This window comes from Klebsiella sp. 141153, assembly GCF_032601995.1.
Classification (GTDB): Bacteria; Pseudomonadota; Gammaproteobacteria; order Enterobacterales; family Enterobacteriaceae; genus Klebsiella; species Klebsiella aerogenes.
On record NZ_JAQIRJ010000015.1, the window covers coordinates 1 to 57,377 of the forward strand.

Here is a 57,377-nt window from a genome sequence, read left to right on the forward strand (position 1 = left end):
AGAAGTGAAACGCCGTAGCGCCGATGGTAGTGTGGGGTCTCCCCATGTGAGAGTAGGGAACTGCCAGGCATCAAATAAAACGAAAGGCTCAGTCGCAAGACTGGGCCTTTTGTTTTTGTGTTTTGCGGCCAGACGCGCCGCCGTCTCCCCCGGTGGCGCTGCGCTTACCGGGGCTACCAACCCGTAGCCCGGAAAAGGTGCGCAGCACCGCCTCCGGGGAAAGCCGCTGCCATATCAACGTAAACAAAGGCTCAGTCGGAAGACCGGGCCTTTTGTTTTGGTGTTTTGCGGTCAGACGCGCCGCCATCTCCCCCGGTGGCGCTGCGCTTACCGCTCCTTCCCCGGGCTACACTGCCTCCGGGAAAACATCCTATCTCTAAACTACGATTGCTTTTCTAACCAACTCGCAATAAACGTCGCGATCTGTGGGATATTATTTAAATCCAACAGCGGAAGTGACGTCGCGATGGGCACATCGCTGGCCACGGCGATCGTATGTTCATCAACCACCAACTCTTCTACACGATGTCCGCTGTTTTGCCGGAAAAGAAGGATCTTCGGCACAGGTTCATGCTTAAAACCCTCCACCAAAACAAAATCCGACTTGTTCGAATCCATTCTACTTACCAGCCATTGAAGGTCTAATTCAGCCTCATCTGGGGTTTCTGTCATCAGCGCCCAGCGCTGCTTACTGGCGACAATGGTTTGTGAAGCGCCAGCTTTACGCAACTCATAACTATCCTTGCCCGGCTTATCGACATCCATATCGTGATGAGTGTGCTTAATCAACCCCGGCCGCAACCCTTTGGCGCAGAGTTCAGGAATAAGACGCTTTAATAATGTTGTTTTCCCGGTACCGCTCCATGCGGCGATCGCTAGTAAGGGGATCATGATGGCTCCTGCATTTGCTGCAACTCATCCAGCGTATTCACATTGATGAATGCTGATTTCACATCGCTGAAATTCACCGGGCGCCCACCTACCTGGCGCATAAAGACCATCACCCGGCGTTCTCCATGAGCAAGATAAGTCTCCAGTTCCGGGATGATTTGACGATGAACTAATGCAACGGCGGGATGATCGCGCTCGCCATCGTGTGCCCAAACCACCGATGACGAGGCTTTCTGTTGTACAAAACGCTCGACCAGAAAAGAGGGGATGAACGGCGTGTCGCAGGGGCAAAAAACAAACCAGGGGCTATCTACCTGCTGCATAACGGCAAGCATTCCGGCCAGTGGACCTGGGTAATCATTCTGCGTATCGCGATATACCGGATATCCGCTGGCATGCCAGCGCTCAAGATGACGGTTAGCGCTAATCACTAACCTTGCTACCTGCGGCTCTAATGTATCCGCAACGTGACGCCAGAGAGGACGACCATTCAGCAGCTGCAATCCCTTATCAACACCGCCCATGCGCGTAGCTCTTCCACCCGCCAGCACGACGCCGGTTATTGCCTCGCTTTGCATATTAATATCGCCTCTTTCATTGTGGGATTGACCCTGTTAACTTGTCCCTATCAAGAGTAAGGAGCATGACTATGAAATGTAAACGCCTGAATGAAGTAATTGAGCTTCTCCAGCCTGCCTGGCAAAAAGAACCTGAACTGAACCTGATGCAATTCTTGCAGAAACTGGCGGCTGAAGCAGGTTACAAAGGTGAACTGGCCGATCTTTCTGATGATATTCTGATTTATCACCTGAAGATGCGTGATTCATCGAAAGAGGCCGTCATCCCGGGTATACAGAAAGATTATGAAGAGGATTTCAAAACCGCACTACTACGCGCGCGCGGTGTTATTAAAGAGTAAAAGGTTGTAAGTGCTGCCGCGAAACCGGCTACGAGATGATATCCTGAAGCATTCGTACGATTATCGGATGTCAGGATGCACGATAAGGCTTTTACTTTTCAGACGCTTCACCCGGATACCATCATTGATGGATTATTCGATCTGGGAATGCGGGTCGACTCCGGTCTGACTCCGCTTAATAGCTATGAGAACCGTGTTTACCAGTTTCAGGACGAAGATCGCCGCCGCTACGTGGTGAAGTTCTATCGTCCTGAACGCTGGTCTGCAGAACAGATCCTCGAAGAACACCAGTTTGCGCTTCAGCTCGTAGAGGATGAAGTGCCCGTTGCCGCGCCGCTCTTATTTAACGACAGCACGCTACATCAACATCAGGGATTCTTCTTTGCCGTCTTCCCAAGCCTCGGCGGCCGCCAGTTCGAAGCAGATAATCTTGACCAAATAGAATGGGTCGGGCGCTATCTTGGCCGCCTGCACCAGACCGGTCGTAAGCAGCGTTTTAATGCGCGTCCGGAAATTGGCGTACAAGAATATCTGTTGGAACCACGCCAGGTATTTGAACAGGCGACGCTTATTCCATCTGGCCTGAAGGCTGATTTCCTGGGTGCGGCTGATAAACTCATCGATGCCGTCAGGTCGCAGTGGCACGGGCGTGCGGATACGCTTCGTCTGCATGGCGACTGCCACGCCGGCAATATCCTGTGGCGCGATGGGCCGCTGTTTGTTGATTTAGATGATGCCCGCACCGGCCCGGCAGTACAGGATCTCTGGATGCTGCTGAATGGCGATAAAGCCGAACAGCGCATGCAGCTGGAGACCATCATTGAGGCCTATGAAGAATTCAGTCCCTTCAACACGGACGAAATCGCTCTCATCGAACCTTTACGCGCCATGCGTTTAGTTTATTATCTGGCGTGGCTGCTCAGGCGTTGGGACGATCCTGCTTTCCCTATAAATTTCCCATGGTTAACCGGGGAAGATTATTGGCGCGGGCAGACTGCAACATTTCTTGAGCAGGTGAAGGTTCTGCAGGAACCCCCTCTTCAGTTAACGCCAATGTATTAATGTGATATATCAGGAGAGAAATAATCATGAAAAAAATTTGGCTGGCGCTGGCTGGTATGATTCTGGCTTTCAGTGCATCCGCTGCCCAGATCACCGACGGCAAGCAGTACACCACCCTTGATAAGCCGGTTGCAGGCGAACCTCAGGTCCTTGAGTTCTTCTCATTCTACTGCCCGCACTGCTATCAGTTTGAAGAAGTGCTGCACGTTTCCGACAACGTACGTCAGAAACTGCCGGAAGGCACCAAAATGACCAAGTATCACGTTGAATTCCTGGGCCCGTTGGGTAAAGACCTGACCCAGGCGTGGGCTGTGGCGATCGCGCTGGGCGTTGAAGATAAAATTACCGCGCCGATGTTTGAAGCGGTACAGAAAACTCAAACCGTTCAGTCCACTGCTGACATCCGTAAAGTCTTCGTTGATGCGGGCGTTAAAGGTGAAGATTACGACGCGGCATGGAACAGCTTTGTGGTGAAGTCTCTGGTCGCACAGCAAGAGAAAGCCGCAGCCGATTTACAGCTGCAGGGCGTTCCGGCGATGTTTGTTAATGGTAAATACCAGCTGAACCCGCAGGGTATGGATACCAGCAACATGGACGCGTTTGTTTCTCAGTACGCAGATACTGTGAAACAACTGGTTGAAAAGAAATAAAAAAAATGCCGGTCACTGACCGGCTTTTTTTATCGACTAAATAGTTACGACTTTTCGTTACCCTGCATAATGTCAGTGAGCTGACGATCTTTTTCTTCCCAAAGCCCATTCAGCCAGCGCTGGAAACCACGCTTAAAGTTTTTATCATTGACGTAATCACCGTGTAATTCCTCGCCAATCGGCACCAGATTAATACGTACCACGATACGCGTCAGGCGACCGCTTAACATATCGTAAAACGGCCTGGTATTATTGTCCGGATAGCACAGCGTAACGTTCAGTAGCTTATCGAACTGTGCGCCGAGGACGTTTAACGCCATTGCTATGCCCGCAGCTTTAGGCGGCAGCAGGTTGTGGTAAGGCGAGCGCGTCTCGCGCTTCTTGTCTGCGGTAAACCTTGAGCCTTCGACAAAATTGACGATGGTAGTCGGATGAGAACGGAATTTTTCACATGAGCGGCGAGTCGTTTCGACGTCTTTACCGCGGCGTTCCGGGTGGCGCAGTAAGTAGCCGCGCGAATAACGGCGCATAAAAGGCATATCAAGCGCCCAGCAGGCCAGGCCGATAAATGGTACCCAGGCCAACTGCTGCTTGAGGAAATACTTGTTCATTGGGATATGTTTGCGAAACAGGACGCAAAGTACCACGATATCCGCCCAGCTGTGATGATTGCTGATAAGCAGATACCAGTTCTTTTTATTCAGCCCTTCCAGCCCCTGAACATCCCATTTCAACCATGGGTTGAGATGCAGCAACAGCGCCAGTCCTTCGCACCAGCAATACATCATGAAATTGCAAAAAACAGAAATAGAACGCCAAACCGCCGGGATAGGTACCAGCAGTTTAATCAGCCCGGCGATGATAATCGGCACGGAACAGATAATGGTGACTAAGATGGTAAGGGCGATACTCAGCGGGAGTGTTATCGCAGCGAGTAATCTCGACATAGTTAGTTTATTCAGAAAGTTAGGCCGGCAAAGAACGTTCTTAAACCGCGCAAGGGGCTGATTTTACCAGAAAACGCGGCAAATAACGGGTCTTACCAGAACAGAAAAAAACGCGAATCTTATATCCACATGGAACATTGAGTCATCATGAAGCATATATAGCCTTGGGTGCATAATTAATGCATTGATATATAATGATTTATAAGATTCTTTGTTACATGGTTTAGGCTTTTTTGGCTGAGGCGATAAAACTATGCACAAAGTTATCCACAGATAATATTGTGCAGCGATTCACCTCTGCGATGAATCTTTTCGGCTAAATGCGGGAAAAATTCAGGATTTCATGCCCGTCTGTGGCATCCTTTACCCATAATCTGATAAACAGGCACGGAAATTATGGTTCAGATCCCAGAAAACCCTCTCATCCTCGTCGACGGCTCCTCTTATCTATACCGGGCTTACCACGCCTTCCCGCCGCTAACCAATAGCGCAGGGGAGCCTACCGGCGCAATGTACGGCGTGCTGAATATGCTGCGTAGCCTGATCCTGCAGTATCAGCCGACGCATGCCGTCGTGGTATTTGATGCCAAAGGGAAAACCTTCCGTGACGAATTGTTTGAGCACTACAAATCACATCGTCCGCCGATGCCGGACGATCTACGCGCGCAGATCGAACCTCTGCACAAGATGGTGAAGGCGATGGGGCTGCCGCTGATGGCGGTGCCTGGCGTTGAAGCGGATGACGTTATCGGCACGCTGGCTCGCGAAGCGGAAAAAGTGGGCCGTCCGGTACTGATCAGCACCGGCGATAAAGATATGGCTCAGCTGGTGACGCCGGGCATTACCTTAATCAACACCATGACCAACACTATTCTCGGCCCGGAAGAGGTCGTGAATAAGTACGGCGTACCGCCGGAACTGATTATTGATTTCCTGGCGCTGATGGGCGACTCCTCAGATAACATACCTGGCGTCCCGGGCGTTGGGGAAAAAACGGCGCAGGCGCTACTGCAGGGATTGGGCGGTCTGGATGCGCTCTATGCGGAACCAGAAAAAATCGCCGGGCTGACCTTCCGCGGCGCGAAAACAATGGCGGCGAAGCTGGAGCAGAACAAAGAGGTGGCCTACCTCTCTTATCAACTCGCCACAATAAAAACCGATGTGGAGCTGGATCTCGGCTGCGAAGAGCTGTTAGTTGCGCAGCCAGCGGCAGATGAGCTGCTGGCGTTGTTTAAGCAATATGAATTCAAACGTTGGATCACCGATGTCGAATCCGGCAAATGGCTACAGGGGAAAGGCGCTAAACCAGCGGCGAAACCAGCTGAAGCTGCGGTGATTGTGGAAGAAGAGGTCGCCGCGACGCTCTCTGCCGAGCACTATGTGACGATCCTGGATGAAGCGACGCTGGTTGAATGGATTGCCAAACTGAAGAAAGCGCCGCTATTCGCTTTTGATACCGAAACGGATAGCCTCGATAACATTTCCGCCAATATGGTTGGTCTGTCATTCGCGATTGAGCCTGGCGTCGCGGCTTATGTGCCGGTGGCCCATGATTATCTCGACGCGCCGGATCAGATCCCACGTGAACGCGTGCTGGAGCTGCTCAAGCCGCTGCTGGAAGATGACAAGGTGCTAAAAGTAGGGCAAAACCTGAAGTACGATCGCGGCATCCTGGCCAACTACGACATTGAACTGCGTGGTATTGCCTTCGACACCATGCTGGAATCCTACACCCTCGACAGCGTCGCGGGTCGACATGATATGGATAGCCTGTCCGATCGCTGGTTGAAACACAAAACCATCACCTTTGAAGAGATTGCCGGTAAGGGAAAAAATCAGCTTACCTTCAATCAGATCGCCCTGGAAGAGGCCGGTCGTTACGCCGCGGAGGATGCTGACGTGACGCTGCAACTGCATCTGAAGATGTGGCCGCAGCTGCAGCAGCATGAAGGCCCGCTGAATATCTTTAAAAATATCGAGATGCCGCTGGTGCCGGTGCTGTCGCGGGTTGAGCGCAACGGCGTGAAGATCGATCCGGCGGTGCTACATGCGCATTCGCAGGAGATCGCGAAGCGTCTGGTTGAGCTGGAACAACGCGCCCATGAGATTGCCGGTGAGGAGTTCAACCTCTCTTCTACCAAACAGTTACAAACCATCCTGTTTGAAAAGCAGGGCATCAAGCCGCTGAAGAAAACGCCAGGCGGCGCGCCGTCGACTTCTGAAGAGGTGCTGGAGGAACTGGCGCTGGATTATCCGCTGCCGAAGGTGATCCTCGAGTATCGCGGGCTGGCGAAGCTGAAATCGACTTATACCGATAAGCTGCCGCTGATGATTAACCCAAAAACCGGCCGTGTTCATACCTCGTATCATCAGGCGGTAACGGCGACCGGGCGGCTCTCTTCGACCGATCCTAACCTGCAGAACATTCCGGTGCGTAATGACGAAGGTCGCCGCATTCGTCAGGCGTTTATTGCGCCTGAGGATTACCTGATTGTGTCTGCCGACTATTCGCAGATTGAGCTGCGCATCATGGCGCACCTGTCGCGCGATGAAGGGCTGCTGAAGGCTTTTGCGGAAGGTAAGGATATTCACCGCGCCACCGCGGCAGAGGTGTTTGGCCTACCGCTGGAAAGCGTCAGTAATGAACAGCGCCGTAGCGCGAAGGCGATTAACTTCGGCCTGATTTACGGCATGAGCGCATTTGGGCTGGCGCGTCAGCTGAATATTCCGCGTAAAGAAGCGCAGAAGTATATGGACCTCTATTTCGAGCGCTATCCGGGCGTACTGGACTATATGGAACGTACCCGCGCGCAGGCGAAAGAGCAGGGCTATGTCGAAACGCTGGAAGGGCGCCGTCTGTACCTGCCGGATATCAAATCCAGCAATGGCGCCCGCCGCGCGGGCGCGGAACGAGCGGCTATCAACGCTCCGATGCAGGGAACGGCGGCGGATATTATTAAGCGGGCGATGATTGCCGTTGATGACTGGCTGCTGAGCGAAAAACCGCGCGTGCGGATGATCATGCAGGTGCACGATGAACTGGTGTTTGAAGTGCACAAAGACGATCTGGACAGCGTATCGAAGAAGGTGCATGAGTTAATGGAAAACAGTACCACCCTGGCCGTGCCGTTATTAGTGGAAGTCGGTAGCGGCGAAAACTGGGATCAAGCGCACTAAGTGGGCAATCTGTAAGGCTCTTTTTTGTAAGTAAGCAACATAACTTATAGATTTTTGTGATGGTCATTTGAATTTGTTATGTAAATAGTGAAAAAAAACTACAAAAAGTGCTTTATCCATAACCGAAAGAAGAGTAAAGTTATTCGCGTAGGGTACAGAGGTAAGATGTTCTATCTTTCAGACCTTTTACTTCACGTAATCGGATTTGGCTGAATATTTTAGCCGCCCCGGTCATTTATGACCGGGGCGTTTTTTATTGCGCGAAAGAAAAGTTTTACGTGCTGACAACAGCGCAAAATGAACGTCCGGATAGGGCGCTGGGCGCCATTATCCGGAAAAAGCGGGGGTTACTCTGCGTCTTCGGCGGCTTCTTGCGGCGGGATTTCGTTAAACCAGCTATCCAGCTTCTGACGCAACTTATCCACGCCAGATTTTTTCAGCGAAGAGAAAGGTTCAACCTGGATATCGCCATTGAAGGCCAGTACCGCTTCACGCACCATATTGACCTGCGCTTTACGCGCGCCGCTGGCGAGCTTATCGGCTTTGGTTAGCAGCACCAGCACCTGAATATCGCTTTCTACCGCCCACTCGATCATCTGCTGATCGAGATCTTTCAGCGGATGACGAATATCCATCAATACCACCAGGCCTTTCAGGCACAGACGTTTTTCAAGATACTCACCCAGCGCTTTCTGCCATTTGATTTTCATCTCTTCCGGCACCTGCGCGTAGCCATAACCCGGCAAGTCGACCAGGCGTTTACCTTCCGCAACCTCAAACAGGTTGATAAGCTGGGTACGACCCGGCGTTTTTGACGTACGCGCCAGGCTTTTCTGGTTAGTCAGCGTATTAAGGGCGCTGGATTTGCCCGCATTTGAGCGGCCAGCGAATGCCACTTCGATTCCGGTATCGGATGGAAGATGGCGGATATCAGGCGCGCTCGTAACAAAATGCGTCTGTTGATAATTCCAGTTGGTCAAGACTGTCGTCTCCGTAAAATCAGGCTATGGCGGGGATTATACCTGAAAGGCAGAAAAAGGCTGTTTTTACCGCACGCCGTTACTGTAAGTAAAAACCATACACTTTGTGAGACATTGCCCATAAGGACTATACGAAATTTGTGAGAAAAACCTGACGTCAAATTCATAGATCACCGTTAAATCATGCTGTTACAGGAAACTCCATATCCTTAAGCTATCTTTTCATCCTACAGGTGGTTGTCGATTTCCGGCAAAACGGTAAAGTAGTGGGCAAAGGCGAGGAAGCCAGAGGATTACGACTCAGGACGAGGGGTCAGGAGCGCCAGGAGGCGAAGACCAGGATTGTCAGGATGACAAACGTCTGGAGACGTTTTAAAAGGGAAAGGGATAGAACAAGGACCGTTGGAAGCTAAGGGAAAGACAGGGTAAGTCGATAGCTGACATGGAAAGTGGAAACCCGTTAAGGGTTGTGAGTGCGGAAAAAGGCGACAGATTAATCTGTCGCCTTTTTTCTTTGCTTGCTTTCTGCTAGATTCCGCCTCAATTCTATACTGAAGAAAACTGTCTGAAGATCACACATCATGAAAAAACCGGCATCCGCATCGCGCGGTAAAGCACGTGGTAAGTCGCGTGAAGAGTTGAACCAGGAAGCACGCGACCGTAAACGTCAGAAAAAACACCGCGGCCATGCCGCAGGCAGCCGCGCCAGCGGCGGCGATGCTGCTTCAGCAAGCAAAGGTCGCAGCCAGCAGCAGGACCCACGTATTGGCAGCAAAAAACCGATCCCGCTGGGCGTGACTGAAAGCACCCCGGCCGTTAAGCAGCACAAACCGAAGAGCGAGAAACCTATGCTTTCACCGCAGGCTGAGCTGGATTTGCTGGAGAATGATGAGCGCCTGGACGCGCTGCTGGAACGTCTGGAAGAGGGCGGTACCCTGAATGCTGAAGAGCAGGCCTGGGTCGATGCCAAACTGGATCGTATTGACGCGCTGATGCAGCAGCTTGGCCTCTCCTATGATGACGACGAGGACGAGGAAGAAGAAGAGCGTCAGGAAGATATGATGCGTCTGCTGAAGGGTGGAAACTAACGTTTGCATCCCATCGGATTCCCGGTCCTGCTTATAACCCTTCTGGTTATATGTTATCTGCTGTGGTTATTCGTTAAACTAAGACGGTTGTCGCGGCGTCAAAAATGGCTGCGCAACCGGCTCATGACCCGAGGTGCGGTTGGGCCGGCACGACGTACCCGTCGGCGGCATCATCGGAAGGAGTGAGCATGTCTGAGCAGTTAATCGACTGGGATCTGGCCCTTATCCAGAAATATAACTATTCCGGGCCGCGATATACCTCGTATCCCACCGCGCTGGAGTTTTCTCCGGCGTTCGGCGCTGCTGATTTTGCCGCCGCCGTCGCCCGCTACCCGCAGCGCCCGCTGTCGCTGTACGTCCATATCCCTTTCTGCCATAAGCTCTGCTATTTCTGCGGCTGTAATAAGATTGTCACCCGTCAGCAGCATAAGGCCGATCAGTATCTTGATGTCCTTGAGCAGGAAATTATTCACCGCGCGCCGCTTTTTGCCGGCCGTCAGGTTAGCCAGCTGCACTGGGGCGGCGGTACGCCAACCTATCTCAACAAAGCGCAAATCAGCCGCTTGATGAATCTGCTGCGCGACCACTTTAACTTCAACGCCGATGCGGAAATCTCAATTGAGGTTGATCCGCGTGAAATCGAACTGGATGTACTGGATCATTTACGATCCGCAGGGTTCAACCGTCTGAGCATGGGGGTGCAGGATTTCAATAAAGAAGTACAGCGCCTGGTGAACCGTGAACAAGATGAAGAATTCATCTTTGCGCTGCTGCGTCATGCGCGTGAGATTGGCTTCACATCGACCAACATCGATTTGATTTACGGTCTGCCGAAGCAAACGCCGGAAAGCTTTGCCTTCACGCTGCAGAAAGTGGCTGAACTCAACCCGGACCGTCTGAGCGTCTTTAACTACGCGCATCTGCCAACGTTATTCGCTGCGCAGCGCAAAATTAAAGACGCGGATTTACCGAGCGCAGAGCAGAAACTGGATATCCTGCAGGAAACCATCGCTTCGCTTACCGACGCTGGCTATCAGTTTATCGGCATGGACCACTTTGCCCGGCCGGACGATGAACTGGCGATTGCCCAGCGCGAAGGCGTGCTGCACCGCAACTTCCAGGGATACACCACCCAGGGCGATACCGATCTGCTCGGAATGGGCGTGTCGGCGATCAGTATGATTGGCGACTGCTACGCGCAGAACCAGAAAGAGCTGAAACAGTATTACCAACAGGTCGATGAAAGCGGTACCGCGCTGTGGCGGGGTATTGCGTTAACCCGCGATGATTGTATCCGCCGGGATGTCATTAAGGCCCTGATTTGCAACTTCCGTCTTGAGTTCGCGGCGGTTGAAGCGCAGTGGGATCTTATCTTCAACGATTACTTTGCCGAAGATATGAAATTGCTGGCGCCGCTGGCGAAAGACGGGCTGGTGGATGTGGATGAAAAAGGAATACAGGTCACGGCAAAAGGCCGTCTGTTGATTCGTAACATCTGTATGTGCTTCGATGCCTATCTGCGGCAGAAAGCGCGCCTGCAGCAGTTCTCTCGCGTTATTTAAGCGAATCCCGGTGAGCCAGCTCACCGGGCGTTCATTTCGCCGCTAAGACCGGTGTTATTCCATTCCCAGCTCTTTTAGCTTCCGTGTTAACGTATTTCGCCCCCAGCCCAGCAGGCGAGCGGCTTCCTGCTTATGCCCTTGCGTATGACGCAGCGCGGTGGTGAGCAGTGCACGCTCCATCTCCGGCTGCGCTTCTGATAGCAGGTTTTGATGACCGGAACGCAGGGCGCGGTCAGCCCATTGCCCCAGCAGCGTCGCCCAGCTATCCGGTTGGATCTGCGTTGGGCTATCGGGAATCGACGTTTCGAACAGCTCAGACGGCAGATCCTGGGTCAATACCTCCTGGCCTGCTGCCATCACCGTTAGCCAGCGACAGGTGTTCTCCAGCTGTCGTACGTTACCGGGCCAGGCCAACCGCGTCAGCGCCGCTTCCGTTTCCGGATGCAGCTGCTTGGCTTCGACGCCCAGTTCGCGGGCGGCAATCTGCAGGAAGTGGCGCGCCAGGCGCGGAATATCTTCCCGGCGTTCGCGCAGCGGCGGCAAATGTACGCGAATCACGTTCAGGCGATGGAACAAATCTTCACGGAATTTTCCTTCCTGCACGCGTAGCTCAAGGTTCTGGTGGGTCGCGGCAATAATCCGCACATCGACTTTCACCGGCGCATAACCGCCAACGCGATAAAATTGACCGTCAGCCAGCACGCGCAGCAGTCGCGTCTGAACATCCAGCGGCATATCGCCAATTTCATCAAGGAACAGCGTACCGCCATCGGCCTGCTCAAAACGCCCCTGACGGACGGTATTGGCGCCGGTAAAAGCTCCTTTTTCATGGCCGAATAGTTCCGATTCAATCAAATCTTTCGGAATGGCCGCCATGTTAAGGGCGATAAACGGCGATTTGGCGCGTGGACTGTGGCGATGCAGCGCGTGGGCGACCAGCTCTTTACCGGTACCTGATTCGCCGTTGATCAGTACGCTGATTGAGGAGCGTGACAGTCGGCCAATGATGCGAAACACATCCTGCATCGCCGGCGCTTCGCCAATAATATCGGCCGTCGGGCTGCTGACCGGCGTATTACGCGGCTGCTGCTGCTCCTGATAATGGCTAATCGCACGGTCAACCAGCGCGACAGCCTCATCAATATCAAAAGGTTTCGGCAGGTAATCAAAGGCCCCCTGCTGATAGGCGCTGACGGCGGCATCGAGATCCGAGTGCGCGGTCATAATGATGACCGGAAGCATCGGATGGCGTTGTTTAATCTGCTTTAACAGCGCCAGGCCGTCCATCCCAGGCATGCGAATGTCGGAAAGTAAAACGTCCGGCGTTTTGGTAGTGAGGGCATCAAGCACCTCATTGCCGCTCTCAAACGTGGTGCAGCTTAAACCCGCTCCGGTGAGTGCGCGTTCAAGCACCCAACGGATGGAGCTATCGTCATCGACTACCCAGGCTATCCCTCGTTGCATAAACACCTCTATTTCCGAATAGGCAGGTATACCGAGAACTCGGTATGGCCTGGCCAACTGGTAAATTCAATTTTGCCGGAGTGCTGATCGATAAGACTGCGGGCGATGGAAAGCCCAAGACCGGTACCGCCTTCGCGGCCGCTAACCATGGGGTAAAACAGCGTATCCTGCAGATGGGGCGGGATACCGGGCCCGTTATCTTCCACGTCGATACGCGCCGCCAGACGGTAACGTACGCCGTGGAGCGTGAGCTGAAAGGCGGTTCGGGTGCGCAGGATGATTTCGCCGCCCTCGGGCCCCAGGGCCTGCAGCGCGTTGCGCACGATATTCAGCAGCACTTGCTCGATTTGTTCCGGGTCGTGGGCAAGCTCAGGCAGGCTCGGGTCGTAATCGCGGATCAATTTGACGTTATCCGGCAGCTCCATGGAGACCAGTGCCACCACGCGCTCCGCGACTTTATGAATGCTTTCCGTGATGTGCATACCGGGATGCTGCGGCCCCAGCAGGCGATCGACCAGGTTACGTAACCTGTCGGCCTGTTCAATAATCACCTGGGTATATTCCATCAGCGCGGGATCCGGTAGCGCTTTACTCAATAGCTGCGCCGCGCCGCGCAGGCCGCCGAGCGGGTTTTTAATCTCATGCGCCAGACCGCGCACTAAATCGCGCGCCGCCACCTGCTGAGCATGCTGCAGCTGTTCCTGGCTCAAACGACGCTGATTATCCATCGGCGACATCTCAAGCAGGATATAGCCTTCAGGCAGGCGCTGAGCGGTGAGGGAGAGAATGTGCGAGCGGCCGTCAATCACCAGCGTCACTTCGTTATCCGTGAAGCCCTGACCCGCCTGCAGGCTCTCCTGCATCAGGCCAATGTTTAACGAAAAGTAGCTCAGCAATTCCGGCAGCGGCGTACCGAATAATTTACGCGAGCTTTGCGCCAGTAACTGCTGGGCTGCCGGGTTGGCATAATGCACCGCGAGGTCGTCATCGACTAATAAGATACTGTGGATCAGCGAGTTGAGGATCTGCCCAGCATCGGGCTGTGTGCCTGTTGCCATCTGACAGTCTCCTGAAATGGTTGCACTATTTTAGTGCAGTATAGCTTTTTATTGGTAAAAAGCGCGAGAGATCAGCGTGTTGCTGGTGAAAAAAGCCCATTCTGAGATGGGCTGAAAGTTTCCACGGCAACAAAACATCCCTGGTATCCCGTGCCACAACACGGGAACACCATGGATTTACAGCAAAATCAGACGCTGTAGTACAGTTCGAACTCAACCGGGTGCGGAGTCATACGTACGCGGTCGTTTTCTTCAATGCGCAGGGCGATGTAAGCATCGATAGCTTCGTCAGTGAAGACGCCGCCTGCGGTCAGGAACTCGCGGTCTGCATCCAGAGCCTGCAGGGCTTCTTCCAGAGAACCGGCAACCTGCGGGATTTCTTTCGCTTCTTCCGGCGGCAGATCGTACAGGTTTTTGTCCATCGCATCGCCAGGATGGATTTTGTTTTTAATACCGTCGAGGCCGGCCATCAGCAGCGCGGCAAAGCACAGGTACGGGTTGGCAGCCGGGTCCGGGAAGCGCACTTCGATACGACGCGCTTTCGGAGAGGCGACCACTGGAATACGGATGGAAGCAGAGCGGTTACGGGCGGAGTAAGCCAGCATGACCGGCGCTTCGTAACCCGGAACCAGACGCTTGTAGGAGTTGGTGGTCGGGTTCGCCAGGGCGTTGATCGCTTTAGCGTGCTTGATAACACCGCCGATGTAGTGCAGCGCTTGCTCAGACAGGCCCGCGTATTTGTCGCCGGAGAACAGGTTTACGCCGTTCTTGGACAGGGACATGTGGCAGTGCATGCCGGAACCGTTATCGCCAAACATTGGTTTTGGCATGAAGGTCGCGGTTTTACCGAAACGGTGAGCGACGTTGTGTACAACGTATTTGTAGATCTGAATTTCGTCCGCTTTTTTGGTCATGGTGTTGAAGCGGGTGGCGATTTCGTTCTGACCTGCAGTTGCCACTTCGTGGTGGTGAGCTTCAACAACCAGGCCCATCTCTTCCATGATCATACACATGGTAGAGCGGATGTCCTGAGAGGAGTCTACCGGCGGAACCGGGAAGTAACCGCCTTTCACGCCCGGACGGTGGCCTTTGTTGCCGCCTTCGTATTTGGTAGAAGAGTTCCATGCGCCTTCGATATCGTCAATGGCCACGTGGGAACCAGAGATGGATGCGCCAAAGCGGATGTCGTCGAACAGGAAGAATTCTGGTTCCGGCCCGAACAGAACGGTGTCGGCGATGCCGGTGGCGCGCAGGTATTCTTCAGCGCGCTTGGCGATAGAGCGCGGGTCGCGGTCGTAGCCCTGCAGGGTGCCTGGTTCCAGGATATCGCAGCGGATGATCAGCGTCGGTTCTTCGTAGAACGGGTCGATCAGCGCCGTGGTGGCATCCGGCATCAGGACCATGTCGGATTCGTTAATACCTTTCCAACCGCCAATCGAGGAGCCATCAAACATTTTGCCTTCTTCAAAGAATTCGGCATTTACCTGATGGGAAGGAATCGTGACGTGCTGTTCTTTACCTTTGGTATCGGTGAAGCGCAGATCGACAAACTTCACTTCGTGCTCGTTCAGCATCGTCAAAACGTGTTCAGCGGACATACTTAAACTCTCCCGGATTGGTCATTGTCGTCGTGGTAACGAACTTCTTACTACTTAAAAGTGGCGTTGTTGCCTTAAAAAATATAAAGCGAAATCTGTGCCAACTTTTAAAATTACGGTAAAACGCTGTATCATGCGCACCATAGTGCAAAAGGACTGCACCATGATGGAGATAATGCACCAAAATAGTGCCTCGATGTGAACATTGAGCACCATTTTGGTGCAATTTTTATTACGGTGCCCTTTTATCGCTCCGTGAAAGCGATCACAAACAAACTCTGCAATACTTGTTTGCGGAGGATCTTTGTGATCCTGTTCAGTCCTTCGCTTAATACGTGTACAATAACGCGCTATTTCTAATGCCTGAGGCAAAGTTGTGATCGAAAATCTGCGTAATATCGCCATCATCGCGCACGTCGACCATGGTAAAACTACCCTGGTTGATAAGCTGCTACAGCAATCCGGTACGTTCGACGCACGTACTGAAGCACAAGAACGTGTGATGGACTCCAACGATTTGGAGAAAGAGCGTGGGATTACCATCCTCGCTAAAAACACTGCAATCAAATGGAATGATTACCGTATCAACATCGTTGATACCCCAGGGCACGCCGACTTCGGAGGTGAAGTTGAGCGTGTTATGTCCATGGTTGACTCTGTGCTGCTGGTGGTTGATGCCTTTGATGGCCCGATGCCGCAGACGCGCTTTGTTACCAAAAAAGCGTTTGCTCACGGTCTGAAGCCGATCGTGGTCATCAACAAAGTTGACCGTCCGGGCGCGCGTCCGGATTGGGTTGTCGACCAGGTATTCGACCTGTTCGTTAACCTCGACGCGACCGACGAACAGCTGGACTTCCCGATCGTTTACGCTTCCGCGCTGAACGGTATCGCGGGTCTGGACCACGAAGACATGGCTGACGACATGACCCCGCTGTACCAGGCGATTGTTGACCGTGTACCGGCGCCGGACGTTGACCTTGACGGTCCGCTGCAGATGCAAATCTCCCAGCTCGACTACAACAACTACGTTGGCGTAATCGGCATTGGTCGCATCAAGCGCGGTAAAGTGAAGCCGAACCAGCAGATCACTATCATCGATAGCGAAGGGAAAACCCGTAACGGTAAAGTCGGTAAAGTACTGACTCACCTGGGTCTCGAGCGTATCGAGAGCGACGTAGCCGAAGCCGGCGACATCATCGCGATCACCGGTCTGGGCGAGCTGAACATCTCCGACACCATCTGCGACCCGCAGAACGTCGAAGCGCTGCCGGCACTGTCTGTTGATGAGCCGACCGTATCAATGTTCTTCAACGTCAACACCTCTCCGTTCTGCGGTAAAGAAGGTAAGTTCGTTACCTCTCGCCAGATCCTGGACCGTCTGAACAAAGAGCTGGTGCACAACGTTGCGCTGCGCGTTGAAGAAACCGAAGACGCCGATGCGTTCCGCGTTTCTGGTCGTGGTGAACTGCACCTGTCCGTTCTGATTGAAAACATGCGTCGTGAAGGTTTCGAGATGGCGGTTTCCCGTCCGAAAGTTATCTTCCGCGAAATCGATGGCCGTAAACAAGAGCCGTTCGAGAACGTGACGCTGGACGTCGAAGAGCAGCACCAGGGTTCTGTCATGCAGGCGCTGGGTGAGCGTAAAGGCGACCTGAAAAACATGAATCCAGACGGCAAAGGCCGCGTACGTCTCGACTACGTGATCCCAAGCCGTGGTCTGATCGGCTTCCGTTCAGAGTTCATGACCATGACTTCCGGTACCGGTCTGCTGTACTCCACCTTCAGCCACTACGACGACGTTCGTCCGGGCGAAGTGGGCCAGCGTAACAACGGCGTACTGATCTCTAACGGTCAGGGTAAAGCGGTTGCGTTCGCACTGTTCGGCCTGCAGGATCGCGGTAAGCTGTTCCTCGGCCACGGCGCTGAAGTTTACGAAGGTCAGATTATCGGTATTCACAGCCGTTCTAATGACCTGACGGTAAACTGCCTGACCGGTAAGAAACTGACTAACATGCGTGCGTCCGGTACTGACGAAGCAACGGTTCTGGTTCCGCCGGTTAAGATGACCCTGGAGCAAGCTCTGGAGTTCATCGATGACGACGAACTGGTAGAAGTTACTCCGACGTCTATCCGTATCCGTAAACGTCACCTGACCGAGAACGATCGTAAACGCGCTATGCGCGGTGCAAAAGAAGAGTAATTACCCTTCTTGCTACCCTTCAAACCTCGCCTCTCCGGCGGGGTTTTTTTATGCCTGTTCCTCATGCTTATCACCTGGGCGGCGCCAGTGTCGCTCCGGGAGAGAGCTCGGTCACAATTATTCTTAAAGCTTGCGACAGCAATTGCTTTCTTTTTTTGCTCAAGAGTAAGATGAGTTATCTGGTTTAAACCAAATGGATTAAACAATGACGAATAACCCATCCACTGTGGAAAATGCGAAAGAGAAACTGGACCTGTGGTTAAAGCAGGGGCTGACGGTATCGGGTGGAAAATTGCCGTCCGAGCGCGAGCTGGGCGAGTTGCTCGGTATCAAGCGTATGACCCTGCGCCAGGCGCTGCTCAGCCTGGAGGCGGAATCAAGAATATTTCGTAAAGACCGTAAAGGCTGGTTTGTCGCCCAGCCGCGTTTTAACTATAGCCCGGAGCTTTCCGCCAGCTTTCAGCGGGCAGCGATTGAACAGGGCAGAGAACCGTCGTGGGGTTTTATCGAAAAGGTACGGACGACGGAGTATCCCGACGTCGCAGAAGCTCTTGTGGCCACCTGTCCTGCGCATGATTTATATCTGATAACCGGCTGGGGGGCATTAGAAGGACATAAAGTTTTTTATCATGAAACGTTTATCAACCCGAATGTTGCGCCGGAGTTTATTACCAGGCTAAAGAACCAATCTTTTTCTTCCGTTTGGGAGAATAATTATCATAAAAATGTTGTTATTAAAAAATTAGCCTTCAGGCCAGTAAGAATGCCCGGCGATGTAAGTAAATTCATTGGCGGCTCTGCTGGTATGCCCGCTATTCTGATAGAAAAACATCGTGCCGATAGTGCAGGTAATATCGTGCAAATAGATCTCGAGTATTGGCGATTTGAGGCTGTGGATCTCTTTATTAACTTGTAGGTATTTTATGCTCACTAAAGATAACGCTGAGAAGATCCTTTCTCGCATTGATAATATTCCTCTTTATCTTCATGCTTATGCATATCACCTGAATATGCGGCTGGAGAGAATTTTACCGGCTGATTTACTGAAAATTGCGAATAGCCATCATTTAAAAGGTGTGAAAATTCATGTCCTCGATGGCGAGCGTTACTCTCTTAGCTGTATGGATAATATGCAATTGGCCGCTTTTGGCGAGCAGGCAAAAGCGTTACGGTTGGATATCCATATAGAAACCAGCGCCTCCGATAAAGAGACCATCGATCAAGCCGTCGCTATCGCATTAAAGACCGGGGCAACCTCCGTTCGTTTTTATCCTCGTTACGAAGGGCCTTTACAAGAAGTTTTAGCGAGAATTACGGCTGATATTCAATATATTAAAGAGACATATAGCCAATCTGGACTTACTTTTACCATTGAACAACATGAAGATTTAAAAAGCGCCGAGTTGGTCAATCTGGTTAAACAAAGCGAGATGCCGTCGCTATCGCTGCTGTTTGATTTTGCCAATATGATCAATGCTAATGAGCGACCGCTTGAGGCGTTGGCAGTGATGTCACCCTATGTCACTCAGGTACACATTAAAGATGCCTGTATCATTGCGGAAAACGGCGGGCTTGGGCACCGGGCCTGTAACTCAGGTCTGGGTGATATGCCGTTTAAGGCGCTGCTGACTGAGTTAATTTGTCTGGGCCAGGAGCAACCACAGGTGATGGCGTACGGACTGGAAGAAGAAGTTGATTATTACGCGCCACCTTTCCGCTTTGCGACTGAAGGCGATAACCCGTGGATCCCGTGGCGACAAATGAGCGAAACGCCTCTGCCTGATACAACGCAACTTGAAACCCGGCTGGATAAAGAAAAACAGGATGCGATCGCCCAGTTAAATTTTGTCATGGACACTTTACGCGATATAAAAAATGATGCACTGAAAGTTCTTGCACGCTAACTTTTAATTACATTTGGTATTTATGATCGCTATTTTTTAGAATGGCGAAATGTTCCATGTCCTTAAATAAAATGATGTTAAGTCATCAGGGGATCTTATGCTCACAAGAAAGAAATGGGCTATATTTAGCCTGTTAACGCTTTGTGGTGGTACCATTTATAAACTGCCTTCATTAAAAGACGCATTTTATATACCGATGCAGGATTATTTTCATTTGACCAACGGTCAGATTGGTAATGCCATGTCGGTAAACTCAGTAGTGACAACCATCGGTTTTTTCTTGTCAATTTACTTTGCCGATAAACTACCGCGTCGCTATACCATGTCATTTTCATTGATAGCGACGGGATTATTAGGTATCTATCTGACGACGATGCCTGGCTATTGGGGCATTCTATTTGTCTGGGCATTATTTGGCGTGACCTGCGACATGATGAACTGGCCGGTATTGTTAAAATCGGTGAGTCGGTTAGGAAATAGCGAACAGCAGGGGCGCTTATTTGGCTTCTTCGAAACGGGGCGCGGAATTGTCGATACCGTTATCGCATTTTCCGCATTAGCTATTTTCACCTGGTTTGGCAGTGGCTTACTGGGTTTTAAAGCCGGGATTTGGTTCTATGCCATTATTGTCATTGTTGTAGGCGTCTTGCTGTTTTTCATGCTTAAGCAGAAGGATGAGCCGACGCCCGCCGCGGATGAAGGCGCCACAAAGCAACAAACCAGCATCTCTTCGGTGCTGAAAGACAAAACTATCTGGCTGATTGCCTTCAATGTGTTCTTTGTTTACGCCGTTTACTGTGGACTCACCTTCTTTATCCCGTTCCTGAAGAACATCTACATGCTGCCGGTAGCCCTGGTTGGCGCCTACGGCATTATTAACCAGTACTGTTTAAAAATGATCGGTGGTCCAATTGGCGGTTTAATTGCCGATAAGATCCTCAAATCGCCAAGTAAATATCTCTTTTATACCTTCTGTATCAGTACGATGGCTTTAGTCGCGTTAATTCTGTTACCGCACGAAAGTATGCCGGTCTATCTGGGTATGGTGTGTACTCTCGGGTTCGGCGCAATTGTTTTTACGCAACGAGCCGTGTTTTTTGCCCCGATTGGGGAAGCGAAAATCGCTGAAAACCAGACGGGCGCGGCGATGGCGCTGGGGAGCTTCATTGGCTATGCACCGGCGATGTTTTGCTACAGCCTGTACGGCTACATTCTCGATCTCAATCCGGGTCTGGTGGGGTACAAGATAGTCTTTGGCATCATGGCCTGCTTCGCTTGCGCCGGCGCGTTCGTTTCGGTGATGCTGGTTAAACGCATCAACCGCAGAAAGAATATGTTGGAAACCGCATTGGTCTGATTTTAAGGGGTCTGCCATTTCACCAAAGCCGCAGATATGCGGCTTTGGTCGTTTTTGCGCCTGAGATGTCTTGAGTCGTTTCCGGTTTGTTCATAGTCAAACCTCTTCTTTCCCGCTACAGTTAATCTTCAACGGCGCGGAAGGAGACAAAAATGCTCTATATCTTTGATTTAGGTAATGTGATTGTCGACATTGACTTCAACCGGGTGCTCGGAACGTGGAGCGATTTGACCCGCATCCCGCTGGCGACGCTAAAGCAAGACTTTGTCATGGGCGATGCCTTCCACCAGCATGAACGCGGGGAGATCAGCGACGAAGAGTTTGCCGCCGCGATGTGCCACGAAATGAACATGCCGCTGAGCTATGAACAGTTCGCCCACGGCTGGCAGGCCGTTTTTGTCGCCTTGCGTCCAGAAGTTACCGACATCATGCAAAAACTTCGCGACCAGGGGCATCGCGTGGTAGTGCTCTCGAACACTAACCGATTACATACCACTTTCTGGCCAAGTGAATATCCGCAAGTGCGTGCTGCCGCCGATCATGTATACCTCTCACAAGAGATGGGGATGCGCAAACCCGAAACGCGTATCTATCAAAGCGTGCTGCAGGAAGAAGGATTTTCGCCGCAAGAAGCGGTCTTTTTTGACGATAACGCCGATAATATAGCTGGGGCTAATCAGTTGGGGATCACCAGTATTCTGGTCACGGGTAAGGAGACCATCCCCAATTACTTTGCGAAGCAGCTATGCTAAAAAGCGTTCATCAAAAAACCAAATACCATACCAGGCCGCTGGTGGCCTGGCTTAAGCTGCTGTGGCGGCGAATTGAAGAAGACAACATGACGACGTTGGCGGGGAATCTGGCCTACGTGTCTTTACTTGCGCTGGTGCCGCTGATCGCCGTGGTTTTTGCCCTGTTTGCCGCCTTCCCGATGTTCTCCGACGTCAGCGTGCAGATCCGCCATTTTATCTTTGCCAACTTCATTCCGGCGACCGGCGATGTCATTCAGGGGTATATCGAACAGTTTGTGGCGAACTCCAGTAGGATGACAGCCGTCGGTGCCTTCGGGTTAATCGTCACCTCATTACTCCTGATGTACTCGATTGATAGCGCGTTGAACACCATCTGGCGCAGCAGTCGGACGCGGCCAAAAATCTATTCATTTGCGGTCTACTGGATGATCCTGACTCTTGGTCCGCTGTTGGCCGGCGCCAGTCTGGCAATCAGTTCCTATCTTCTCTCACTACGCTGGGCCAGCGATCTCAATAGCGTCATTGACGATGTACTCCGTATATTCCCGCTAATCTTATCGTGGGCGGCGTTCTGGATGCTTTATAGCATCGTGCCCACCACCCAGGTGCGCAATCGCGATGCGGTAATCGGTTCGCTGGTGGCGGCACTGCTTTTTGAAGCCGGTAAAAAGGCTTTTGCTCTATATATCACCATGTTTCCGTCATACCAGTTGATTTATGGCGTGATAGCGGTAGTGCCCATTTTATTTGTCTGGGTTTACTGGACCTGGTGTATCGTCTTGCTTGGCGCTGAAATAACTGTCACTCTCGGTGAATACCGCAAACTCAAAAAAGAAGAAACAGAACAACCATGATTGCATTAATTCAACGCGTATCCCGTGCAAGCGTTACCGTGGAGGGTGAAGTGACGGGTGAAATCGGTCCGGGATTGCTGGTGCTGCTGGGCGTCGAGAAAGACGATGACGAACAGAAGGCCAATCGTCTGTGTGAACGGGTGCTCGGCTATCGCATTTTCAGCGACGCCGAAGGCAAAATGAATCTTAATGTCCAGCAGGCGGGCGGCAGCGTGCTGGTGGTTTCGCAATTTACGCTGGCGGCCGATACCGAGCGCGGCATGCGCCCGAGTTTTTCCAAAGGCGCGGCGCCGGACAGAGCGGAAGCGCTGTATGAATACTTTGTTGAGCGCTGCCGTCAGCAAGAGATGAATACTCAGACCGGGAGATTCGCTGCGGATATGCAGGTCTCGCTGGTAAACGATGGTCCCGTGACCTTTTGGTTGCAGGTATGAGTCAGCTTCCGGGCAGGCTGCGGGTAACAAAAGAGAGTACAGCTATGTATCACCTTCGTGTACCGCAAACAGAAGAAGAGTTAGAAAGCTATTATCAGTTCCGCTGGGAGATGCTGCGTAAGCCGCTGCATCAGCCTAAAGGGTCGGAACGCGACGCCTGGGATGCCATGGCGCATCACCAGATGGTCGTCGATGAAGAGGGCAATCTGGTTGCCGTCGGTCGGCTGTATATCAATGCGGAGAATGAAGCCTCGATCCGTTTTATGGCCGTTCATCCTTCCGTTCAGGATAAAGGTTTAGGCACCCTTATGGCGATGACCCTTGAGTCAGTCGCCCGTCAGGAAGGGGTGAAGCGGGTGACCTGTAGCGCCCGTGAAGACGCGATGGAGTTTTTCTCTAAGCTGGGCTTTGTGAACCAGGGAGAAATCACCACGCCGACAACCACGCCGATTCGCCACTTTTTGATGATTAAACCCATTGCTTCACTGGATGATATCCTGCACCGCGGTGACTGGTGCGGCCAGCTGCAGCAGGCCTGGTATCAGCACATTCCGCTGAGCGAAAAGATGGGCGTGCGCATTCAGCAGTACACCGGGCAAAAATTTATCACCACCATGCCCGAAGCGGGGAATCAGAATCCACATCATACGTTGTTTGCCGGCAGCCTGTTTTCGCTCGCCACCTTAACCGGCTGGGGGCTTATTTGGTTAATGCTGCGCGAGCGGCACCTTGGCGGCACGATTATCCTTGCCGATGCGCATATCCGTTACAGCAAGCCTATTAGCGGACGCCCGAATGCGGTGGCCGATTTGGGCTCGCTAAGCGGCGATCTCGATCGCCTGGCGCGAGGGCGCAAGGCTCGCGTACAGCTTCAGGTCGAACTGTTCGGTAACGATAAGCTGGGCGCTGTTTTTGAGGGTACCTATATCGTATTGCCCGCGAAGCCGTTTGGTTCGTATGAAGAGGGCGGGAACGAGGAAGAGTAACCCGCCTCCGGCATTATTATTGGCCTGGCGTTTGCGTACGCCAGGCGATATCGCGCATCGCCTGCCTTGCCGCGAGGCTTATCCCGCCTAACTGAAAGAAACCGTGAATGACGCCCAGATAGCGCTGGCAGGTGCTTTCTACCCCCTGTGCTATTAGCCGCCGGTACAGCGCTTCTCCCTCATCGCGCAAAGGGTCAAATTCGGCCGTCAGGATATGAACCGGCGGCAGCCCGTTAAAATCTTCCCGCCACAGCGGACTGGCTTCCGGATGGGTAGCGGGGCCGCTAAATACATTTCGTAGCCGCTAAGCAGCGTACCCCGGGTAATGATGTAATCCTCGCCGTTGCTGGCGTAGCTTGCCATGCTGGCGGTAGCGTCGAGCATAGGGTAAATCAGGATAAGCTGCGCAGGTTGCCATGCTCCCGCCGCTTTCAGGCGCAGAGCCGTGACCAGGGCGAGGTGGCCGCCGGCGCTGTCGCCGGCCAGCGTGATGCGCGCGGCGTCAACGCCAAGCCGCCGCGCATACCGATGGATAATGTTGGCGCCTCGTTCCGCATCATCGTGCGCCGCCGGAAAAGGGTACTCCGGGGCCAGGCGATACTGCACGGCGATCACCCGGCACCCACTGAACCAGGCAAGCTGGCGCAATTGGTTGTCATGGGTGGCAAAGCCGCCGCTCACAAAACAGCCGCCGTGGTAATACACCATGGTGGGTAGCAAGCCGTTGCTTTTTGGCGGCGAGACGACGCGCAAGGTTATGCCATCGAGCGTGATGTCTTCAACCTGCACACGCGTTTCCGTTTCCCCTGCGAGAACGGCGCTGGCGAGATAGCCGTTTCTCCGGTCATCAATACTCTGTTCTCGTGCTGATGGCCGCCCCGCAGCAATAAACTCCTCAACCAGCGAAGCAATACCTTTTTCCAACGTCATGGCAAGTCCCTTTTACTGGATTAATATCCAGTGTTATAGCCTGGTTTTTGCGAAAAAGATATACCGAATAAAGCCGCGATCGCATTGTGGAAAGCGGCTCGCAAAAGCGTATTTCTCAGCAAAGATCTGCTTCTTCTGTTGAACAATATCTGGAGAAGCAGGATCGGGATAAGGAGAGCATTTCCGGCGTGGTCACGCCGTATGAATGATAACGAGCGACCTGAGTCGCCCGTTACGGAGCGCAGAACTTACTCCCCTTCGCCGGGGAACATGAACGGGTTAATTGAGCTTCTGGCGAAGCCTTCCTGTTCCATGCGAGCATCGAGTACCAGCGAGGCTAAATCGTCGGCAACGGCTTCGACTTTCGGGTCTTTCTCCTGATACATAATCTTCAGGTAGCTCCCGCAGTCGCCGCAGCTTTCGGCTTTCACCGCCGCCTGCTCGTTATCCAGCGACCAGTAGTGCAGGTCGCGGCTCTGTTCGCAGTTGCTGCATTTTACGCGCACCACATGCCATTCGGTTTCACACAAGTTGCAGTGCAGATAGCGCAGCCCCTGAGTGGTGCCGATTTGCACGATGCTGGAGACCGGCATCGAGCCGCAAACCGGGCAGAACTGGCGATGCTCGCCGTATTCGGCGCGCGCTTTCCCCGGGATCAGGCTGGCCATTTGCGCCCAGTACAGCGACAGCGCGGCCCAGATAAACGGCGCTTTGTCGCTGCTGACCGAGGCGAAATCGGAAGCAAACAGCGCGCTGGCCATCTCTTCCAGTTCCGGCCCGGAAGCTTTTTCCAGATTCTCGATAACCGACAGCGCCGGGCCGCTCATCTCCGGTTTCAGCTCGGCGATCAGCGAATGCAGCAGTTTGTGCCAGTGTTTATCACGCGGCAATACGTGAATATCCAGCGGCGGCTTGCCCTGATCGTTGGCCTCTTTAATGCGGGCAGTCAGATCCATCTGCAACGGATGGTCGTACAGCACCACTTCCTGCGCATGAGCGATCAGCGCGGCAAAGCGCAGGTAATCGCCCAGTGGGTTATTGGCGGCCAGCTCGCGCAGGCGCTCCGCGCGGCGGTTATACAGATTCTTCAGTCTGGGGAACAGTAGCGGCGGAATTGCTTCCGCCGTGCGTTTCTCGCTCGAACCCAGCTCGTCTTGCGGGATTATGCGAATACTCATGCAGTCTATTTTTCCTGTTTCTGGCGGACTTCACGGTACCAGCGCGGGTGATGTTTCTTCGCCCACGTTTTGGTAACCCAGCCTTCCACCATCGCGGTAATGGTGCCTTTCACCCAGAGGGCGGCGTAGATATGCACCATGATAACCACAATTAACGCGACTGCGGCAAAAGAATGCAGCATCAGCGCGAATCGGATCACCGGGATTGAGAATGCAGGCGCAAAGTACGGACGCCAGATGATCACGCCGCTTACCAGCAGCAGCACCAGGAAAATAATTGCCGCCCAGAATACGCATTTCTGGCCGAAGTTATAACGCCCGGTATCGCCTACCTCCTCGTTGACGACGATCTTACGAATATTCTTCGCCCAAAAGATATCATCCCGATTGATTAGGTTATGGTGCCAGTAACGGAAAAACATGATGATAAACGACGCGAACATCACCACCCCGACGAACGGGTGGAGAATACGCGCCAGCTGCGGCGTACCGAGAATATGCATCAGCCAGTTAAACGACGGGAAGAAAAAGCCTAACCCGCTTATCGCCGCCAGAATAAAGCAGAAGGCGGTTATCCAGTGGTTGATGCGTTCCGGCGCCGTGTAGCGCACGATGGTGTCACGTTTTCTCATTTGCGCACCTCGTCTTTCTCTTCATGCAGGTTGTCTTCTTCCTCATCTGCGCGGTTTGGACCGACGCCGACGTAGTGGAAGATGCTGGCTGCGAAGGTCGCAGCAAAGCCGACCGCCGCCAGCGGTTTCCAGATACCTTTCCAGAATTTCACCGTTTGGCTGATTTCCGGATTCTCCGGCAGACCGTGGTACAGATTCGATTTATCGGCATGGTGCAACACGTACATCACGTGGGTGCCGCCGACGCCAGCCGGATCGTACAGGCCCGCCTTGTCGTAACCGCGGGTTTTCAGCTCTGCGACGCGCTCGCCGGCCAGCGTTTTCATATCCTCTTTCGAACCAAAGTGGATAGCGCCGGTCGGACAGGTTTTCACGCAGGCCGGTTCCTGGCCGACGGTCACGCGGTCTACGCACAGCGTACATTTGTAGACGCGGTTGTCTTCCGGGTTCAGGCGCGGTACATCGAACGGGCAACCTGCGATGCAGTAGCCGCAGCCGATACACTGCTCAGACTGGAAGTCGACGATGCCGTTAGCGTACTGAATGATCGCGCCTTCTGACGGACAGGCCTTCAGGCAGCCCGGGTCAGCGCAGTGCATGCAGCCATCTTTACGAATAAGCCATTCCAGCTTGTCGTTTTGTTCCACTTCCGAGAAGCGCATGACCGTCCATGACTTGGCGGTCAGGTCCGCCGGGTTGTCATACACCCCGACGTTGTTACCCACTTCGTCACGAAGGTCGTTCCATTCGGAACAGGCCACCTGGCAGGCTTTACAGCCGATACAGGTGGTAACGTCGATAAGCTTCGCCACTTCCTGCTGGTGGTCCCGCGCCTGAGGCGCGGGAGTGAAACCGTTAGTCGCGGAACGACGAATAATATCTTGCGATTGATAAGCCATAAGTCGTCTCCGTTACACCTTTTCCACGTTCACGAGGAAGGCCTTAAACTCCGGCGTCTGCGTGTTGGCGTCGCCGACGAACGGCGTCAGCGTATTGGCGATAAAGCCTTTTTTCGCCACGCCTTCGTAGCCCCAGTGAATAGGAATACCGATGGTATCCACCTCTTTACCGTGAACCTGCAGCGTACGAATACGCTTGGTCACCACCGCCTTGGCTTTGATATAGCCGCGGTTAGAGGAGACCTTCACGGTATCGCCGTGGCCGATGCCGAGCTTATTCGCCAGTTTTTCACCGATCTCCACAAACTGTTCCGGCTGCGCGATGGCGTTAAGCAGCGCGTGTTTGGTCCAGTAGTGGAAGTGCTCGGTCAGGCGGTAAGTGGTGCCGACGTACGGGAACTTTTCGGCCTTGCCCATCTGCTCGAGATCGCCTTTAAAGACGCGAGCGGCCGGGTTCGAGACCACGTTTGGATGCAGCGGGTTAGTCCCCAGCGGCGTTTCAAACGGTTCGTAGTGTTCCGGGAACGGCCCTTCAGCCATCTTATCGATAGCGAACAGACGCCCCATCCCTTCAGGCTGCATGATAAACGGACCGACGTCGCTACCAGGGGCGGCGGCGCTGTAATCCGGAATATCCACACCGCCCCATTTCGCGCCGTCCCATTTCAGCAACTGACGCTTCGGATCCCACGGTTTACCCTGCGGATCCGCGGAGGCGCGGTTATACAGAATGCGGCGGTTTAGCGGCCATGCCCAGGCCCAGCCCAGCGTATTGCCGAGGCCTGACGGGTCGGCGTTATCGCGGCGCGCCATCTGGTTGCCTTCCGGCGTCCAGCTTCCGGCGAAGATCCAGCAGCCGCTGGAAGTCGTGCCGTCATCGCGTAGCTGTGCAAAGGAGCTCAGTTGCTGCCCTTTCTTAACGATTACCGCGCCGGTTGCCGGATCGGTAATATCCGCCAGCGCTTTACCGTTACTTTCCATCGCCACTTCTTCAGATGCTGGCTCGTGCGGCGTGGAGTAGTTCCACGTCATGTTGAGCACCGGCTCCGGCGTCGGGCCGCCTTCTTCGGCATACATCTTACGCAGACGCGAGAAGATACCGGCGAGGATTTCGCCATCGGTCACGGCGATCCCCGGGGCGTCCGCGCCTTTCCAGTGCCACTGCAGCCAGCGGCCGGAGTTGACGATAGAACCGTTTTCTTCGGCGAAGCAGGTGGACGGCAGACGGAATACTTCGGTCTGGATTTTCGACGGGTCAACATCGTTGGACTCACCGTGGTTTTGCCAGAAGGTGGACGTTTCGGTGTTGAGCGGGTCGATGGTTACAAGGAACTTCAGCTTCGACAGGGAAGCCACTACCTTGTTTTTGTTCGGGAACGAGGCGACCGGGTTAAAGCCCTGGCAAATATAGCCATTCACTTTGCCCTGATTCATCATCTCGAAATACTGCAGGACGTCGTAGCTCTTATCCCACTTCGGCAACCAGTCAAAGCCCCAGCTATTCTCGGCCGTAGCTTTATCGCCGAAGAAGGCTTTCATCATGGAGACGAAGAACTTCGGATAGTTGCCCCAGTAGTTCACCTGGTCTTTCAACAGCGGTTTCGGCGTGTTGGCGCTCAGGTAGGTCTGCAGGTCGGCCTGTTTTTCATTAGGCAGCGACATGTATCCCGGCAGGCTGGTTGAGAGCAGGCCGAGGTCGGTCAGACCCTGGATGTTGGAGTGACCGCGCAGGGCATTGACGCCGCCGCCTGCCATCCCCATGTTGCCAAGCAGCAGCTGGATCATCGCCATGGTGCGAATGTTCTGCGCGCCGATGGAGTGCTGGGTCCAGCCGAGGGCATACAGGAACGACGCGGTTTTATCGTGCGCGCTGGTTTCTGCAATATATTCGCAAACTTTAAGGAAATCGGCCTTCGGCGTACCACAGATGTTTTCAACCACATCCGGCGTATAGCGGGAAACGTGCTGTTTTAGCAGATTCCAGACGCAGCGTGGATGCTGTAGCGTGGTATCGCGTTTGGCGAAGCCGTTTTCATCCAGCTCGTAGTTCCAGCTGGTTTTGTCATACTGGCGTTTTTCGGCATCGTAGCCGCTGAACAGACCATCATCAAAGCTGTAGTCCTCACGCACGATCAGGCTGGCGTTGGTATAGGCTTCGGTGTATTCACGGTTGAATTTTTCGTTATTCAGCAGATACAGGATGACGCCCGACAGGAAGGTTATGTCGGTACCGGAACGAATCGGGGTATAGAAATCAGCCACCGACGCCGTACGCGTAAAGCGCGGATCGATAACGATGAGCTTGGCGCCGTTATGAATTTTGGCTTCCATCGCCCAGCGGAACCCCACCGGATGCGCTTCTGCGGCGTTACCGCCCATCACCACGATCAGGTTGGCGTTTTTAATATCAACCCAGTGGTTGGTCATCGCACCGCGACCAAATGTTGGAGCAAGACTTGCTACCGTTGGTCCGTGTCAGACACGCGCCTGGTTATCCACCGCCAGCATCCCGAGGGCGCGGGTGAATTTCTGCGTTAAATAGCCGGTTTCGTTACTGGAAGCGGAGGCGCACAGCATACCGGTGGTCAGCCAACGGTTAACGGTGGTGCCGGCGCTGTTTTGGGCGATAAAGTTGGCGTCACGGTCTTCTTTCATCAGCTTCGCGATGCGATCGAACGCTTCGTCCCAGCTGATTTGTTGCCATTTATCAGAACCTGGCGCACGATATTCCGGGAATTTCAGGCGGCTTTCAGAATGGATAAAGTCCACCAGACCGGCCCCTTTCGGGCAGAGCGCACCACGGTTTACCGGATGGTCCGGATCGCCTTCGATATGAAAAATGGATGCTTTGGCGTTTTTCGCACCGTCGCCGAGGCTATACATCAATAGCCCGCAGCCAACGGAACAGTACGTACAGGTGTTGCGGGTTTCGCGAGTACGCAGCAGTTTATACTGCCGGGTTTCCGCGAGCGCAGTAGCCGGGGCAAAGCCCAGCGCTGCTGCCGTCGTGCCTGCCATACCGCCAGCGCAGATCTTAAAGAACTGCCTTCTGCTGACCTGCATGGTTCGCTCCTTGTTTCGACATTGTCACATGTAGTTATTTACTTTGCGGTGAAGGCCGCAAAGGTTCAGAATTGAGTTAATTTCCCTCGGTCCTGGAGGGATATAAAACAGAATACCACATTGTGTGTATGCCTGTTCCAATACGGTTAAATGAAAGTGAATAAGAACCTTCCTGAACAAATCAAAAATGTGACAGATGTCACAGGTTATCGCCAGATTACCCTCTGGAAACGCGAGGATTTACAACATTCTCAGCCAGACGAGGTAGCTGAAGAGGTACCCGTCGCTCTGGTCTATAACGGCATCTCGCACGTTGTCATGATGGCGACGCCACGTGACCTGGAACATTTCGCCGTCGGTTTTTCCCTGTCGGAAGGGATTATTCAAAGTCGACAAGAGATCTACGGGATGGACGTGGTGCAGGCCTGTAACGGGGTAGAAGTGCAAATCGAACTCTCCAGCCGTCGGTTTATGGGGCTGAAAGAGCGCCGCCGGGCGCTCGCCGGGCGTACCGGCTGTGGAGTATGTGGCGTCGAGCAGCTAAATGATATCGGTAAGCCCGTCGAGCCGCTGCCCTTCAGCCAGACCTTTGCGCTCTCTCATCTCGATCGCGCGCTCAAACAGTTAAATGAGGTTCAGCCAATCGGCCGCCTGACCGGCTGTACACACGCCGCCGCGTGGGTGCGCCCTGATGGCGAACTGGCGGGCGGGCATGAAGATGTAGGCCGTCACGTTGCGCTGGATAAACTGCTGGGGCGCCGTAGTGAAGAAGGAGAGGGCTGGCAGCAGGGCGCGGCCTTAGTCTCCAGCCGCGCCAGTTATGAGATGGTACAGAAGGCCGCAATGTGTGGGGTGGAAATTCTGTTTGCCGTTTCCGCGGCGACGACCCTGGCGGTTGAAGTCGCCGAGCGTTGTAATCTGACGCTGGTGGGCTTCTGCAGGCCAGGCAGAGCGACGATTTATACTCATCCGCAGCGCCTGATTGCAGGTTAATTGTTGGTCAGTTTTTTTGAAAGATGACAGCAAATCCTTCCGCTTTTAGTTACGGGATGTGAAGACTATTATTTATCACATCAAGGCACGGCGCCTTATCCAAACAACTAAATGAAAGGGTTTATATCATGAAAAGCATCAAAACTTTTGTCGCTGTTATCGCTCTGGCCGCTTCTTTCGGTTCTTTCGCCGCGCAATCCGTGACCGCCACCGCTTCCACTATGGACGCCGCGGAAGCGAAAATCGCCGCTCAGGCGCAGGCTGCTGGCGCGTCTTCTTACACCATTACCGAAGCATTTAACGGTAACCGCGTGCATATGACCGCTGAGCTGAACAAATAAGCTGGCAACCCACTACCGTCGAAAGAGCGCCTCAGGGCGCTTTTTTAGTTTATACCCGCCAGGCGCAGCAGCGCCGTCACCACCGCCGCGGCGATAATCACCACGATAAGCGGCATCTTGCGCCAGGCAAGGAACACGGCAAAACCGACACCCAGTACCCGCGCCATGCCGGAAAAATGCTCGCTTTCATAAAAGGTGGTCGCCAGCGCCACGGAAAAAAGCAATACCGTCGCGGCATCAGAAAGCAGCGCCTGCGAGCGCTCGGAAAACGCTAAACGGCTGCCAAGCTTTGCCCCGCCCAAACGCATCAGATATGTGCCGATCGACAGAATCGCGATCCCGGCGATAAACAGCGTCATATTAGCCATTATTTTTTCCTCGCCAGTAAACCAAACAATGAGAGCAGAACCGGTAATCCAACCGGCGCGAAGGGCACGGCGGCAAGCGAAATAACCGCGCCGCTACAGGCACGAATCAGTGTGGTACGTTTTTTAAAAGCCGGTACCACCAGCGCCAGCAGGATAGCCGGGAATACCGCATCCAGGCCGATGGTTTCCGGTGCGGGTAATAATTTACCGACGCCGGCGCCCAGCAGGGTACCGAGCGGCCAGATGAGCGCCACGCCCAGCCCGCAGAGCCAGTAGGCGGCTTTACGCTGCTCCGGGGTTTTCTGCGACAGGCCGAACACCACGCTCTCATCATTCATAATATGGCAGCCGAGCAGGCTGGCGGCGCGGGCGCCGACCAGATCGCGCACGGTGACGCCAAAAGGAACGTGGCGGGCGTTCACCAGTAAACCTGCCGCCGCCGCGGCGAGCGGGTTACCGCCGCTGGCGACAATACCGATAAACATAAACTCAGAGGCGCCGGCCAGCACCGTAATGGAAAGGACAAACGGCACCCACAGTGGAAAACCGTAAGCCATCGCTAATGAACCGTAAGACATGCCAACCACGCCGACCGCCAGGCATACCAGAATGATTGCTTTAATGGTGTCTCCACTGAGACAGGAAAATTTGTAACGCATACGCTTTAGCCATATCGAACGAATTTCCATTATAATGAACGCAACAGAATGGTTTTTCAAGACGAACGATTCGTTCGATATAAAATACGAGGAGCGGTGTATGACACAGCCCATCAGCGTAATTGCTAAAAGCCTGACGCGCGAGCGCTCGCGCACCGGGCTCTCACTGGCGGAGGTGGCGCGCCGCGCCGGGATAGCCAAATCGACCCTGTCACAGCTGGAATCCGGCAATGGCAACCCTAGCCTGGAAACATTGTGGGCGCTGTGCGTGGCGCTGGACATTCCCTTCGCCCGCTTACTGGAGCCGCAGGCCAACCAGACCCAGGTGATTCGCCGCGGCGAAGGCACCAAAGTGGTTGCTGAGCAGGCCAACTATCAGGCCATTTTGCTGGCGGCTTGTCCCCCCGGCGCGCGTCGCGACATCTATCTGCTGTTGACGCAGCCCGGCGCCGATCGGATCTCGCACCCGCACCCGCCCGGGTCGGTCGAACATATTATTATCACTCAGGGGCGCGCGCGCGTTGGTCTTACCGAAGCGCCGGAAGAGCTGGGAGAAGGGGATTACATCTGCTACCCGGCCGATCGGGAACACCTCTTTCAGGCGCTGGAGCCGGATACCCAGGCGCTGCTGGTGGCAGAGCAAAATTAGTCAGAATCTGCGCATTTTATTCTGATGCGCAGAAGATTATTTCATTTCCCATTAATGATTGAGTGAATTATTTATTCACTCAATTTCTTCATTGTTTTTCCATTTTTGTTTCCTTCCGTTTTGCCTGAAAACATGGGATTGATGTCACTCTTCCTTCCGGAAGGGGTTCGTATACTTAATTCGTGACATTGGGGCCTATTATGTTTTTAGAAGAACGTAGAAAGCATATCCTGAAATATTTAAACGATCATGAGCGTGGTTTTGTTAATTATTTTGCTGCTTATTTTAGTGTTTCAAAAGAAACCATTCGCAGTGATTTAAATATTCTTGCAGAAATGGGGTTGGTGCAACGTTGTTATGGCGGGGCGATTATTTCCCGGCACAATTTAAAGGCTGAACTTATTTCTGAAACCGGTGATAGTTTCGGCGTGCTGCTGCAGCCGATTAACCATCGGAAACCTACGGCGAGCGGTCAGCAGAAAGGAAAATCGATGAACGGCAAAGTGTGTGTATTCGGCTCATTTAATGTGGATATCGTGGCTCGAGTGGAGCGTTTTCCGCGCGGCGGAGAATCGCTACTGGCGCTCGCCAGCAGCCTTGGGCCCGGTGGCAAGGGGGCGAATCAGGCGACGGCGGCCAGTAAAGCCGGCGCGCAGGTCCATTTTGTCGCTAAGGTGGGCAAGGATCAGTTTAGCCACCTGGCGGCCGATCATCTCACTCGTTCAGAAATACACTCCTATACGCTTTATCAATCTGAGAGCGAACCTACCGGCAATGCCATTATTTATGTTTCGCAGGAAAATGGCGAAAATATGATTGCTATTTACTCTGGCGCCAATACTACAATAACGCATAATGAGATTGAGGCGATTATTCCAGAGTTGTCCGCCTCCGACGTTTTACTTGTTCAGCTTGAGAATAATTTTGACGCCACCCATTCGCTAATAAAAATCGCCAGGGAACTCGGTAAGACAGTCATTCTCAATCCGGCGCCATACTCGGCGGAAATAATCAAAAGCATCCCTTATATCGATGTGATTACACCGAATGAAACCGAGGCTTCATTATTATCCGGTATCGACATTCACGATGTTGATACTGCCAAAGAAGCCGCGCTGCGCATCGCTGAATTAGGTGTAAAGAAAGTTCTGATTACCATGGGGTCGCGCGGAGCGCTGCTGCTGGATAATCGCCAGTTTAGCCAAATTCGCGCCTTTCCGGCGGTCACCGTCGATACCACCGGCGCTGGCGATGCGTTTAATGGCGCGCTCGCCGCCTCGCTGGCTGCCGGCAACACCCTGGTTCAGGCCGCGACCTGGGCCTCTGCTTTCGCCTCTCTGGCCGTCGAGCTGGAGGGGGCTTCCAACATGCCTGACTTTGCGCAGGCAAGTGCCCGACTCCGTACCCTCTAATCCAGGAAAAATAAGATGAAAACGATTAACGGTGTTGTACCCGTCATGCTGACCCCTTTTACCGCTGACGACCAGATTGATTATCCAGCGCTGGCGAAGCTGATTGATTGGTATCTGGCAAAGGGCGTGGATGCGCTTTTTGCCGTCTGCCAGTCCAGCGAAATGCAATATCTCAGCCTACAGGAGCGTGTCGAGCTGGCGCGTTTCGTGGTGCAACGCGTGGCGGGACGCATTCCAGTCATTGCCTCGGGCCATATCAGCGATGATCTGGCGGCGCAAAAAGAGGAGTTGCTGGCAATGGCGCAGACCGGCATTGATGCGCTGGTGCTGGTCACTAATCATCTCGATCCGCGTAATGAGGGCAGTGAAGTCTTTTTCGCTACCCTGCAATCGCTGTTAGCGGCTTTGCCTTCTTCCATGCCGCTGGGGCTGTACGAGTGCCCGGCGCCGTATCGCCGCCTGCTTAGCGACGACGAGTTCGCCTGGTGCGCCAACAGCGGTCGTTTCGTGGTGCTGAAAGATGTGAGCTGCGATCTGCCAACCGTTGAGCGCCGCGTGCGTCTGGCGCAGGGAACCCCGCTGAAGGTCATTAACGCCAATGCCGCGATTGCCTGGCCGGCGATGCTGGCGGGCGCCGAAGGTTTCAGCGGCGTGTTCACCAACTTCCATCCCGAACTGTACGGCTGGCTGTGGCGGGAAGGCAAAAATCAGCGGGCGCTGGCCGATGAACTGGCGATATTTCTGTCGCTGGGTGCGGTAACCGAAACGCTGGGCTACCCGAAAAACGCCAAAATTTACCATCAACGGCTGGGGACCTTCGACAGCGATGCCTGCCGGGTTAATAAAGACGATGTGCTGAGCAAATTCTGGGGGCTGACGGTGATCCTCGACCAGATCCGCGCCGGGACTGAACTGTGGCAGCAGCGGATCGCCGGCTAAGGGAGGGATCGTTATGATCGTATCGAGTCTGCAGGCGTGGTCTGCGCAACAGGCCGCGTTTCATCCGGCGATCCGCCAGGCGCTGGCGTTTATCGCCAGCCAGGATTTCCAGCGCTTCGCGCCGGGGAAAATCGACCTGATCCCGGGGAAACTTTTCTGCCTGCTACAGGAGATGGAGAGCGTGCCTTTCGCGCAGGCGCGGCCGGAGTCGCACAAGCAGTTCATTGATATTCAGTATCTGATTTCCGGCGAGGAGCGGATGGGTGTCAGCCGCGCTGAAAGCGGCAGTCATTGCGTTACCGAGGATCGGACGCCGCAGCAGGACATCCTGTTCTGGCAGGTTGAAGAAGAGGAGACGCAGATAACCCTGAAGCCTGGCATGTTCGCCATTTTCTTTCCCCAGGACATCCATCGTCCGTGCTGCCATCCGCGCGATGGCGAGCGGCAACATATCCGTAAAGCAGTGATGAAAATCGATCGCGCCTTGCTGGAGGAGGGTTTATGAGTTCGCTTAATCAAACGGCGGCTGAAGCGATTGCGGCGCCGAAACTCTCGCGTCGACGTTGGGGCATTATTTTAATCCTGCTGCTGGCCGCGGTGGTCAATTACCTCGATCGCGCCAACCTGAGTATCGCGAACACCACCATCGCCAGGGAGTTTGGCTTCTCTGGTACTGAAATGGGGCTGTTATTGTCAGCGTTTCTCTGGCCCTATGCGCTGGCGAATTTACCCGCCGGCTGGCTGGTAGACCGCTTTGGCGCGAAGAAAATGTTCAGCGGCGCGCTGGGGTTATGGTCAGCGGTGACGTTCTTAATGGGCTTCGTGAACACCTATAGCTTCTTCTATGGTTTGCGCATGCTGCTGGGCGTGGCGGAGTCACCGTTCTTCACTTCCGGTATCAAGATCACCCAGAGCTGGTTTGCGGAGAAAGAACGCGGTTTGCCAACGTCAATTATCAATACCGGTTCGCAAATCGCCAATGCGATAGCGCCTCCGGTGCTGACTATTTTGCTGTTATGGATCGGCTGGCGCGGCATGTTCATGGTTGTCGGCCTGCTCGGACTGCCATTGTTGCTGGCGTGGCTTAAGTTTTATCGCGACCCGGACGCGCGCGAGGCGATGCTGATACATACCGGGAAAGTCATACGTCCCGAAGGTGAGCAGCCGAAGGTCAGCTGGGGAGAACTGTTTCGCCGGAAAACCACCTGGTTCATGATTGCCGGTAACTTCTGCATCATGTTTACCATTTGGGTTTATCTGACATGGCTGCCGGGATATCTGGAAACCTCGCTGGGCTTTAGCCTCAAGCAGACCGGTTTTATCGCCTCGATACCTTTCTTTGCCGGTATTATCGGCGTGCTGTGCGGCGGGATGCTTTCTGACAGACTGGTGCGTAGAGGAATGAACGCTGTTACCGCGCGTAAAGTGCCGATTGTGGCGGGCGCCGCGCTGGCGGCCTGCTTCGTGATGCCGATTCCGTTTGTTGATAATAGCGGCGTTGCGATCGCGCTACTGACGCTGGGCTACTTCTGTTCACAAATGCCTTCCGGCGTGATCTGGACGTTAGCGACCGATATGGCGCCGAAAGAACAGGTCGCCTCATTGGGTGCTATCCAGAACTTTGGCGGCTTTCTCGGCGCGGCGCTGGCGCCGATTATCACCGGCATTATTCTTGATGCTACCGGGCACTTTACCAACGTATTTATTCTCGGCGGGATACTGCTGTTTATGGGGGCCTGCTGCTACGGTTTCTTTGTGCGCAAAAATGCCTAATCCCTCTGATACCAAAAACGCCTGATTGCTCAGGCGTTTTCTTTATTACGCAAGGTAAAACACTTCACTCAGTTCAGCGCTTAGCGGGCTGTTATCCGGATTCGTCGGCATCACCTCGCGCATATAGCGCCACCAGCGTTGGCAGACCTCGGTTTCCGCCACCGCATTCCAGCGGGCTTCCGATTCAATTTCCACTGTGGCGAATAGCAGATGGCGCTGTTTATCGAGATAGATCGCATAGTGGTGGGCGCCATGCGCTTTCAGCGTCGCTTCCAGTTCCGGCCAGATGGGATTATGACGGCGCTCATACTCCTCGTGGGCGTCGGGATTAACCTGCATCACGAAGGCTTTGCGGATCATAACGCCTCCAGGTATAACTCGCGCACCTCGTCGCGGCTGGCGCTACGCGGGTTACAGGGCGCGCAGGGGTCGGCCAGCGCTTTATCCAGCCAGCCTTCAATATCGGCCTTACTGACGCCAAGCTGGCTAAAGCCTTCAGGAATACCGACTCGTTTGCTCAACGCGCGAATCGCATTAATCGCCGCCATGCTGGCGGTTTCGTCGCTCATACCACCCGTATCGACGCCCATCGCCTGGGCGATGCGGGCAAAACGCGCTACCGCGTTCGGGCGGTTAAAGTTTTCGATGATCGGCAGCAGGATGGCATTACAAACGCCGTGCGGCAGATTGTGGGTCGCGCCCGGCTGGTGCGCCAGCGCGTGCACCAGACCAAGACCTGCGCTGTTGAACGCCATGCCTGCCAGATACTGACCGTATGCCATCTGCTCGCGTGCCTGCAGATTGTGCCCGTTATCAACGGCCAGCGGCAGCCACTGGTGAATTAAGCGAATCGCTTCCAGCGCGTTGGCGTCGGTCAGCGGATGGGCGCCGACGGAGACAAACGCCTCAATGGCATGAGTTAACGCATCCATACCGGTCGCGGCGGTAACCGACGGCGGAATATCCAGCATGACGCTAGCGTCGTCGACGGCAATATCCGGGATGATGTTAGGGTCGATGATGACCTCTTTCACCTGACGTTCGCTATCGATAATCACCGCGTTGCTGGTCATTTCGGCGGCGGTTCCGGCGGTGGTGTTAATTGCCACCAGCGGCACGCCGGCATTTTTCACTTTGCCCACGCCGGAATAGGCCGTCGATGGCGCCGGGTTGGCGCTGAGGATTTTCACCGCCTTAGCGGTATCGATCGGGCTGCCGCCGCCAAAGGCGATGATATAGTCACACTGCGCCGCACGGAATGCGGCGATACCTTGCTGAACCAGCGCCTCGGTTGGGTTCGGAAAGACCTTATCGAACAGATGATAAGACAGTTGATGCGCTTCCAGCGCCTGAAACAGGCTATCGAGCAGGCCCATTTCCACCAGATGCCCGTCGGTGACAATCAGCGCTTTTCCCCACTGCTTGTCTGCGACCAGGTTTACCATATCGCCGATCGCGCCCGCGCCATGCAGGCTGATTTTCGGTAGTGCCAACATAAAGCTCATGATGATTCTCCTTACAAGGCGGCTCGCTTTCTTAGAGCGCCAGCGCGCTGGCCAGCGGCGTGACGCCAAAGCGTTGGCCTAACGCAATCAATTCTTCGCGGCTTATCGTCTGTTTCATGCCGCCCATCGAATAGACTTTCACCAATACCTCGGCGGATTTTTCGGCGGTATCGATCAGGCCGAAAGTTTCATCCAGCGTCGGGCCGCTGCCGAAGACGCCGTGGAATGGCCACAGCACCAGAGAGTGTTTCTGCATTTCGCCGGCGGTCGCCTGGCCAATCTCGTCGGTACCCGGCACCATCCACGGCAGAATGCCGACGCCGTCCGGGAACACCACCAGGCATTCGGTGCTGCCTTCCCATAGCTTGCGGGTGAACAGATCGCTGTTGTTCTCCAGCACGTAGGTCAGGGCGATCAGGTTGGTGGCATGGCAGTGCATGATCACGCGGTCTTTGCCGCCGGTGGCTTTGATGCGCTCGCAGTGCGACAGGAAATGCGCCGGCAGTTCCGAGGTCGGCACTGCTTCTTCCGTCAGCCCCCACAGAATGAAGTAGCCCGCGCCGTCGCTGTCCACTTTCACCACCCCAAGGTTGGCGGCGGGATCGAGCTGCACGTTACGGAAGAATTTACCGGAACCGGTGACGATAAACGGCTGATTAGCCAGTTCCGGCATCGGCTGGCTTAAGGCGATATAACGCGGCTGGGGGTGAAAATCGGCTTTGAAGGGCGCGATATCCGCTTCATCCAGGCGCAGCGTCAGATTGCCGCCGTTACGTTCGTCCCAGCCTTTAAGCCAGGCGTCGGAGGTGGCTTTGATCATGCCCTGAACGAACCATGAATTGATGATGTTGTGCATAGTTTTGTCTTTCCTGTTGATTCGTAATAGGTGTGACTCCCCGAATAAACCCCATACGGCGCAATCCGGGGAAAGTCAGGCATTAGCCGCGCTGGCTCAGCACGTCTTTTTCATAGGCCCGCACGTTTTCCAGCCACTGGCTGCCTGCCGGCGTATCGTGACGCTGGCAGTACATTTCCCAGATAGCCTGCCACGGCAGCGATTTCTGCTCTTCGAGCAGCGCCAGGCGGGCGGTGTAATCCCCGTCGTTTTCCAGCTGGCGCAGCAGTGCCGTCGGCTCCAGCAGCGCGCGCAGCAGGGCTTTTTTCATGTTGCGGGTGCCGATAACCCACGCCGCGATGCGGTTGATGGAGGCATCAAAGAAGTCGAGGCCGATATGCACGCGGTCGAACAGGTTGTGGCGGATAATTTCGCTGGCGATGGCCTGGGTTTCGTCATCCAGCAGCACCACGTGATCGCTGTCCCAGCGTACCGGGCGGCTGACGTGCAGCAGCAGGCGCGGGATATAGAGCATGGCGGCGGAGATTTTGTCGGAGATGACTTCCGTCGGATGGAAGTGGCCGGCATCCAGGCACAACGCGGTCTGACGGCTGGCGGCGTAGCCCATATAGAATTCATTGGAGCCAACGGTATAGCTTTCGGCGCCGATACCGAACAGCTTGCTCTCAACGGCGTCGATATGGTGCGCCGGATCGAGCTTTTCACTGATGACCTCATCCAGCGCGTTCAGCAGACGCTGGCGCGGGGCGAAGCGGTCGACGGTAATATCTTTCATGCCGTCCGGCACCCAGATATTCATTACCGATGGCGTCCCAAGCTGCTCGCCGAAATAAGCGGAGATGCGGCGGCTGGCTTTACAGTGATCGATCCAGAACTGACGAATCTCCGGGTTGGCGTGCGACAGCGTAAAGCCGTCGGCGCTGAGCGGATGCGAGAAGCAGGAAGGGTTAAAATCGAGCCCCAACTGGTGGCGTTTGGCCCATTCCACCCAGTGCTTAAAGTGTTCCGGCCTGATTTCATTACGCGCTACCGGCGTGGCGGATTCGAGATAAATCGCGTGCAGATTAAGGCGCTTCGGCCCCGGTATCAGGCTGAGCGCTTGTTCGAGATCGGCGCGTAGTTCCTGGGCATTGCGCGCTTTGCCGGGATAGTTGCCGGTGGCCTGAATGCCGCCAGTTAAGTTGCCTTCCGGGTTTTCAAAGCCCGCCACGTCATCGCCCTGCCAGCAGTGCATTGATACCGGCAGGCGGTCCAGCTGACGCAGAGCTTCCTCGGCATCTACGCCGACGGCGGCATAGCGCTGCTTAGCAATTTCCCAGGCTTGTTCAAGTTGAGTGGTCATGCGCAAAGCTCCTTTGTAGGTTGTGGCTGAAATTGCGCGACGAAGCGGGCAATTTCGCTATCTGAATGCGGGGCGAAAGTGATGAGCGACGCGTTGTCGCGTACCACCTGACGGAATTCATCGACATTTTGGAGTTCATCCAGCGCCATCAACTGGATGCCGATATTGCCAAGCGTGGAGGCTTCAATGGGGCCCGCCACCACCGGCAGGCCGCAGGCATCGGCGCACAGCTGGTTAAGCAGCGCGTTCTGGCAGCCACCGCCGACGATATGCAGCTGGCTGAAAGGGTGGCCGCGGAGTGCGGCCAGTTCGTCCAATACCCGGGCATACAGCAGCGCCAGGCTGTCGAAAATGCAGCGCGCCAGTTCGGCGGGAGTGACCGGGATCGGCAGAGCGGACTCCGCGCAGGCGGCTTGAATTTCGGCGCTCATATTGGCCGGATTGATAAAGCGATCGTTATTGCAATCAATCAGATAACGACAGGCCGGCAGCTGCTCCGTGTCGACAATCAGCGCCTGCAGATCGCTAATGTTGTGCTCCTGCAGTACCCGCTGCAGCAGCCATAGGCCCATGATATTTTTCAGCACCCGATAGCGCCCCTCGGCGCCGCCTTCATTAGTGATATTCGCCTTCAGCGCCTGCTGGCTGGTGTAAGGCGTTTTACTTTCAAAGCCCATCAGCGACCAGGTGCCCGATGAGAGATAGGCGGCATTTTTATCCGCCAGCGGCGAGGCGATGACGGCGCTGGCCGTATCGTGGCTGGCGACGGCAACGACCGGGATGCGGTTACCCTGCGGGCAGATCCAGTGACCGATAACATTGCCCGGATGCGTCGGCGTACCGAACCAGTCCGGCTGCGCGCCGCTCCAGCGGAGCAGCTCGTCATCCCAGCTATCGCTATTAATATTGACCAGTTGCGTGGTGGTGGCGTTGGTGTATTCCCAGTTCATTGCGCCGGTCAGGCGGTAGCTGAAGTAGTCCGGGATCAGCAGCGCGTGGGCGACCTGTTCCGCCAGCGCCGGCTGCTGGTTGACCAGCGCCCGCAGCTGATAAAGGGTGTTAAACGGCAGAAACTGGATGCCGCTGCGGCAATAGATACTGGCGCGGCCGAGGTGTTCGATTGCCTGCGCCATCAGGCCGTGAGTGCGGCTATCGCGATAGGAAACCGGCAGGCCGACGCGCTGGCCGTGCTTATCCAGCAAGACGAAATCGACGCCCCAGGTGTCGATACCGATGCTGTCGATCAGGATCCCCTGTTCGCACACCTTCACCAGCCCGCGGCGGATTTCCGCTTCCAGGCTATCGATATCCCAGCAATCGTAGCCATCCACTTTCTGCAGGCGGTTAGTGAAACGATGAACCTCGCGCAGCGTCAGCGATCGCGTCGCGGTTGCATAATTCGCGAGCATGACCCGACCGCTGGAAGCGCCTAAATCAACGGCGACACAATGACGAATACTCATGGCACGACCCTTCTTAAAATCATTACAGGCAGTCTAAAAAAGGCGTCTCTGCGTCACCTTCTCGCTACTGACAGCGAAAGCGGGTGGCTGGCAACAAAGCAAAGGTGACCGTGAGAAGCGTCACAGTTTCGTTTTATAGGCGGCGTGAGGCGGGGTGTGATGCTGGCCGCAGTTCCGGATATTTCCGGCTGGTTCTTGAAAAAACGGCAGGCTTTACGCGGTTTGCGGTCAAAAATTGAAGGCCGGATTGCCAGCCCTTAATTACTATTTGCGACGACGGTTGATAATTTTTCTCATTCGTGGAGGCTGCTATGACCGTGTTGCACTGTACGGATTTTTTTAAGGCCGGCGTCTCGGCGGTGGCGATTGAACCGCGCCTTCCACAAGCGGCCTTTCCAGAGCATCATCATGATTTTCATGAAATTGTTATCGTTGAGCAGGGGACGGGCATCCACGTTTTCAACGGCCAGCCCTATACCATCAGCGGCGGTTCGGTCTGCTTTATTCGCGATCACGATCGCCATCTTTACGAACACACCAATAACCTGTGTCTGACCAATGTGCTTTACCGCGCGCCGGATGCTTTTCGTTTTCTGACCGGCGTGAACCAGCTGCTGCCGCAAGAGCAGGACGGCAACTATCTTTCACACTGGCGGGTCAACCAAACGGTGCTACAGCAGGTGCGGCAAATCGTCGGTCAGATGGAAAAGGTCGGCCCGGGCGTCGAGCCGCATACCATCGCCAGCCGTGAGATCCTTTTTATGCAGCTACTGGTGCTGCTGCACAGCAACAGCCTGGCGGAAGGCGCCGGCAACCACGAGGCGCGGCTGAATCAACTAATGGCCTGGCTGGAAGACCATTTTGCCGAAGAGATATGCTGGGAGGAGGTGGCGGCGCAGTTTTCGCTCTCTTTACGCACCCTGCATCGTCAGTTAAAGCTGCAAACCGGGCTGACGCCCCAGCGCTATCTCAACCGGGTGCGCCTGATGAAGGCGCGGCACCTGCTGCGCCACAGCGATGATAGCGTGACAGAAATCGCTTATCGCTGTGGTTTCGGCGACAGTAACCATTTTTCGACGCTATTTCGCCGTGAATTCGACTGGTCGCCGCGCGATATTCGCCAGGGGCGCGACGCTATTCTTCAGTAACGCGAGAAGAGTCAACGTATTGCCTCAGCAAAATGCGAATAATGGTTGGTTTCCGCGTCGGGAGTGAGAGTTGTGGCAGGTCAGCTGGTGCTTCGCAAAGATGAGTTTTTTGCCTCCCCCACGCAGGCGGTGGCGGTGGCTGACCGTTACCCGCAAAACGTCTTCGCCGAGCATACCCATGAATTTTGCGAGCTGGTGCTGGTGTGGCGCGGCAACGGTCTGCATATCCTCAACGATCGCCCGTGGCGGATTACCCGCGGCGATCTCTTTTATATCCGCGCGGAAGATAAACACTCTTATGCGTCGGTCAACGACCTGGTGCTGCAGAATATTATTTATTGCCCGGATCGGCTGCGGCTCAATTTTGACTGGGCGGCGCATATTCCGGGATTATTCGGCACGCCGTGGCAGCCGCACTGGCGGATCGGCAGCAGCGGCATGGCGCAGGTCAGGCAGGTGATTAACCAGCTGGAGCACGAAAGCGCGCGGCAGGATGCGCAGGCGGATAGCATGGCGGAACTGCTGTTTGCCCAACTGGCGCTAACGCTCCAGCGCTATCGCTACGCCACTGATAATCTGGCGGCGACGCAAAGCGAAACTCAGCTCGATAAACTGCTAACTGAGCTGGCCGGAAGTCTGAATCGCCCCTTTAATCTGGAGCATTTTTGTCTGCGTGAAGCCTGCAGCGAACGCGCGTTACGCCAGCAGTTTCGCCAGCAAACGGGGATGACGATAACCCACTATTTGCGCCAGCTGCGGATCTGCCATGCGCAGTATTTGCTGCAGCATACCGAGCGGCTAATTGGTGAGATCGCTATGCAGTGCGGGTTTGAGGACAGTAACTACTTTTCGGTGGTGTTTAACCGGGAAACCGGTATGACGCCGGGACAGTGGCGGCAGCGCAGTCGCGCCGCCGCGTGAAGGGGAAATCAGTTAGCCATTCCCAGGCCGACGATATTCGCGGCAATGATGATTACCACACAGCCGAGGCTGAGCACGCTGACCGGGCGGCGTCCGGCGTTGTTCCACTCTTTCAGCACCAGCCCGACCAGCCCGCCGCACAGTACGTAGAAGCTCATATGCAGCATCCAGCTCATGTAGTCATACTGTGCCGGGATACTGGCGTGACCCCAGGCATAGAAGAAGAACTGCAGGTACCACATGAGTCCGCCCAATGCGGAAAGCAGAATGTTGCTGATGATAAGCGGTTTTGCCAGCGAGAAGTCGGCTTTTAGCGACAGATCCTTCACTTTGGCGAGGCGAATAAAGCAGAAGCCGAGGTTGACCAGCGCGCCGCCGCCCATGATCACCACGTAGCTTGGCAGCGCGGTATACAGCGGGTCGACGCCCAGCGCCGCGGCGGCTTCATGCATTGGTTTAGCGGCATTCATCGCGAATGACATGCCGGCGGAGAAAATACCGCACATTACCGCCAGCATCAGCCCTTTTTTCAGGTTGAACTCTTCCGCTTTGATGCCCATTTTGCGCTCTTTAAGCTGGCCGGCGCGGGTAACGATACCCACGCCAATCACCGCCACCAGCACGCCGAGCAGGGTCATTTGTCCGCCTTTGGTGTGAATCAACACATCAAAGTGGCCGTTGAGGATCGGCGTCATTAAGGTACCGACGATAAGCGTAATGCCGATAGCGATACCGATACCCATCGACATCCCCAGATAGCGCATGGTCAGGCCATAGTTGATGTTACCGATGCCCCACATCGCGCCGAACAAAAACACCGGCAGCAGCGTGGAAGCGCTAAACGAGCGGTAGTAGGCCCAGAAATCGGGCAGCAGCATGGCGCTTATCGCCCACGGCAGAATCAGCCAGGAGACAATCCCGCCGATCGACCACATGGTTTCCCACGACCAGTGTTTCACCTTCTTGAAAGGGGCATAAAAACAGGCGGCACTGGCGGCGCCGATTAAATGCCAAAAAATTCCCATCGTAATCGCATGATTCATTGCCTTTACCCTCATCTGTTTTTGGGTTGGATAGACTCTCTCCGATGCGATGAGTGTAAAAATTGCGCAGTTTTTACGCCTTTGAGCTGTTGCCACGCCAGGCGAAACTCTGGCAATCAGGGGCTTAATGAGTTGTTTTGGCTCACAAACTGGGGTGTATCTATTTTGGGTATAACCTTAGTAAAACTACGGCATTGATAATCATTTTCAATATCATTTAATTAACTATAATGAACCGACTGCTTACGCGGCGTTAACACCCTCTGCCGCCCGATAATAATGGAGATGATTATGAGTTATACACTGCCATCCCTGCCGTACGCTTACGATGCTCTGGAACCGCATTTCGACAAGCAGACGATGGAGATCCATCATACTAAGCATCACCAGACCTACGTTAACAACGCTAACGCAGCGCTGGAAAGCCTGCCGGAATTCGCTAACCTGTCTGCGGAAGAGCTGATCACCAAACTGGATCAACTGCCGGCTGACAAAAAAACCGTACTGCGTAACAACGCGGGCGGCCACGCTAACCACAGCCTGTTCTGGAAAGGCCTGAAAACCGGCACCACCCTGCAGGGCGACCTGAAAGCCGCTATCGAGCGTGATTTCGGTTCCGTGGACAATTTCAAAGCTGAATTCGAAAAAGCGGCAGCAACCCGCTTTGGTTCCGGCTGGGCGTGGCTGGTGCTGAAAGGCGACAAACTGGCCGTCGTTTCTACCGCTAACCAGGACTCCCCGCTGATGGGCGAAGCCATTTCCGGCGCTTCCGGCTTCCCGATTATCGGCCTGGATGTGTGGGAACACGCTTACTACCTGAAATTCCAGAACCGCCGCCCGGACTATATCAAAGCCTTCTGGGACGTGGTGAACTGGGACGAAGCAGCAGCGCGTTTTGCCGCCAAAAAATAAGGTTGCATTGTGCTAAGAGAGAAGCGAGTCTGATGACTCGCTTTTTTTATATCCGTAGCAAGGAGAGCAGCAATGCATTATCCGGTGAATGTCTTTGTCGGCAAAATCAGGGACTACGACGGTAGCCGCCCCAGCGCAATTGGTAAAATCCAGGTCGATGGCGAATTACAGCTCGGCGAGCTCGGACTGGAAGGGGACGAGCAGGCGGAAAAGAAAATTCACGGCGGGCCGGATCGCGCGTTGTGCCACTATCCCCGCGAGCATTATCTCGACTGGATCCGCGAATTCCCGCAGCAGGCCGATCTGTTCTGCGCACCCGCATTCGGCGAAAACCTTTCTACCGAAGGGCTAACGGAAAAAAACGTCTATATCGGCGATATCTTTCGTTGGGGCGAGGCGCTGATTCAGGTCACTCAACCGCGCTCTCCCTGCTTCAAACTGAATTACCATTTCGGTATTAGCGACATGGCGCAACTGATGCAAAACAGCGGCAAGGTTGGCTGGCTCTACCGCATTATCGCCGGCGGCCAGGTCTCCAGCGATGCGCCGCTGGAGCTGGTATCGCGACTAAGCGATGTGAGCGTACATGAGGCCGGAGCGATTGCCTGGCATATGCCGTTTGACGACGACCAGTATCACCGTCTGTTATCGGCGGCGGGCCTGTCGGTAAGCTGGAGCAGAACGATGCAGAAGCGGCGTTTAAGCGGGCAAATCGAGGATAATTCGCGGAGATTATGGGGGAAATAATTCCCCCATATTGAACGTTGCAACCCGTAGCCCGGCTCAGCGTAGCGCAAGCCGGGACAGGCTCAGGTGCGTTTATACAGCGGCAGCCAGATTGTTAAACGCAGACCACCCAGCGGGCTATCGTCGGCTTTAACCCAGCCGCGATGTTGCTGGATCGCCGTTTCGACAATCGCCAGCCCCAGACCGGTGCCGCCGGACTCGCGATCGCGAGCTTCGTCGGTACGATAGAACGGACGGAAAATCTGTTCGCGATCTTCCGGGCTGACGCCCGGGCCGTCATCATCGACGTTGACCGTGATTCCGTCTTTATCCACCGAGAAGCTGACCGAAATTTTCGTGTGCGAGTAGCGCAGCGCGTTGCGCACGATATTTTCCAGCGCGCTTTCCAGCGCATTGGGGTTACCGTACAGCGGCCAGGGGCCCGGCGGATACTCAACGGTAAAGGATTTCCCCATCTGCTCGGCTTCAAATGCCGCATTGTCCAGCACTTCGCCCCACAGCTGATTCGCTTTCACCGTCTCGCTGACCAGCGCGTTTTTCGCCTGATTACGCGACATCACCAGCAGGTCGTTAATCATGCTGTCCAGCCGATGCGCTTCGGTTTCGATCCGCTCCAGCTCTTTGCTTTCACCGCTGCGGCGGCGCAGCAGCGCGGTGCCTAACTGCAGACGGGTTAACGGCGTGCGTAGCTCGTGCGAGATATCCGACAGCAGCCGCTGCTGGCTGGTCATCATTCGCTCAAGCGCGGTCACCATCTGGTTAAAGCTGGCCCCGGCGGCCAGAAACTCCTGCGGACCGGCTTCCAGCTCCGGATGCTGCCGCAGGTTACCCTGGGCCACTTCGTCGGCGGCGTTTTTCAGCTTGCGCGCCGGTTTCGCCAGGCTCCACGCCAGCCATAGCAGCAGCGGGGCGCTGACCAGCATCGTCACGATAAGCAGTAATAGCGGACGGTCAAATAGCAGGTTGATGAAGTCGGATTGTGAAGTGCTGGCAGGGCGGATGAGATAAAGTTGATAATTATCTTCACCATCCCTGACGGAAAACGGGCCGACCATCTCCAGGCGTCCGTAACGCTTTTTCTGCGGATGATCGGCGTTATCGGCCTGGCCGATAAAGTTACGAATGATCTGCATTTCGTTGCGTTCTGCGCCGATCACGCGGCCTTCGCTGGTGACCAACAACAGCCGCTGCCCCGGCGGCGCCCACTTATCGATGGCGCGAAATAGGCGTCGCCACCACATCAGGTCGTTAGGTGGGTCGTTCGCCAGTTCGGCCTCGACGTGTTGCTCAATCATGATGCCCTGACGTTGCTCGCTTTCCAGCAGCTCGGTCATCTGGCGCGAGTCCAGCTTGGGCAACATCAGTACCAGCATCAACACCAGCGCCAGCGTGAGCCAGAAGATGGCGAAGATGCGTGCGGTTAAACTTCCAATCATGAAGCAGAAACCATCAGATAGCCGCGTCCGCGCAACGTTTTAAACCACGGATGGCCGTCTTTACGCTCCGGCAGCTTACGCCGCAGGTTGGAAATATGCATATCGATAGCGCGGTCGAACGGCGTCAGCCGCTTGCCCAGCACTTCCTGGCTTAAGTGTTCACGTGACACCACCTGACCAAGATGCTGCGCCAGCAGATACAGCAGGGTGAACTCGGTGCCGGTCAGCTCCAGCGTTTGCCCATCAAAATTGGCCTCCTGACGGCCCGGATTGAGGCTTAACGCATCCACTTCCAGGGTCGGAGAACCGGATTCGGTGGTCTGCTGCTGCTCGCTCCAGTGAGAACGACGCAGAATCGCGCGTATACGCGCCACCAGCTCGCGATCGTTAAACGGCTTAGGCAAATAGTCATCCGCCCCGAGTTCGAGGCCGAGAACGCGATCCAGCTCGCTTCCGCGCGCCGTTAGCATGATAACCGGGGTCTGGTGTGTCTGACGTAATTCTTTAAGCGTGTCGATACCGTTTTTCTTCGGCATCATCACATCAAGCAAAAGGAGATCAATGCTGTCGTCAAGAAGCGCCAGCGCCTGTTCACCGTCATGGGCAACGAGCACATTAAAACCTTCCATATCGAGCAGCTCTTTTAACAGGGAGGTGAGCTCCCGGTCATCATCAACTAACAGGATTTTATTCATTGTTTAAATACCTCCGAGGCAGAAATTACGTCATCAAGGCTCGCTAATCCATGACTTTACGTTGTTTTACACCCCCTGACGCATGTTTGCAGCCTGAATCGTAAACTGTCTCTCGTTGAATCGCGACACAAACGTTTTGGGAGTATGTGATGCGCAATGTTATCGCTGCCGTCATGGCCTCAACGCTGGCGCTAAGTGCTACTAGCCAAGCCGCTGAAGTCGTTACCGGCGTTAACTGGCTCCACGGTGAAGAAGGAGCCCAGCGCAGCGGCCAGAGCCATATGTTTGACGGCATAAGTCTAACCGAACAGCAACGACAGCAGTTACGGGATCTTATGCAACGGGCGCGCCATGACCGGCTCCCTGTTAATGTTAGCGAACTGGAGACAATGCATAGCCTTGTCACCGCAGATAAATTTGATGAAAGCGCTGTGCGCGCTCAGGCAGAAAAGATGGCGCAGGAACAGGTTGCCCGCCAGGTAGAAATGGCGAAAGTTCGCAACCAGATGTATCACCTGCTAACCCCTGAGCAGCAAGCGGTTTTAAATGCTAAGCACCAGCAGCGTATGGATCAGTTGCGTGAGGTTGCAAGGATGCAGAAAGGCTCAGCCATGATGCTTTCCAGTAGTAGCAGTACCGTGCAACCCAAGTAACAAACCCTGTTTTCCTTGCCATAGACACCATCCCTGTCTTCCCCCACATGATGTGGGGGTTTTTTTTGTCTTTTTTTCGCCTCAGCCGCCGCATGCCCGTTCATCTTCAGGGTAAAAGTTCAGGTTATACTAAGCGCATCGCCGGAAAAGGAGCGTTTATGAATCAATCTTATGGGCGGCTGGTAAGTCGCGCGGCTATTGCCGCGACGGCGATGGCCTCCGTGTTACTTTTGATCAAAATTTTTGCGTGGTGGTATACCGGTTCGGTGAGTATTCTGGCGGCGCTGGTGGATTCGCTGGTGGATATTGCCGCCTCGCTGACCAACCTGCTGGTGGTGCGTTACTCGCTACAACCCGCTGATGAAGAACATACTTTTGGCCATGGGAAAGCGGAATCGCTGGCGGCGCTGGCGCAGAGCATGTTTATCTCCGGTTCGGCATTGTTTCTGTTCCTGACCGGGATCCAGCATCTGATTCGTCCTGAACCGATGCAGGCGGCAGGCGTCGGGATGGTGGTAACGCTAATTGCCTTGATAAGCACCCTGATGCTGGTGACCTTTCAGCGCTGGGTGGTCAGAAAAACCCAGAGTCAGGCCGTGCGCGCGGATATGCTTCATTATCAGTCTGATGTTATGATGAACGGCGCTATTCTTATCGCCCTCGGCCTCTCCTGGTACGGCTGGCACCGTGCCGATGCGCTGTTTGCATTAGGGATTGGCATCTATATTTTATATAGCGCGCTGCGTATGGGTTACGACGCGGTGCAATCGTTATTAGACCGCGCGCTTCCGGATGAGGAACGTCAGGAAATCATCAGTATCGTGAACAGCTGGCCCGGCGTCAGCGGCGCGCACGATCTACGAACGCGGCAGTCAGGGCCGACTCGCTTTATTCAAATACATTTGGAAATGGAAGATAACCTCCCGCTGGTGCAGGCGCACGTGATCGCCGACCAGGTGGAGCAGGCTATTTTGCGCCGTTTCCCGGGATCGGATGTGATTATCCATCAGGATCCCTGTTCTGTGGTGCCGCCGGCGCAGCAGGGCGTTTTTTGAGCTTTCGGTTATAGTCTGTAAACTCGATGTAAAAATGTGGGGCGGGTAGGCATTTTTTGTATAAATTACCGCCATTTGGTCTGACCTGAATCAATTCAGCCAGAAGCGTTTGATATACTATTGCAATTATCGTCGTGCACTCCTGGTATGGGAGCGCTTCAGGCAACAGGATTATTTTTTGCTTCCTAAGTTCAGAGGTAGTCATGATTAAGAAAATCGGTGTGTTGACAAGTGGCGGTGATGCGCCGGGCATGAACGCAGCAATTCGCGGCGTTGTGCGCGCGGCATTAACGGAAGGTCTGGAAGTTTTTGGAATCTATGATGGTTACCTCGGCCTGTATGAAGATCGTATGGTTCAGCTTGACCGTTACAGCGTGTCCGACATGATCAACCGCGGCGGTACCTTCCTCGGTTCCGCTCGCTTCCCGGAATTCCGTGAAGAGCATATTCGCGCAGTCGCCATTGAAAATATGAAAAAGCGCGGCCTGGACGCGCTGGTTGTTATCGGCGGCGACGGTTCCTATATGGGTGCGATGCGTCTGACCGAGATGGGTTTCCCTTGCATCGGCCTGCCGGGCACCATCGACAACGACATCAAAGGTACTGACTACACTATCGGTTTCTTTACCGCGCTGAGCACCGTTGTTGAAGCTATTGACCGCCTGCGTGACACCTCCTCTTCGCACCAGCGTATCTCTGTGGTGGAAGTGATGGGCCGCTACTGTGGCGATCTGACGCTGGCGGCGGCGATTGCCGGCGGCTGTGAGTTCATCATGGTGCCGGAAGTAGAATATACCCGCGACGATCTGGTGGCTGAAATCAAAGCCGGCATCGCAAAAGGTAAGAAACATGCGATCGTGGCCATCACCGAGCACATGTGCGACGTTGACGAACTGGCTAGCTTCATTGAGAAAGAAACGGGCCGTGAAACCCGTGCGACCGTGCTGGGTCACATTCAGCGCGGCGGCTCTCCGGTTCCTTACGACCGTATTCTGGCTTCCCGCATGGGCGCATATGCTATTGAACTGCTGCTGCAGGGCTTTGGCGGCCGCTGTGTCGGTATCCAGAACGAGAAGCTGGTTCACCACGACATCATCGATGCTATCGAAAATATGAAGCGTCCGTTCAAGTCTGACTGGATGGATTGCGCGAAGAAACTGTACTAAGTTTCTCGGCATAGCAAAAAGGCCTTCTCACGGAGAAGGCCTTTTTTTTCGTAGCGTATAAAACCGAGCGAGCCATGCTCGGTATGCTGGTTATCGACAAGCGTGGGTTTCGATTTCAAGGGCGAAATTGAACCTTGCGTTGCAAATGATAATTTTCTAGCGATTGGCTTAACAGCTCAGAAAAAACAGAATGATTTTCTTGCGCGATTGTTAATCTTAACACCGCTTCTAAAGTATCTATTTCTTCATCTTCAAGTGGTCTGCCGGTGGCTATCTCCAGCCGATTTTCTTGCCAGCGGTAGCGCGTAGGGATCGTATCGTGCCAGGTTCTGTAGTTTTTCTCGGGAGTTCTATACCATAAATTTGGGCCTTTTCCTGTCGCCTTCTTTTGCGTCACTTTCAGCATTTTTTCTGTATCAGAAAAATAATCAGCCATTTCTTGCAAAATTTGTTGTTTTTGCGAGTTGTCCAGCATTGCAAATTGCAGTGTTACTTGGGTCGATGGATAGCCAACGATTTCTTTGTATTCCTTTTCAAAGGTCGCTGCGTTACGTGGAAGAGATACCGCACCGATAAATATAATGAAAGCTGCTCCTAAGCGTAATGACGCAGCAAGGACATAGGGCGGTTGGGCTAAAATCAGGATGCGAAATCCTCGATATAGTAGCCATGGTATCGAAATAAAGCTGAGGAAATAGAGTATTTCACGCAAGTCATGCACTCCTTTGCGCTTGTGTGAGCGATTAACCATCCTGGTTATAAAGAAAAGGCAGGCTGCGCCTGCCTTTCAATGCTAGTGCTATTCGATATCCAGCGCATCCTCGGAAAGGATGATACCGGTATTGTCGGCATACAGATGATCGCCGGAGAAGAAGGTGACGCCGCCGAAATTGACGCGCACGTCGCTTTCGCCGATACCTTCCCCTGCAGCGGCCACTGGAATGGCGGCTAATGCCTGGATACCGATATCTAAATCTTCCAGGTCGTCAACCTGGCGCACCGCGCCATAGACCACCAGCCCTTCCCATTCGTTTTGTACCGCCAGACGCGCCAGGTCTGCGTCAATTAACGCGCGTCGCACGGAACCGCCGCCGTCGATGAGGAGAATATGACCACGGCCATTCTGCTCGAGCAGATCGTAGAGCAACCCGTTATCCTCGAAACATTTTACCGTAATGATCTGTCCACCAAACGACGACCGCCCTCCAAAGTTGGAAAACAGCGGTTCCACGACATTGACATCTTCCTGGTAGATGTCGCAAAGCTCGGAAGTATCGTATTTCATAGGCTTAACGTTCAGTTGCTGCGAGAATTTTTAGTATATCCCGTGAACTGCATTGTTTGCAAAATCATCAATTGTTAATTGATATTTGTCAGTTATGCCGCCAGCTTACTGCCGATAATCCCGATGACAAACAGCAGGTTGGTTAATAATGCCGCTTTGACCGTGCGTTCGAGCATCGGACGCATCGCCACCGGTTCGCGCTCACGCATGACGAAACGCGCCTGTTTCACCAGTAGCGGAATGGCGAGAATAAACAGCCAGCCCCACAGGCTGCGCAGCGCCAGCAGGTTAAACAGCGCCAGGCACAGTGGAGCGCCGAACAGCAGGACGCTGTGATAACGGCGAGCGTTAATTGGCCCCAGACGGACCGCCAACGTATTTTTACCGTTCGAACGGTCGCTATCGATATCGCGCAGGTTATTGATATTCAGCACCGCTGCGGCCAGCAGGCCACAGGCGGTAGCGGGCAGGAAAATAACCGCGTCGATGCTGTGCGCCTGCAGATACCAACTGCCGACGACGCTCAGCCAGCCGAAGAAAACCAGCACCGAGATATCGCCAAGGCCAATATAGCCGTAAGGACGCGTGCCAACGGTATAAGTGATAGCCGCAATAATCGACAACCCGCCGAGCACCATAAAGCCGATGAAGTCCGCCATTGTCTGCCAGGCGGAGAACAGCAACGCCAGGCCGGAAAGGCAAATCAGCGCTACCGTTACGATCAGCGCGCGTTTCATCTGCGCTTGGGTGATGGCGCCTTTTTGCATTCCGCGCAGCGGCCCAATACGGTCAGGTTTATCGCTGCCTTTAACGGCGTCGCCATAATCATTGGCGAGATTAGATAAAATTTGCAGCAAACCGGCGGTGATGAGCGCCAGCAGCGCGACCAGCGGATCGAAGTGGCCTTGCTGCCACGCCAACGCGGTGCCGACGACGATAGCGGCGAACGCCAGAGGTAATGTTTTGGGACGCAGGCTTTCAAGCCAGGCCTTGGTGCGTGTTATCGGTTGTTCAGTCATTTCTTTCAGCCAAAAAAATGGGGCTATCATAGCCCCATCGTGTGTGATGAAAATGCATTGAACCGGATTATAGGATAAAACGGCTCAGATCTTCATCTGCCACCAGAACATCCAGGTGTTTACCGACATAATCACCGTCGATGGTCACCGTCTGGCCGTTCATTTCGCTGGCATCATAAGAGATATCTTCGATCAGACGTTCCAGCACCGTGTGCAGGCGACGCGCGCCGATGTTTTCGGTGGTTTCGTTAACCTGCCATGCGGCCTGAGCGATACGCTTGATACCATCTTCGGTGAATTCGATATTCACGCCTTCGGTGGCCATCAGCGCTTTGTACTGCACGGTGATGGAGGCATTCGGCTCGGTCAGAATACGTTCGAAATCATGGGTGGTCAGCGCTTTCAGCTCAACGCGGATCGGCAGACGGCCCTGCAGTTCCGGGATCAGATCGGATGGGCTGGCGACCTGGAACGCGCCGGAGGCGATAAACAGAATGTGATCGGTTTTCACCATCCCGTGTTTAGTGGAGACGGTGCAGCCTTCCACCAGCGGCAGCAGGTCGCGCTGAACGCCTTCACGAGACACATCCGGGCCGGAGGAGTTGCCGCCGCGCTTACAGATTTTGTCGATTTCGTCGATAAACACGATACCGTGCTGTTCAACGGCGTCGATAGCTTCTTGCTTCAGCTCTTCCGGGTTAACCAGCTTCGCTGCTTCTTCTTCGATAAGCAGCTTCATCGCGTCTTTGATTTTCAGCTTACGCGGTTTCTGTTTCTGGCCGCCCAGGTTCTGGAACATGGACTGCAGCTGGCTGGTCATCTCTTCCATGCCCGGAGGGGACATGATTTCAACGCCCATTGGCGCCGCGGCGAGGTCGATTTCGATCTCTTTGTCGTCAAGCTGGCCTTCGCGCAATTTCTTGCGGAATGCCTGACGCGCAGCTGAAGGCTCCTGCGGCTGTTCAGCCTGGCCCCAGTTGTTTTTCGCCGGGGGGATCAGCACGTCGAGGATACGCTCTTCGGCCATTTCTTCGGCGCGATAGCGGTTTTTATCGATGGACTGCATGCGGACCATTTTGATCGCGGCGTCGGTCAGATCGCGGATGATAGAGTCCACTTCTTTACCAACATAGCCCACTTCGGTGAACTTGGTCGCTTCAACTTTGATGAACGGCGCGTTGGCCAGTTTCGCCAGACGACGGGCGATTTCGGTTTTACCGACGCCGGTCGGGCCAATCATCAGAATGTTTTTCGGTGTGACTTCATGACGCAGCTCTTCATTAAGCTGCATACGGCGCCAGCGGTTACGCAGGGCGATAGCAACAGAACGCTTGGCTGCGTCCTGGCCGATAATATGTTTGTCCAGTTCGCTGACAATTTCGCGTGGGGTCATTTCAGACATGGGAGATCCTTACGCTTTAGAAGGTAATTCTTCGATGGTGTGGAAGTGGTTGGTATAGATGCAGATATCCCCTGCAATATCCAACGCTTTCTCGGCGATGTCGCGAGCGCCCATTTCGGTGTTTTCCAGCAGCGCGCGAGCGGCGGCCTGGGCATATGGCCCGCCGGAGCCAATCGCAATCAAATCGTTTTCTGGCTGAACCACGTCACCGTTACCGGTGATGATAAGCGACGCGTTTTCGTCAGCGACGGCGAGCAGCGCTTCCAGCTTGCGCAGCATGCGGTCGGTACGCCAGTCTTTCGCCAGCTCAACGGCGGCTTTCACCAGATGGCCCTGATGCATCTCCAGCTTACGTTCGAAAAGTTCGAACAGGGTGAAGGCGTCAGCGGTGCCGCCAGCGAAACCAGCGATCACTTTGTCGTTGTACAGACGACGCACTTTCTTCACGTTGCCTTTCATCACGGTGTTGCCCAGCGTGGCCTGGCCATCACCGGCGATAACGACATGGCCGTTACGGCGAACACTAACTATTGTTGTCACGAGCAGACCCCTTGGTTGCAAAAGCGGAATAGGGGCCCCGCGCGTTACGCGGGGCAGAATGCAATTATAGATGGGGGGGATTTTTGGGGTTTCAACCCCTGGCGGCGAGACGGATGCAGTTTGCGTGTCCGGCCATCTTGAGACGGTTGATCATATCGTTGGCGTTCTCTTTGCCTTTCAGCGGCCCAATCACCACCCGATTCCAGCCGTTATTGGTGGTGATGTGCGAAGCAAAGCCCTCAAAGGCTAACTGAGCGCGCACGGTTTCGGCCTGCTCGGCGCCTTTAAAGGAACCACACTGAACCATCCAGCTGCGATCGTCTTTCTTCTCGGCGGCTGCGGCTTTCGGCGCTTCTTCCACGCGGGCGACCGGCGCGGCGGCCTGGGTTTTCGGCTGCGTGGTGGTGTTATGCGCCGGCGTCTGCAGCAGATCCTGATACGGCTGCTGGTTAGACGCGGTTTGCTTCGGT

55 protein-coding genes and 1 pseudogene (1 of these 56 running past the window's edge) are annotated in these 57,377 nt (G+C 54.4%); 28 read left to right on the forward strand and 28 right to left on the reverse strand.

The genetic code is table 11. The features are described 5' to 3' along the window. Positions 1–381: 381 nt before the first annotated feature. Positions 382–891: a molybdopterin-guanine dinucleotide biosynthesis protein MobB gene (mobB, locus tag PGS10_RS22910; protein ID WP_045395239.1), complete on the reverse strand. Its 510-nt coding sequence runs from the start codon at positions 889–891 to the stop codon at positions 382–384. Beyond that, positions 888–1,469, reverse strand: coding sequence for a molybdenum cofactor guanylyltransferase MobA (gene mobA / locus PGS10_RS22915; protein WP_047078394.1), 582 nt, complete (start codon positions 1,467–1,469; stop codon positions 888–890). Before mobA ends, mobB begins: the two co-directional genes overlap by 4 nt. Positions 1,470–1,540: 71 nt before the next feature. Here mobA and PGS10_RS22920 point away from each other — a divergent pair, with 71 nt between their 5' ends. The 3 genes from PGS10_RS22920 (at position 1,541) to dsbA (ending at position 3,522) form a co-directional block, all read left to right on the forward strand. Next, positions 1,541–1,810 (forward strand): YihD family protein, encoded by a 270-nt coding sequence (locus PGS10_RS22920; RefSeq protein ID WP_015368982.1) that lies wholly within the window; start codon positions 1,541–1,543, stop codon positions 1,808–1,810. A gap of 75 nt (positions 1,811–1,885) precedes the next feature. Beyond that, positions 1,886–2,872: a serine/threonine protein kinase gene (locus PGS10_RS22925; RefSeq protein WP_045395243.1), complete on the forward strand. Its 987-nt coding sequence runs from the start codon at positions 1,886–1,888 to the stop codon at positions 2,870–2,872. A 26-nt stretch (positions 2,873–2,898) separates the two neighbouring features. Further along, positions 2,899–3,522 carry a thiol:disulfide interchange protein DsbA gene (gene dsbA / locus PGS10_RS22930; protein WP_045395245.1) on the forward strand — a complete coding sequence of 208 codons (624 nt, stop codon included), beginning with the start codon at positions 2,899–2,901 and terminating at the stop codon, positions 3,520–3,522. Between the two features lie 44 nt (positions 3,523–3,566). Here the strand turns inward: dsbA and PGS10_RS22935 are convergent, their stop codons facing one another. Beyond that, complete coding sequence (locus PGS10_RS22935; protein ID WP_047078393.1) at positions 3,567–4,469, reverse strand: acyltransferase; 903 nt, start codon at positions 4,467–4,469, stop codon at positions 3,567–3,569. Between the two features lie 396 nt (positions 4,470–4,865). Between PGS10_RS22935 and polA the strand changes: the two genes are divergently transcribed. Continuing rightward, positions 4,866–7,646 carry a DNA polymerase I gene (gene polA / locus PGS10_RS22940; protein ID WP_045395250.1) on the forward strand — a complete coding sequence of 927 codons (2,781 nt, stop codon included), beginning with the start codon at positions 4,866–4,868 and terminating at the stop codon, positions 7,644–7,646. Between the two features lie 347 nt (positions 7,647–7,993). On the opposite strand, the gene yihA is transcribed toward polA, so the two are convergent. After that, complete coding sequence (gene yihA, locus PGS10_RS22945; RefSeq protein ID WP_045395252.1) at positions 7,994–8,626, reverse strand: ribosome biogenesis GTP-binding protein YihA/YsxC; 633 nt, start codon at positions 8,624–8,626, stop codon at positions 7,994–7,996. Positions 8,627–9,207: 581 nt separating this feature from the next. Here yihA and yihI point away from each other — a divergent pair. Next, positions 9,208–9,714 (forward strand): Der GTPase-activating protein YihI, encoded by a 507-nt coding sequence (yihI, locus tag PGS10_RS22950; protein WP_045395254.1) that lies wholly within the window; start codon positions 9,208–9,210, stop codon positions 9,712–9,714. 188 nt (positions 9,715–9,902) lie between these two features. Further along, on the forward strand, positions 9,903–11,276 hold the full coding sequence (gene hemN, locus PGS10_RS22955; protein WP_049061662.1) for an oxygen-independent coproporphyrinogen III oxidase: 1,374 nt from the start codon (positions 9,903–9,905) through the stop codon (positions 11,274–11,276). A 54-nt stretch (positions 11,277–11,330) separates the two neighbouring features. On the opposite strand, the gene glnG is transcribed toward hemN, so the two are convergent. The 3 genes from glnG to glnA all read right to left on the reverse strand — a co-directional run bounded on the left by glnG (position 11,331) and on the right by glnA (position 15,396). Further along, on the reverse strand, positions 11,331–12,740 hold the full coding sequence (gene glnG, locus PGS10_RS22960; RefSeq protein ID WP_015368973.1) for a nitrogen regulation protein NR(I): 1,410 nt from the start codon (positions 12,738–12,740) through the stop codon (positions 11,331–11,333). Positions 12,741–12,748: 8 nt separating this feature from the next. Next, complete coding sequence (gene glnL, locus PGS10_RS22965; protein WP_015368972.1) at positions 12,749–13,798, reverse strand: nitrogen regulation protein NR(II); 1,050 nt, start codon at positions 13,796–13,798, stop codon at positions 12,749–12,751. A gap of 188 nt (positions 13,799–13,986) precedes the next feature. Then, complete coding sequence (gene glnA / locus PGS10_RS22970; protein WP_015368971.1) at positions 13,987–15,396, reverse strand: glutamate--ammonia ligase; 1,410 nt, start codon at positions 15,394–15,396, stop codon at positions 13,987–13,989. 376 nt (positions 15,397–15,772) lie between these two features. Here glnA and typA point away from each other — a divergent pair, with 376 nt between their 5' ends. The 8 genes from typA (at position 15,773) to fabY (ending at position 23,883) form a co-directional block, all read left to right on the forward strand. Continuing rightward, on the forward strand, positions 15,773–17,596 hold the full coding sequence (gene typA / locus PGS10_RS22975; RefSeq protein ID WP_045378776.1) for a ribosome-dependent GTPase TypA: 1,824 nt from the start codon (positions 15,773–15,775) through the stop codon (positions 17,594–17,596). Between the two features lie 205 nt (positions 17,597–17,801). Further along, entirely contained in the window at positions 17,802–18,512 is a 711-nt protein-coding gene (locus PGS10_RS22980; protein ID WP_020077565.1) for a GntR family transcriptional regulator, read from the forward strand. Positions 18,513–18,519: 7 nt separating this feature from the next. Next, a complete protein-coding gene (locus PGS10_RS22985) occupies positions 18,520–19,500 on the forward strand; it encodes a sugar phosphate isomerase/epimerase family protein (RefSeq protein WP_047064456.1) in 981 nt (326 codons plus the stop codon). A gap of 97 nt (positions 19,501–19,597) precedes the next feature. Further along, entirely contained in the window at positions 19,598–20,857 is a 1,260-nt protein-coding gene (locus PGS10_RS22990; protein WP_047066324.1) for an MFS transporter, read from the forward strand. Between the two features lie 152 nt (positions 20,858–21,009). Continuing rightward, positions 21,010–21,609 carry a glucose-1-phosphatase gene (gene yihX, locus PGS10_RS22995; protein WP_047078390.1) on the forward strand — a complete coding sequence of 200 codons (600 nt, stop codon included), beginning with the start codon at positions 21,010–21,012 and terminating at the stop codon, positions 21,607–21,609. Next, positions 21,603–22,463 (forward strand): virulence factor BrkB family protein, encoded by an 861-nt coding sequence (locus PGS10_RS23000; protein WP_015368968.1) that lies wholly within the window; start codon positions 21,603–21,605, stop codon positions 22,461–22,463. The genes yihX and PGS10_RS23000 overlap by 7 nt, the downstream gene beginning before the upstream one ends. Then, positions 22,460–22,897, forward strand: a complete 438-nt coding sequence (gene dtd, locus PGS10_RS23005) for a D-aminoacyl-tRNA deacylase (protein WP_015368967.1) — start codon at positions 22,460–22,462, stop codon at positions 22,895–22,897. Before PGS10_RS23000 ends, dtd begins: the two co-directional genes overlap by 4 nt. Positions 22,898–22,941: 44 nt before the next feature. Continuing rightward, a complete protein-coding gene (gene fabY / locus PGS10_RS23010; protein WP_015368966.1) occupies positions 22,942–23,883 on the forward strand; it encodes a fatty acid biosynthesis protein FabY in 942 nt (313 codons plus the stop codon). A 16-nt stretch (positions 23,884–23,899) separates the two neighbouring features. Here the strand turns inward: fabY and PGS10_RS23015 are convergent. The 5 genes and pseudogenes from PGS10_RS23015 to fdnG all read right to left on the reverse strand — a co-directional run bounded on the left by PGS10_RS23015 (position 23,900) and on the right by fdnG (position 30,585). Continuing rightward, positions 23,900–24,813: pseudogene (locus tag PGS10_RS23015) on the reverse strand (alpha/beta hydrolase). A gap of 248 nt (positions 24,814–25,061) precedes the next feature. Then, positions 25,062–25,991 carry a formate dehydrogenase accessory protein FdhE gene (fdhE, locus tag PGS10_RS23020; protein ID WP_015368963.1) on the reverse strand — a complete coding sequence of 310 codons (930 nt, stop codon included), beginning with the start codon at positions 25,989–25,991 and terminating at the stop codon, positions 25,062–25,064. Positions 25,992–25,996: 5 nt separating this feature from the next. Further along, complete coding sequence (fdoI, locus tag PGS10_RS23025; RefSeq protein ID WP_063414118.1) at positions 25,997–26,623, reverse strand: formate dehydrogenase cytochrome b556 subunit; 627 nt, start codon at positions 26,621–26,623, stop codon at positions 25,997–25,999. After that, complete coding sequence (gene fdxH, locus PGS10_RS23030) at positions 26,620–27,522, reverse strand: formate dehydrogenase subunit beta (RefSeq protein WP_316423559.1); 903 nt, start codon at positions 27,520–27,522, stop codon at positions 26,620–26,622. Before fdxH ends, fdoI begins: the two co-directional genes overlap by 4 nt. Before the next feature lie 12 nt (positions 27,523–27,534). Then, positions 27,535–30,585, reverse strand: a complete 3,051-nt coding sequence (gene fdnG / locus PGS10_RS23035; RefSeq protein ID WP_113771572.1) for a formate dehydrogenase-N subunit alpha — start codon at positions 30,583–30,585, stop codon at positions 27,535–27,537. Between the two features lie 156 nt (positions 30,586–30,741). Here fdnG and fdhD point away from each other — a divergent pair, with 156 nt between their 5' ends. Next, positions 30,742–31,578 (forward strand): formate dehydrogenase accessory sulfurtransferase FdhD, encoded by an 837-nt coding sequence (gene fdhD / locus PGS10_RS23040; RefSeq protein ID WP_316423560.1) that lies wholly within the window; start codon positions 30,742–30,744, stop codon positions 31,576–31,578. A gap of 128 nt (positions 31,579–31,706) precedes the next feature. Continuing rightward, complete coding sequence (locus PGS10_RS23045) at positions 31,707–31,919, forward strand: YdgH/BhsA/McbA-like domain containing protein (RefSeq protein ID WP_015368957.1); 213 nt, start codon at positions 31,707–31,709, stop codon at positions 31,917–31,919. Positions 31,920–31,963: 44 nt separating this feature from the next. Here the strand turns inward: PGS10_RS23045 and PGS10_RS23050 are convergent, their stop codons facing one another. Then, positions 31,964–32,287, reverse strand: coding sequence for an AzlD domain-containing protein (locus PGS10_RS23050; RefSeq protein WP_045395272.1), 324 nt, complete (start codon positions 32,285–32,287; stop codon positions 31,964–31,966). Next, positions 32,287–32,946 carry an AzlC family ABC transporter permease gene (locus tag PGS10_RS23055; RefSeq protein WP_045395274.1) on the reverse strand — a complete coding sequence of 220 codons (660 nt, stop codon included), beginning with the start codon at positions 32,944–32,946 and terminating at the stop codon, positions 32,287–32,289. Before PGS10_RS23055 ends, PGS10_RS23050 begins: the two co-directional genes overlap by 1 nt. A 100-nt stretch (positions 32,947–33,046) precedes the next feature. Here PGS10_RS23055 and PGS10_RS23060 point away from each other — a divergent pair, with 100 nt between their 5' ends. The 5 genes from PGS10_RS23060 (at position 33,047) to PGS10_RS23080 (ending at position 37,719) form a co-directional block, all read left to right on the forward strand. Continuing rightward, positions 33,047–33,595 carry a helix-turn-helix domain-containing protein gene (locus PGS10_RS23060; protein ID WP_015368954.1) on the forward strand — a complete coding sequence of 183 codons (549 nt, stop codon included), beginning with the start codon at positions 33,047–33,049 and terminating at the stop codon, positions 33,593–33,595. A 200-nt stretch (positions 33,596–33,795) separates the two neighbouring features. Continuing rightward, the gene (locus tag PGS10_RS23065) at positions 33,796–35,007 is read left to right on the forward strand and encodes a PfkB family carbohydrate kinase (RefSeq protein WP_032712973.1); all 1,212 of its coding nucleotides are present in this window, start codon (positions 33,796–33,798) and stop codon (positions 35,005–35,007) included. 15 nt (positions 35,008–35,022) lie between these two features. Next, on the forward strand, positions 35,023–35,946 hold the full coding sequence (locus tag PGS10_RS23070; RefSeq protein ID WP_032712972.1) for a dihydrodipicolinate synthase family protein: 924 nt from the start codon (positions 35,023–35,025) through the stop codon (positions 35,944–35,946). A 13-nt stretch (positions 35,947–35,959) separates the two neighbouring features. Continuing rightward, positions 35,960–36,451 carry a YhcH/YjgK/YiaL family protein gene (locus PGS10_RS23075; RefSeq protein WP_047041910.1) on the forward strand — a complete coding sequence of 164 codons (492 nt, stop codon included), beginning with the start codon at positions 35,960–35,962 and terminating at the stop codon, positions 36,449–36,451. Next, entirely contained in the window at positions 36,448–37,719 is a 1,272-nt protein-coding gene (locus PGS10_RS23080; protein ID WP_045395280.1) for an MFS transporter, read from the forward strand. The genes PGS10_RS23075 and PGS10_RS23080 overlap by 4 nt, the downstream gene beginning before the upstream one ends. A 45-nt stretch (positions 37,720–37,764) precedes the next feature. Here the strand turns inward: PGS10_RS23080 and rhaM are convergent, their stop codons facing one another. From rhaM to rhaB, 5 genes are all read right to left on the reverse strand, one after another. Continuing rightward, positions 37,765–38,079 carry an L-rhamnose mutarotase gene (gene rhaM, locus PGS10_RS23085; protein ID WP_047045465.1) on the reverse strand — a complete coding sequence of 105 codons (315 nt, stop codon included), beginning with the start codon at positions 38,077–38,079 and terminating at the stop codon, positions 37,765–37,767. Beyond that, positions 38,076–39,224 carry a lactaldehyde reductase gene (gene fucO, locus PGS10_RS23090; RefSeq protein WP_047045462.1) on the reverse strand — a complete coding sequence of 383 codons (1,149 nt, stop codon included), beginning with the start codon at positions 39,222–39,224 and terminating at the stop codon, positions 38,076–38,078. The genes rhaM and fucO overlap by 4 nt, the downstream gene beginning before the upstream one ends. Before the next feature lie 31 nt (positions 39,225–39,255). After that, positions 39,256–40,080, reverse strand: coding sequence for a rhamnulose-1-phosphate aldolase (gene rhaD, locus PGS10_RS23095; protein ID WP_015703941.1), 825 nt, complete (start codon positions 40,078–40,080; stop codon positions 39,256–39,258). An 82-nt stretch (positions 40,081–40,162) separates the two neighbouring features. After that, positions 40,163–41,422 (reverse strand): L-rhamnose isomerase, encoded by a 1,260-nt coding sequence (gene rhaA, locus PGS10_RS23100; RefSeq protein WP_045395283.1) that lies wholly within the window; start codon positions 41,420–41,422, stop codon positions 40,163–40,165. After that, positions 41,419–42,885, reverse strand: a complete 1,467-nt coding sequence (rhaB, locus tag PGS10_RS23105) for a rhamnulokinase (RefSeq protein ID WP_213797857.1) — start codon at positions 42,883–42,885, stop codon at positions 41,419–41,421. The genes rhaA and rhaB overlap by 4 nt, the downstream gene beginning before the upstream one ends. Before the next feature lie 311 nt (positions 42,886–43,196). Between rhaB and rhaS the strand changes: the two genes are divergently transcribed. Beyond that, complete coding sequence (gene rhaS / locus PGS10_RS23110) at positions 43,197–44,033, forward strand: HTH-type transcriptional activator RhaS (protein ID WP_047045450.1); 837 nt, start codon at positions 43,197–43,199, stop codon at positions 44,031–44,033. A gap of 72 nt (positions 44,034–44,105) precedes the next feature. Beyond that, positions 44,106–44,954, forward strand: coding sequence for an HTH-type transcriptional activator RhaR (gene rhaR, locus PGS10_RS23115; protein ID WP_047045449.1), 849 nt, complete (start codon positions 44,106–44,108; stop codon positions 44,952–44,954). Between the two features lie 8 nt (positions 44,955–44,962). Here the strand turns inward: rhaR and rhaT are convergent, their stop codons facing one another. Further along, entirely contained in the window at positions 44,963–45,997 is a 1,035-nt protein-coding gene (gene rhaT, locus PGS10_RS23120; RefSeq protein WP_032706783.1) for an L-rhamnose/proton symporter RhaT, read from the reverse strand. A 291-nt stretch (positions 45,998–46,288) separates the two neighbouring features. On the opposite strand from rhaT, the gene sodA reads away from it, so the two are divergent. Together sodA and yiiM are read left to right on the forward strand one after the other, a co-directional pair. Beyond that, complete coding sequence (gene sodA, locus PGS10_RS23125) at positions 46,289–46,909, forward strand: superoxide dismutase [Mn] (protein ID WP_015368940.1); 621 nt, start codon at positions 46,289–46,291, stop codon at positions 46,907–46,909. 72 nt (positions 46,910–46,981) lie between these two features. Next, positions 46,982–47,656, forward strand: a complete 675-nt coding sequence (gene yiiM / locus PGS10_RS23130; RefSeq protein WP_045395291.1) for a 6-hydroxyaminopurine reductase — start codon at positions 46,982–46,984, stop codon at positions 47,654–47,656. Positions 47,657–47,718: 62 nt separating this feature from the next. On the opposite strand, the gene cpxA is transcribed toward yiiM, so the two are convergent. Together cpxA and cpxR are read right to left on the reverse strand one after the other, a co-directional pair. After that, positions 47,719–49,092: an envelope stress sensor histidine kinase CpxA gene (cpxA, locus tag PGS10_RS23135; RefSeq protein ID WP_015368938.1), complete on the reverse strand. Its 1,374-nt coding sequence runs from the start codon at positions 49,090–49,092 to the stop codon at positions 47,719–47,721. Next, positions 49,089–49,787 carry an envelope stress response regulator transcription factor CpxR gene (cpxR, locus tag PGS10_RS23140; RefSeq protein WP_015368937.1) on the reverse strand — a complete coding sequence of 233 codons (699 nt, stop codon included), beginning with the start codon at positions 49,785–49,787 and terminating at the stop codon, positions 49,089–49,091. Before cpxR ends, cpxA begins: the two co-directional genes overlap by 4 nt. 149 nt (positions 49,788–49,936) lie before the next feature. Here cpxR and cpxP point away from each other — a divergent pair, with 149 nt between their 5' ends. The 3 genes from cpxP (at position 49,937) to pfkA (ending at position 52,661) form a co-directional block, all read left to right on the forward strand. Further along, complete coding sequence (gene cpxP / locus PGS10_RS23145; protein WP_015368936.1) at positions 49,937–50,440, forward strand: cell-envelope stress modulator CpxP; 504 nt, start codon at positions 49,937–49,939, stop codon at positions 50,438–50,440. Between the two features lie 158 nt (positions 50,441–50,598). Then, positions 50,599–51,495, forward strand: a complete 897-nt coding sequence (gene fieF, locus PGS10_RS23150) for a CDF family cation-efflux transporter FieF (RefSeq protein WP_045395293.1) — start codon at positions 50,599–50,601, stop codon at positions 51,493–51,495. Between the two features lie 203 nt (positions 51,496–51,698). After that, a complete protein-coding gene (gene pfkA / locus PGS10_RS23155; RefSeq protein WP_015368934.1) occupies positions 51,699–52,661 on the forward strand; it encodes a 6-phosphofructokinase in 963 nt (320 codons plus the stop codon). A 115-nt stretch (positions 52,662–52,776) separates the two neighbouring features. Here the strand turns inward: pfkA and PGS10_RS23160 are convergent, their stop codons facing one another. The 6 genes from PGS10_RS23160 to ftsN form a co-directional block, all read right to left on the reverse strand. Continuing rightward, a complete protein-coding gene (locus PGS10_RS23160) occupies positions 52,777–53,373 on the reverse strand; it encodes a hypothetical protein (protein ID WP_213797856.1) in 597 nt (198 codons plus the stop codon). An 87-nt stretch (positions 53,374–53,460) separates the two neighbouring features. Then, a complete protein-coding gene (gene rraA, locus PGS10_RS23165) occupies positions 53,461–53,946 on the reverse strand; it encodes a ribonuclease E activity regulator RraA (protein ID WP_015703948.1) in 486 nt (161 codons plus the stop codon). 92 nt (positions 53,947–54,038) lie between these two features. Beyond that, positions 54,039–54,965, reverse strand: a complete 927-nt coding sequence (menA, locus tag PGS10_RS23170; protein ID WP_047078396.1) for a 1,4-dihydroxy-2-naphthoate polyprenyltransferase — start codon at positions 54,963–54,965, stop codon at positions 54,039–54,041. A gap of 67 nt (positions 54,966–55,032) precedes the next feature. Beyond that, on the reverse strand, positions 55,033–56,367 hold the full coding sequence (gene hslU / locus PGS10_RS23175; protein WP_045395296.1) for an HslU--HslV peptidase ATPase subunit: 1,335 nt from the start codon (positions 56,365–56,367) through the stop codon (positions 55,033–55,035). 9 nt (positions 56,368–56,376) lie between these two features. Then, entirely contained in the window at positions 56,377–56,907 is a 531-nt protein-coding gene (gene hslV, locus PGS10_RS23180) for an ATP-dependent protease subunit HslV (protein ID WP_015368930.1), read from the reverse strand. Between the two features lie 91 nt (positions 56,908–56,998). Next, a protein-coding gene (gene ftsN, locus PGS10_RS23185; protein WP_072048011.1) for a cell division protein FtsN crosses the window boundary here: on the reverse strand, positions 56,999–57,377 show its 3' end. It continues 590 nt past the right edge of the window; only the last 379 of its 969 coding nucleotides appear in the window; its start codon lies beyond the right edge, outside the window; its stop codon occupies positions 56,999–57,001.

Excerpts from the sequence above, each read along its gene's own strand:
- mobB (WP_045395239.1), bottom strand. The coding sequence starts at position 891 with ATGATCCCCTTACTAGCGATCGCCGCATGGAGCGGTACCGGGAAAACA.
- mobA (WP_047078394.1), bottom strand. The coding sequence starts at position 1,469 with ATGCAAAGCGAGGCAATAACCGGCGTCGTGCTGGCGGGTGGAAGAGCT.
- PGS10_RS22920 (WP_015368982.1), top strand. The coding sequence starts at position 1,541 with ATGAAATGTAAACGCCTGAATGAAGTAATTGAGCTTCTCCAGCCTGCC.
- PGS10_RS22925 (WP_045395243.1), top strand. The coding sequence starts at position 1,886 with ATGCACGATAAGGCTTTTACTTTTCAGACGCTTCACCCGGATACCATC.
- dsbA (WP_045395245.1), top strand. The coding sequence starts at position 2,899 with ATGAAAAAAATTTGGCTGGCGCTGGCTGGTATGATTCTGGCTTTCAGT.
- PGS10_RS22935 (WP_047078393.1), bottom strand. The coding sequence starts at position 4,469 with ATGTCGAGATTACTCGCTGCGATAACACTCCCGCTGAGTATCGCCCTT.
- polA (WP_045395250.1), top strand. The coding sequence starts at position 4,866 with ATGGTTCAGATCCCAGAAAACCCTCTCATCCTCGTCGACGGCTCCTCT.
- yihI (WP_045395254.1), top strand. The coding sequence starts at position 9,208 with ATGAAAAAACCGGCATCCGCATCGCGCGGTAAAGCACGTGGTAAGTCG.
- hemN (WP_049061662.1), top strand. The coding sequence starts at position 9,903 with ATGTCTGAGCAGTTAATCGACTGGGATCTGGCCCTTATCCAGAAATAT.
- glnG (WP_015368973.1), bottom strand. The coding sequence starts at position 12,740 with ATGCAACGAGGGATAGCCTGGGTAGTCGATGACGATAGCTCCATCCGT.
- glnL (WP_015368972.1), bottom strand. The coding sequence starts at position 13,798 with ATGGCAACAGGCACACAGCCCGATGCTGGGCAGATCCTCAACTCGCTG.
- glnA (WP_015368971.1), bottom strand. The coding sequence starts at position 15,396 with ATGTCCGCTGAACACGTTTTGACGATGCTGAACGAGCACGAAGTGAAG.
- PGS10_RS22980 (WP_020077565.1), top strand. The coding sequence starts at position 17,802 with ATGACGAATAACCCATCCACTGTGGAAAATGCGAAAGAGAAACTGGAC.
- PGS10_RS22985 (WP_047064456.1), top strand. The coding sequence starts at position 18,520 with ATGCTCACTAAAGATAACGCTGAGAAGATCCTTTCTCGCATTGATAAT.
- PGS10_RS22990 (WP_047066324.1), top strand. The coding sequence starts at position 19,598 with ATGCTCACAAGAAAGAAATGGGCTATATTTAGCCTGTTAACGCTTTGT.
- yihX (WP_047078390.1), top strand. The coding sequence starts at position 21,010 with ATGCTCTATATCTTTGATTTAGGTAATGTGATTGTCGACATTGACTTC.
- PGS10_RS23000 (WP_015368968.1), top strand. The coding sequence starts at position 21,603 with ATGCTAAAAAGCGTTCATCAAAAAACCAAATACCATACCAGGCCGCTG.
- dtd (WP_015368967.1), top strand. The coding sequence starts at position 22,460 with ATGATTGCATTAATTCAACGCGTATCCCGTGCAAGCGTTACCGTGGAG.
- fabY (WP_015368966.1), top strand. The coding sequence starts at position 22,942 with ATGTATCACCTTCGTGTACCGCAAACAGAAGAAGAGTTAGAAAGCTAT.
- fdhE (WP_015368963.1), bottom strand. The coding sequence starts at position 25,991 with ATGAGTATTCGCATAATCCCGCAAGACGAGCTGGGTTCGAGCGAGAAA.
- fdoI (WP_063414118.1), bottom strand. The coding sequence starts at position 26,623 with ATGAGAAAACGTGACACCATCGTGCGCTACACGGCGCCGGAACGCATC.
- fdxH (WP_316423559.1), bottom strand. The coding sequence starts at position 27,522 with ATGGCTTATCAATCGCAAGATATTATTCGTCGTTCCGCGACTAACGGT.
- PGS10_RS23045 (WP_015368957.1), top strand. The coding sequence starts at position 31,707 with ATGAAAAGCATCAAAACTTTTGTCGCTGTTATCGCTCTGGCCGCTTCT.
- PGS10_RS23050 (WP_045395272.1), bottom strand. The coding sequence starts at position 32,287 with ATGGCTAATATGACGCTGTTTATCGCCGGGATCGCGATTCTGTCGATC.
- PGS10_RS23055 (WP_045395274.1), bottom strand. The coding sequence starts at position 32,946 with ATGCGTTACAAATTTTCCTGTCTCAGTGGAGACACCATTAAAGCAATC.
- PGS10_RS23060 (WP_015368954.1), top strand. The coding sequence starts at position 33,047 with ATGACACAGCCCATCAGCGTAATTGCTAAAAGCCTGACGCGCGAGCGC.
- PGS10_RS23065 (WP_032712973.1), top strand. The coding sequence starts at position 33,796 with ATGTTTTTAGAAGAACGTAGAAAGCATATCCTGAAATATTTAAACGAT.
- PGS10_RS23070 (WP_032712972.1), top strand. The coding sequence starts at position 35,023 with ATGAAAACGATTAACGGTGTTGTACCCGTCATGCTGACCCCTTTTACC.
- PGS10_RS23075 (WP_047041910.1), top strand. The coding sequence starts at position 35,960 with ATGATCGTATCGAGTCTGCAGGCGTGGTCTGCGCAACAGGCCGCGTTT.
- PGS10_RS23080 (WP_045395280.1), top strand. The coding sequence starts at position 36,448 with ATGAGTTCGCTTAATCAAACGGCGGCTGAAGCGATTGCGGCGCCGAAA.
- rhaM (WP_047045465.1), bottom strand. The coding sequence starts at position 38,079 with ATGATCCGCAAAGCCTTCGTGATGCAGGTTAATCCCGACGCCCACGAG.
- fucO (WP_047045462.1), bottom strand. The coding sequence starts at position 39,224 with ATGAGCTTTATGTTGGCACTACCGAAAATCAGCCTGCATGGCGCGGGC.
- rhaD (WP_015703941.1), bottom strand. The coding sequence starts at position 40,080 with ATGCACAACATCATCAATTCATGGTTCGTTCAGGGCATGATCAAAGCC.
- rhaA (WP_045395283.1), bottom strand. The coding sequence starts at position 41,422 with ATGACCACTCAACTTGAACAAGCCTGGGAAATTGCTAAGCAGCGCTAT.
- rhaB (WP_213797857.1), bottom strand. The coding sequence starts at position 42,885 with ATGAGTATTCGTCATTGTGTCGCCGTTGATTTAGGCGCTTCCAGCGGT.
- rhaS (WP_047045450.1), top strand. The coding sequence starts at position 43,197 with ATGACCGTGTTGCACTGTACGGATTTTTTTAAGGCCGGCGTCTCGGCG.
- rhaT (WP_032706783.1), bottom strand. The coding sequence starts at position 45,997 with ATGAATCATGCGATTACGATGGGAATTTTTTGGCATTTAATCGGCGCC.
- sodA (WP_015368940.1), top strand. The coding sequence starts at position 46,289 with ATGAGTTATACACTGCCATCCCTGCCGTACGCTTACGATGCTCTGGAA.
- yiiM (WP_045395291.1), top strand. The coding sequence starts at position 46,982 with ATGCATTATCCGGTGAATGTCTTTGTCGGCAAAATCAGGGACTACGAC.
- cpxA (WP_015368938.1), bottom strand. The coding sequence starts at position 49,092 with ATGATTGGAAGTTTAACCGCACGCATCTTCGCCATCTTCTGGCTCACG.
- cpxR (WP_015368937.1), bottom strand. The coding sequence starts at position 49,787 with ATGAATAAAATCCTGTTAGTTGATGATGACCGGGAGCTCACCTCCCTG.
- cpxP (WP_015368936.1), top strand. The coding sequence starts at position 49,937 with ATGCGCAATGTTATCGCTGCCGTCATGGCCTCAACGCTGGCGCTAAGT.
- fieF (WP_045395293.1), top strand. The coding sequence starts at position 50,599 with ATGAATCAATCTTATGGGCGGCTGGTAAGTCGCGCGGCTATTGCCGCG.
- pfkA (WP_015368934.1), top strand. The coding sequence starts at position 51,699 with ATGATTAAGAAAATCGGTGTGTTGACAAGTGGCGGTGATGCGCCGGGC.
- rraA (WP_015703948.1), bottom strand. The coding sequence starts at position 53,946 with ATGAAATACGATACTTCCGAGCTTTGCGACATCTACCAGGAAGATGTC.
- menA (WP_047078396.1), bottom strand. The coding sequence starts at position 54,965 with ATGACTGAACAACCGATAACACGCACCAAGGCCTGGCTTGAAAGCCTG.
- hslU (WP_045395296.1), bottom strand. The coding sequence starts at position 56,367 with ATGTCTGAAATGACCCCACGCGAAATTGTCAGCGAACTGGACAAACAT.